Annotated in this window: 53 protein-coding genes and 3 pseudogenes (1 of these 56 cut by a window edge); 33 read left to right on the forward strand and 23 right to left on the reverse strand. The window is 64.1% G+C overall.

Features of this window, described 5'->3' with window-relative positions:
• Positions 1–220 precede the first annotated feature (220 nt).
• The 5 genes and pseudogenes from ASG57_RS39035 to ASG57_RS04910 form a co-directional block, all read left to right on the forward strand.
• Positions 221–313 (forward strand): annotated as a pseudogene (locus ASG57_RS39035) (IS5/IS1182 family transposase); the annotation flags it as partial.
• A gap of 391 nt (positions 314–704) precedes the next feature.
• Entirely contained in the window at positions 705–1,949 is a 1,245-nt protein-coding gene (locus ASG57_RS04895) for an MFS transporter (RefSeq protein WP_057195778.1), read from the forward strand.
• Positions 1,950–1,983: 34 nt separating this feature from the next.
• The gene (locus tag ASG57_RS04900; protein WP_024340207.1) at positions 1,984–3,189 is read left to right on the forward strand and encodes a M20/M25/M40 family metallo-hydrolase; all 1,206 of its coding nucleotides are present in this window, start codon (positions 1,984–1,986) and stop codon (positions 3,187–3,189) included.
• 171 nt (positions 3,190–3,360) lie between these two features.
• On the forward strand, positions 3,361–4,449 hold the full coding sequence (locus ASG57_RS04905) for a mandelate racemase/muconate lactonizing enzyme family protein (protein ID WP_057195779.1): 1,089 nt from the start codon (positions 3,361–3,363) through the stop codon (positions 4,447–4,449).
• A 284-nt stretch (positions 4,450–4,733) separates the two neighbouring features.
• Positions 4,734–5,882, forward strand: coding sequence for an amidohydrolase (locus tag ASG57_RS04910; RefSeq protein WP_057195780.1), 1,149 nt, complete (start codon positions 4,734–4,736; stop codon positions 5,880–5,882).
• A 5-nt stretch (positions 5,883–5,887) separates the two neighbouring features.
• Here ASG57_RS04910 and ASG57_RS04915 read toward each other — a convergent pair whose 3' ends face one another.
• Entirely contained in the window at positions 5,888–6,133 is a 246-nt protein-coding gene (locus ASG57_RS04915; RefSeq protein WP_230646650.1) for a hypothetical protein, read from the reverse strand.
• Between the two features lie 64 nt (positions 6,134–6,197).
• Here ASG57_RS04915 and ASG57_RS04920 point away from each other — a divergent pair, with 64 nt between their 5' ends.
• Entirely contained in the window at positions 6,198–6,920 is a 723-nt protein-coding gene (locus ASG57_RS04920) for a DUF72 domain-containing protein (protein ID WP_057195781.1), read from the forward strand.
• A 2-nt stretch (positions 6,921–6,922) separates the two neighbouring features.
• Here ASG57_RS04920 and ASG57_RS04925 read toward each other — a convergent pair whose 3' ends face one another.
• From ASG57_RS04925 to ASG57_RS04940, 4 genes are all read right to left on the reverse strand, one after another.
• Positions 6,923–8,110: a CaiB/BaiF CoA transferase family protein gene (locus ASG57_RS04925; protein WP_057195782.1), complete on the reverse strand. Its 1,188-nt coding sequence runs from the start codon at positions 8,108–8,110 to the stop codon at positions 6,923–6,925.
• 135 nt (positions 8,111–8,245) lie between these two features.
• On the reverse strand, positions 8,246–8,440 hold the full coding sequence (locus ASG57_RS04930) for a DUF2783 domain-containing protein (RefSeq protein WP_024340213.1): 195 nt from the start codon (positions 8,438–8,440) through the stop codon (positions 8,246–8,248).
• Positions 8,437–10,071, reverse strand: a complete 1,635-nt coding sequence (locus ASG57_RS04935; RefSeq protein ID WP_057195943.1) for an FAD-dependent oxidoreductase — start codon at positions 10,069–10,071, stop codon at positions 8,437–8,439. Before ASG57_RS04935 ends, ASG57_RS04930 begins: the two co-directional genes overlap by 4 nt.
• Before the next feature lie 27 nt (positions 10,072–10,098).
• Positions 10,099–10,641, reverse strand: a complete 543-nt coding sequence (locus ASG57_RS04940; RefSeq protein ID WP_057195783.1) for a VOC family protein — start codon at positions 10,639–10,641, stop codon at positions 10,099–10,101.
• A gap of 120 nt (positions 10,642–10,761) precedes the next feature.
• Between ASG57_RS04940 and ASG57_RS04945 the strand changes: the two genes are divergently transcribed.
• From ASG57_RS04945 to ftsH (ASG57_RS04955), 3 genes are all read left to right on the forward strand, one after another.
• Positions 10,762–11,256: a MarR family winged helix-turn-helix transcriptional regulator gene (locus tag ASG57_RS04945; protein ID WP_024340216.1), complete on the forward strand. Its 495-nt coding sequence runs from the start codon at positions 10,762–10,764 to the stop codon at positions 11,254–11,256.
• 273 nt (positions 11,257–11,529) lie between these two features.
• Positions 11,530–11,814, forward strand: coding sequence for a hypothetical protein (locus ASG57_RS04950; RefSeq protein ID WP_024340217.1), 285 nt, complete (start codon positions 11,530–11,532; stop codon positions 11,812–11,814).
• Positions 11,815–12,048: 234 nt separating this feature from the next.
• Positions 12,049–13,887, forward strand: coding sequence for an ATP-dependent zinc metalloprotease FtsH (ftsH, locus tag ASG57_RS04955; RefSeq protein WP_024340218.1), 1,839 nt, complete (start codon positions 12,049–12,051; stop codon positions 13,885–13,887).
• A 44-nt stretch (positions 13,888–13,931) separates the two neighbouring features.
• Here ftsH (ASG57_RS04955) and ASG57_RS04960 read toward each other — a convergent pair whose 3' ends face one another.
• The 8 genes from ASG57_RS04960 to ASG57_RS05000 all read right to left on the reverse strand — a co-directional run bounded on the left by ASG57_RS04960 (position 13,932) and on the right by ASG57_RS05000 (position 22,036).
• Positions 13,932–14,180: a hypothetical protein gene (locus ASG57_RS04960; RefSeq protein ID WP_156402574.1), complete on the reverse strand. Its 249-nt coding sequence runs from the start codon at positions 14,178–14,180 to the stop codon at positions 13,932–13,934.
• Between the two features lie 373 nt (positions 14,181–14,553).
• Entirely contained in the window at positions 14,554–14,889 is a 336-nt protein-coding gene (locus ASG57_RS04970) for a hypothetical protein (RefSeq protein ID WP_024340221.1), read from the reverse strand.
• A gap of 91 nt (positions 14,890–14,980) precedes the next feature.
• On the reverse strand, positions 14,981–16,600 hold the full coding sequence (gene groL, locus ASG57_RS04975; RefSeq protein ID WP_024340222.1) for a chaperonin GroEL: 1,620 nt from the start codon (positions 16,598–16,600) through the stop codon (positions 14,981–14,983).
• Positions 16,601–16,634: 34 nt separating this feature from the next.
• The gene (gene groES, locus ASG57_RS04980) at positions 16,635–16,949 is read right to left on the reverse strand and encodes a co-chaperone GroES (protein WP_024340223.1); all 315 of its coding nucleotides are present in this window, start codon (positions 16,947–16,949) and stop codon (positions 16,635–16,637) included.
• Positions 16,950–17,210: 261 nt separating this feature from the next.
• Positions 17,211–18,563, reverse strand: coding sequence for a ferredoxin reductase family protein (locus ASG57_RS04985; RefSeq protein WP_024340224.1), 1,353 nt, complete (start codon positions 18,561–18,563; stop codon positions 17,211–17,213).
• Positions 18,564–18,699: 136 nt separating this feature from the next.
• Positions 18,700–20,991, reverse strand: coding sequence for a heavy metal translocating P-type ATPase (locus ASG57_RS04990; RefSeq protein ID WP_024340225.1), 2,292 nt, complete (start codon positions 20,989–20,991; stop codon positions 18,700–18,702).
• A gap of 177 nt (positions 20,992–21,168) precedes the next feature.
• Complete coding sequence (locus ASG57_RS39800) at positions 21,169–21,435, reverse strand: EF-hand domain-containing protein (RefSeq protein WP_349509765.1); 267 nt, start codon at positions 21,433–21,435, stop codon at positions 21,169–21,171.
• Between the two features lie 349 nt (positions 21,436–21,784).
• A complete protein-coding gene (locus ASG57_RS05000; RefSeq protein WP_024340227.1) occupies positions 21,785–22,036 on the reverse strand; it encodes a hypothetical protein in 252 nt (83 codons plus the stop codon).
• Positions 22,037–22,205: 169 nt separating this feature from the next.
• On the opposite strand from ASG57_RS05000, the gene ASG57_RS05005 reads away from it, so the two are divergent.
• The 5 genes from ASG57_RS05005 to mgtA all read left to right on the forward strand — a co-directional run bounded on the left by ASG57_RS05005 (position 22,206) and on the right by mgtA (position 27,634).
• Positions 22,206–22,517: a c-type cytochrome gene (locus ASG57_RS05005; protein ID WP_057195784.1), complete on the forward strand. Its 312-nt coding sequence runs from the start codon at positions 22,206–22,208 to the stop codon at positions 22,515–22,517.
• 158 nt (positions 22,518–22,675) lie between these two features.
• Positions 22,676–23,356, forward strand: a complete 681-nt coding sequence (locus tag ASG57_RS05010; protein WP_024340229.1) for a helix-turn-helix domain-containing protein — start codon at positions 22,676–22,678, stop codon at positions 23,354–23,356.
• Positions 23,357–23,721: 365 nt separating this feature from the next.
• Positions 23,722–24,000: a hypothetical protein gene (locus ASG57_RS05015; protein ID WP_024340230.1), complete on the forward strand. Its 279-nt coding sequence runs from the start codon at positions 23,722–23,724 to the stop codon at positions 23,998–24,000.
• Positions 24,001–24,400: 400 nt separating this feature from the next.
• Entirely contained in the window at positions 24,401–24,886 is a 486-nt protein-coding gene (locus ASG57_RS05025; RefSeq protein ID WP_057195785.1) for a hypothetical protein, read from the forward strand.
• Between the two features lie 201 nt (positions 24,887–25,087).
• Positions 25,088–27,634, forward strand: coding sequence for a magnesium-translocating P-type ATPase (gene mgtA, locus ASG57_RS05030; protein WP_057195786.1), 2,547 nt, complete (start codon positions 25,088–25,090; stop codon positions 27,632–27,634).
• Between the two features lie 274 nt (positions 27,635–27,908).
• On the opposite strand, the gene ASG57_RS05035 is transcribed toward mgtA, so the two are convergent.
• A complete protein-coding gene (locus tag ASG57_RS05035; RefSeq protein WP_024340234.1) occupies positions 27,909–28,127 on the reverse strand; it encodes a DUF6894 family protein in 219 nt (72 codons plus the stop codon).
• Between the two features lie 392 nt (positions 28,128–28,519).
• Here ASG57_RS05035 and ASG57_RS38340 point away from each other — a divergent pair, with 392 nt between their 5' ends.
• The gene (locus tag ASG57_RS38340) at positions 28,520–28,810 is read left to right on the forward strand and encodes a hypothetical protein (protein WP_244490926.1); all 291 of its coding nucleotides are present in this window, start codon (positions 28,520–28,522) and stop codon (positions 28,808–28,810) included.
• Between the two features lie 63 nt (positions 28,811–28,873).
• Here ASG57_RS38340 and ftsH (ASG57_RS05045) read toward each other — a convergent pair whose 3' ends face one another.
• The 4 genes from ftsH (ASG57_RS05045) to ASG57_RS05060 form a co-directional block, all read right to left on the reverse strand.
• On the reverse strand, positions 28,874–30,718 hold the full coding sequence (gene ftsH / locus ASG57_RS05045) for an ATP-dependent zinc metalloprotease FtsH (protein WP_057195787.1): 1,845 nt from the start codon (positions 30,716–30,718) through the stop codon (positions 28,874–28,876).
• A 154-nt stretch (positions 30,719–30,872) separates the two neighbouring features.
• On the reverse strand, positions 30,873–31,559 hold the full coding sequence (locus ASG57_RS05050; protein ID WP_024340237.1) for an ABC transporter ATP-binding protein: 687 nt from the start codon (positions 31,557–31,559) through the stop codon (positions 30,873–30,875).
• A complete protein-coding gene (locus tag ASG57_RS05055; RefSeq protein ID WP_024340238.1) occupies positions 31,552–32,778 on the reverse strand; it encodes an ABC transporter permease in 1,227 nt (408 codons plus the stop codon). Before ASG57_RS05055 ends, ASG57_RS05050 begins: the two co-directional genes overlap by 8 nt.
• Entirely contained in the window at positions 32,775–34,049 is a 1,275-nt protein-coding gene (locus tag ASG57_RS05060) for an efflux RND transporter periplasmic adaptor subunit (protein ID WP_057195788.1), read from the reverse strand. Before ASG57_RS05060 ends, ASG57_RS05055 begins: the two co-directional genes overlap by 4 nt.
• 281 nt (positions 34,050–34,330) lie before the next feature.
• Between ASG57_RS05060 and groL (ASG57_RS05065) the strand changes: the two genes are divergently transcribed.
• The 7 genes and pseudogenes from groL (ASG57_RS05065) (at position 34,331) to ASG57_RS37550 (ending at position 38,627) form a co-directional block, all read left to right on the forward strand.
• A complete protein-coding gene (gene groL, locus ASG57_RS05065; RefSeq protein ID WP_057195789.1) occupies positions 34,331–35,953 on the forward strand; it encodes a chaperonin GroEL in 1,623 nt (540 codons plus the stop codon).
• A 78-nt stretch (positions 35,954–36,031) separates the two neighbouring features.
• Positions 36,032–36,250, forward strand: a complete 219-nt coding sequence (locus tag ASG57_RS05070; protein ID WP_024340241.1) for a ChaB family protein — start codon at positions 36,032–36,034, stop codon at positions 36,248–36,250.
• Between the two features lie 216 nt (positions 36,251–36,466).
• On the forward strand, positions 36,467–36,988 hold the full coding sequence (locus tag ASG57_RS05075; protein ID WP_057195944.1) for an Hsp20/alpha crystallin family protein: 522 nt from the start codon (positions 36,467–36,469) through the stop codon (positions 36,986–36,988).
• A gap of 77 nt (positions 36,989–37,065) precedes the next feature.
• Positions 37,066–37,788 (forward strand): annotated as a pseudogene (locus tag ASG57_RS05080) (CBS domain-containing protein).
• 13 nt (positions 37,789–37,801) lie between these two features.
• Entirely contained in the window at positions 37,802–37,990 is a 189-nt protein-coding gene (locus tag ASG57_RS05085) for a hypothetical protein (RefSeq protein ID WP_502690748.1), read from the forward strand.
• Positions 37,991–38,245: 255 nt separating this feature from the next.
• Positions 38,246–38,440 carry a hypothetical protein gene (locus ASG57_RS05090; RefSeq protein ID WP_024340245.1) on the forward strand — a complete coding sequence of 65 codons (195 nt, stop codon included), beginning with the start codon at positions 38,246–38,248 and terminating at the stop codon, positions 38,438–38,440.
• A 28-nt stretch (positions 38,441–38,468) separates the two neighbouring features.
• On the forward strand, positions 38,469–38,627 hold the full coding sequence (locus tag ASG57_RS37550) for a hypothetical protein (RefSeq protein ID WP_155248507.1): 159 nt from the start codon (positions 38,469–38,471) through the stop codon (positions 38,625–38,627).
• A 203-nt stretch (positions 38,628–38,830) separates the two neighbouring features.
• Here ASG57_RS37550 and ASG57_RS39910 read toward each other — a convergent pair.
• A pseudogene (locus ASG57_RS39910) lies at positions 38,831–38,935 on the reverse strand (transposase); the annotation flags it as partial.
• A 254-nt stretch (positions 38,936–39,189) separates the two neighbouring features.
• Here ASG57_RS39910 and ASG57_RS05095 point away from each other — a divergent pair.
• From ASG57_RS05095 to ASG57_RS05105, 3 genes are read left to right on the forward strand one after another with little or no spacing between them, the layout of a single operon-like run.
• Positions 39,190–40,635 carry an alginate export family protein gene (locus ASG57_RS05095; RefSeq protein ID WP_162250036.1) on the forward strand — a complete coding sequence of 482 codons (1,446 nt, stop codon included), beginning with the start codon at positions 39,190–39,192 and terminating at the stop codon, positions 40,633–40,635.
• A 2-nt stretch (positions 40,636–40,637) separates the two neighbouring features.
• Complete coding sequence (locus ASG57_RS05100) at positions 40,638–41,681, forward strand: formylglycine-generating enzyme family protein (RefSeq protein WP_200948531.1); 1,044 nt, start codon at positions 40,638–40,640, stop codon at positions 41,679–41,681.
• Positions 41,682–41,713: 32 nt separating this feature from the next.
• The gene (locus ASG57_RS05105) at positions 41,714–43,234 is read left to right on the forward strand and encodes an arylsulfatase (RefSeq protein ID WP_502690760.1); all 1,521 of its coding nucleotides are present in this window, start codon (positions 41,714–41,716) and stop codon (positions 43,232–43,234) included.
• A gap of 133 nt (positions 43,235–43,367) precedes the next feature.
• Here ASG57_RS05105 and ASG57_RS05110 read toward each other — a convergent pair whose 3' ends face one another.
• The gene (locus ASG57_RS05110) at positions 43,368–44,126 is read right to left on the reverse strand and encodes a CBS domain-containing protein (RefSeq protein WP_024340249.1); all 759 of its coding nucleotides are present in this window, start codon (positions 44,124–44,126) and stop codon (positions 43,368–43,370) included.
• Positions 44,127–44,243: 117 nt separating this feature from the next.
• Here ASG57_RS05110 and ASG57_RS05115 point away from each other — a divergent pair, with 117 nt between their 5' ends.
• The 3 genes from ASG57_RS05115 (at position 44,244) to ASG57_RS05125 (ending at position 47,468) form a co-directional block, all read left to right on the forward strand.
• Complete coding sequence (locus tag ASG57_RS05115; protein ID WP_024340250.1) at positions 44,244–44,966, forward strand: c-type cytochrome; 723 nt, start codon at positions 44,244–44,246, stop codon at positions 44,964–44,966.
• A 119-nt stretch (positions 44,967–45,085) separates the two neighbouring features.
• Positions 45,086–46,522 (forward strand): GH1 family beta-glucosidase, encoded by a 1,437-nt coding sequence (locus tag ASG57_RS05120; protein WP_156402576.1) that lies wholly within the window; start codon positions 45,086–45,088, stop codon positions 46,520–46,522.
• Between the two features lie 4 nt (positions 46,523–46,526).
• Positions 46,527–47,468, forward strand: coding sequence for a 1-phosphofructokinase family hexose kinase (locus ASG57_RS05125; protein ID WP_057195791.1), 942 nt, complete (start codon positions 46,527–46,529; stop codon positions 47,466–47,468).
• Here the strand turns inward: ASG57_RS05125 and ASG57_RS05130 are convergent.
• Entirely contained in the window at positions 47,455–48,588 is a 1,134-nt protein-coding gene (locus tag ASG57_RS05130; RefSeq protein ID WP_502690749.1) for an SbmA/BacA-like family transporter, read from the reverse strand. The genes ASG57_RS05125 and ASG57_RS05130 overlap by 14 nt on opposite strands.
• Before the next feature lie 119 nt (positions 48,589–48,707).
• Here ASG57_RS05130 and ppsA point away from each other — a divergent pair, with 119 nt between their 5' ends.
• The gene (gene ppsA, locus ASG57_RS05135) at positions 48,708–51,128 is read left to right on the forward strand and encodes a phosphoenolpyruvate synthase (protein WP_024340254.1); all 2,421 of its coding nucleotides are present in this window, start codon (positions 48,708–48,710) and stop codon (positions 51,126–51,128) included.
• A 111-nt stretch (positions 51,129–51,239) separates the two neighbouring features.
• Here the strand turns inward: ppsA and ASG57_RS05140 are convergent, their stop codons facing one another.
• Positions 51,240–52,061: a universal stress protein gene (locus tag ASG57_RS05140; RefSeq protein WP_057195792.1), complete on the reverse strand. Its 822-nt coding sequence runs from the start codon at positions 52,059–52,061 to the stop codon at positions 51,240–51,242.
• A 152-nt stretch (positions 52,062–52,213) separates the two neighbouring features.
• Here ASG57_RS05140 and ASG57_RS05145 point away from each other — a divergent pair, with 152 nt between their 5' ends.
• Positions 52,214–52,900 (forward strand): CBS domain-containing protein, encoded by a 687-nt coding sequence (locus tag ASG57_RS05145; protein ID WP_024340256.1) that lies wholly within the window; start codon positions 52,214–52,216, stop codon positions 52,898–52,900.
• 291 nt (positions 52,901–53,191) lie between these two features.
• On the opposite strand, the gene ASG57_RS36495 is transcribed toward ASG57_RS05145, so the two are convergent.
• Positions 53,192–53,503, reverse strand: a complete 312-nt coding sequence (locus ASG57_RS36495; RefSeq protein ID WP_156402577.1) for a hypothetical protein — start codon at positions 53,501–53,503, stop codon at positions 53,192–53,194.
• A gap of 777 nt (positions 53,504–54,280) precedes the next feature.
• Here ASG57_RS36495 and ASG57_RS05150 point away from each other — a divergent pair.
• The 3 genes in view from ASG57_RS05150 to ASG57_RS05160 are tightly spaced (at most 20 nt apart) and all read left to right on the forward strand, a layout consistent with a single transcriptional unit that may run on beyond the window.
• On the forward strand, positions 54,281–55,528 hold the full coding sequence (locus ASG57_RS05150) for an efflux RND transporter periplasmic adaptor subunit (protein WP_057195793.1): 1,248 nt from the start codon (positions 54,281–54,283) through the stop codon (positions 55,526–55,528).
• Positions 55,529–55,548: 20 nt separating this feature from the next.
• Positions 55,549–56,256, forward strand: coding sequence for an ABC transporter ATP-binding protein (locus ASG57_RS05155; protein WP_028145931.1), 708 nt, complete (start codon positions 55,549–55,551; stop codon positions 56,254–56,256).
• A gap of 9 nt (positions 56,257–56,265) precedes the next feature.
• On the forward strand, positions 56,266–56,629 hold the start of the coding sequence (locus ASG57_RS05160) for an ABC transporter permease (protein ID WP_024340259.1). It continues 797 nt past the right edge of the window; the window shows 364 of its 1,161 coding nt (coding positions 1–364); the start codon lies at positions 56,266–56,268; the stop codon falls past the right edge of the window.

Genomic DNA, 56,629 nt, shown 5'->3' on the forward strand with positions numbered 1-56,629 from the left:
GGCCACGGCCCGCGAGCCGATCAGACAGGCCGGATACATATCAGCGACTTCCGAAACCTACGCACGATCTCTATTGCGAAACGCAGCCGGTCCATACATTTGGGTCACGAACGGCAAAACTCGAGGTGAGCACAACAGGTCCGCTTTCGGATGCACTGCGACCAGTTGAGCCTGCCATCCGGGCCATGATTCATGGCCACCAGTCGGAAGGGGCCGAAACATGCGCTACGAACTCACAGACAATGAATGGTTTGCCATTGTGCCGATGCTGCCGAATAAGCCGCGCGGCATGCCACGATTGAATGAACGTCGTCCGGCCGAAAAGCACTCGCAGCGATCCGATCTGCTTTAGCCACCTATCTCTGTCGCGCTCGCAACCTCTTCGAACGGTGCTTCAGGCAGTGCCATCGGTGGCGACGTGCTACTACAGGCTTGCAGGAACTACCGTGGCTTCGTCCAACTCGCATCTATCCGCCCTTGGCTGGACGTTGTGAGCCGCGCCCTGGGCCAAAACGGCCCCCTCAACAAGCCACCAACGATCCATGTGAGCCCATGCGGTCCATCAATGGATACTCCTGGGCTCTCCGAGAGCATCAGCAATGGTTTCAATCCGGCAACTTGCAGGATGGAATCAGCTCCTCGAGGTTGGCACTTGGCCCTCAATCCTGTAACCCCACTCGAAACCTTCTCGGGACGGGACGCTCATGACCAAAGCCGCCCACGACGCGGGGCACGCCACTCGCGCGCTGATCTTCGCGCTCGTCGCCCTCGCCTGCGGGCATATGCTCTCCACCTTGCTGCGCACCATTCCCGCGGTGAGCCTGGATCTGATGGCGGCGGATTTCGACATTGAGCCGCAGGCCCTTGCCAGCCTCACGTCGATCTATCCTTTCGCCTTCGCCGCGGCGCAGATTCCGGTCGGAGCTGCGATGGACCGCTTCGGCGTGCGACCGGTGTCGCTCAGCCTGCTTGCGGGAACCGTGTTCGGCGCGATGGCGTCGGGGTTTGCGACCGGGCCTTCGAGCTTTGCCGTCGGGCAGCTGCTGCTGGGCATTGCGACCTCCGGCATGCTGATGTGCCCGATGACGCTGGCGGCCAAGCAATTGTCGGCGGCCCGCTTCGGGTTGTGGTCGGGCGCGATCCTCTCGATCGGCAATATCGGCATGCTGCTGTCGTCGAGCCCGCTCGCCTTCGTTGTGGACGCCTACGGCTGGCGCGCCGGATTCTGGATCGCGGCGATCGGCGGCGTCGCAGTGGCCGCCGCGGTGTTCGCGCTGGTCCCACACCAGCCGGCCGAGCACAAGGACGAGTCCTCGCCGCTCGCGCAGATGATGGAGGTGCTCAGGCTCGGACTCTCACGTCCCTTGCGCGGCCTGATCGCGCTGGCGCTGGTGTCGCTCGCGACCTCGCTGGTGCTGCGCGGCTTGTGGGGCGGTCCGTGGCTGATGGACGTCAAGGGATTGTCGCGGGTCGAGGCTGGCAACCAGCTCGGCGCGTTCACGCTGGCAATGATCGTCGGCCCGCTTTTCATCGGCATGATCGATCGCAGGCTCGGCCGCCGCCGCGCTCTGGTGGCCGGTTCGCATCTGGCAGGCGCCTTGCTGCTGGCTCTGATGGCGCTGGGCGCGCCGCACTACGCGGTCTCCGTGCTGTTCGGCGTGCCCGTGATGCCGCCGCAATACGACCTCGTGCTGTTCGTGCTGATCGGCCTTGCGACCTCCGCCCAGCCGCTGCTGTTCGGCATGTCCAGGCAGCTGGTCGACGCGCAAACCGCGGGCAAGGCGCTCGCGGCGGTCAACCTTGCCTTCTTCCTCGGCGCGGCCTTGATGCAATCGGTCACCGGCGCGGTGGCCGCGCTCGCCGGGCTGCCGGCGGTGCTGCTGTTCATGGCTGCCATGCTGGCGCTCGGCGTGGTGATCTTCTTGGCTTACACCGCGCCAACCCCATAGGATGACGCGGCCCAGCTCGCCAAAGGAATCACCGATGCCTGTCGACACCAAAGCCGCCACCGACCGCCTCATGCGCTTCCTGTCCGTGGAAGGCGTCACCGGACAGGAGGCGGCGATCGGGCGCGAGCTCACGGCGGCGCTCAAGGAAGCGGGGGTGCCGGCGAAGGCGATCCGGCTCGACGATGCCAACACGCGCATCCCGGTGCCGACCGAGACCGGCAACCTCATCGTCGACCTGCCCGGCCGCGGCGCGCTGCACAACCAGCCGCGCATCATGTTCATGACGCACATGGACACCGTGCCGCTCTGCGCCGGCGCCAAGCCGAAGAAATCCGGCCGCAAGATCGTCAACGAAGCCAGGACCGCGCTCGGCGGTGACAATCGCTGCGGCTGCGGCGTGCTGGTGACGCTGGCAGCGGAGCTCGCCAAGCAGAAGCTCGATCATCCCCCGATCACGCTGCTGTTCTGCGTGCGCGAGGAGAGCGGGCTCTACGGCGCGCGCCACGTCAAGCTGGACGAGCTCGGCTCGCCGGTGATGGCGTTCAACTATGACGGCGGCTCGGCCTCCAACGTCGTCATCGGCGCGGTCGGCGCCGATCGCTGGAGCGTCGAGATATTCGGCCGCGCCTCGCATGCCGGCGTCGCGCCGGAGCGCGGCATCTCCGCGACCATGATCATGGCGCTGGCGCTGGCCGACGTGAAGGCCGGCGGCTGGTTCGGCAAGGTGGTGAAAGGCAAGGGCGCGAGCGCGAAGATGGGCACCAGCAATGTCGGCCCCGTCACCGGCGGCGAAGGCCGCCCGGCGGGCGATGCCACCAACGTCGTCACCGACTACGTGCATGTGCGCGGCGAAAGCCGCAGTCACGACGGCAAGTTCTTCAAGGAGATCACCAAGGCCTACAAGGCCGCGTTCGAGAAGGCGGCCAAGAAGGTGACGAACGCGCAAGGCAAGTCCGGCAAGGTCAAGTTCAAGGCCGAGACCGACTATTATCCGTTCCGCATGAAGGACAGCCAGCCCGTGATCAAGCGCGCGGTGGAGGCCGTGTCCGCGGTCGGCGGCACGCCGAATGTGCGCACGGCCAATGGCGGCCTCGACGCCAACTGGATGGTCCGCCACGGCATTCCGACCGTGACCTTCGGTGCCGGCCAGAACGAGGCGCACACCGTCGACGAATGGATCAATCTCGACGAATATGACCGCGCCTGCGCGCTGGCACTGCAACTCGCGACCATGCGGTGAGTTGGGTTTGTAGGGTGGGTTAGCCTTGGGCTGCGCAGCGCGCAGTCCGGGGCGTAACCCACCACCATATCCATCCACGGCAACAGAAGAGGTGGGTTACGCAAGCGTTTGCGCTTCGCGCAACCGCTAGCTAACCCACCCTACGAACCAAAAGAAAAGCAGGGAGGCACCATGCCGCGCATCGCAGACATCGAGACCGGATTCTACCGGATCCCCCTTCCCGTCACGCTCTCCGACTCCACCCATGGCGAGATCACCGCGTTCGAACTGATCACCTGCCGCATTCGCGATGCCGACGGCGCCGAAGGCGTCGGCTACACCTACACCGTCGGCCGCAATGGCGGCGCGACCGCGGACATCCTCAGGCGCGAGATCCCGCCGCTGGTCGAGGGGCGCGAAGCGGAGGACACGGAAGCGATCTGGCATCACGTCTGGTGGGCGCTGCATTATGGCGGACGTGGCGGACCGGCGGTGCTGGCGCTGTCCGCGCTCGACATCGCGCTGTGGGATTTGAAGGCGCGGCGCGCCAAGCTGCCGCTGTACCAATTGCTCGGCGGCTTCGACGCGCGCGTGCCGTGCTATGCCGGCGGCATCGACCTCGATCTCTCCGTCGATGCGCTCTTGAAGCAGACCGACGGCAATCTCGCCAACGGATTTCGCGCCATCAAGATGAAGGTCGGCCGGCCCGACCTGAAAACGGATGTCGCGAAGGTCGCCGCGATGCGACAGCATCTCGGCGACGGCTTTCCGCTGATGGCGGACGCCAACATGAAATGGACGGTCGAGGAAGCGATCCGCGCCGCGCGTGCGCTCGTGCCTTACGACCTCACCTGGCTCGAGGAGCCGATCATTCCCGACGACGTCGCCGGCCACGCGCGCGTCCTGCAGGCCGGCGGCGTGCCGATCGCGGCGGGAGAGAATCTGCGATCGCTATGGGAGTTCAAGAACTATATCGCCAATGGCGCAGTGTCCTATCCCGAGCCGGACGTGACCAATTGCGGCGGCGTCAGCGCCTTCATGAAGATCGCGCGGCTGGCGGAAGCATTCAACCTGCCCGTCACCAGCCACGGCGCGCACGACATCACCGTGCACCTGCTCGCGGCCTGCCCGAACCGCTCCTATCTGGAGGCGCACGGCTTCGGGCTCGACAGGTACATCGAGCATCCGCTGGTGCTGCAGGACGGGCTTGCGCTGGCGCCTGACCGGCACGGGCACGGCATCAACTTCGACTGGGCTGGCCTGGCGAAGCTGGCGGGGTAGTGGTCCCTCACCTCTCCCGCGTGCTTGCGAAAGAGGTCGGCGCGTCCGGGCGATGCGAAGCACCGTCCCTCGCGCCGGGTGAGGGTTCTTTCCACTCGGGGAATCCCAACGCGAAGACACCCTCTGCCCAACCCTCCCCCGCAAGCGGGGGAGGGAGCGCACCTTCTCCGGAGCTGGCACCAAACGACATTGCTGCACGCGAGCCATTCCCCTTCGCCGGATGCGTCGGCCCGACAATCCGCTATGGTGGCGGCAACCGAGAGCTTTGCGAAAGTTCCCCTGCCTTGACCCCCGAGCTGCACCAGAAACTGACCCAGTGGCGCCGGCATCTTCATGCCCACCCTGAGCTATCGCTCCAGGAAAGAAACACCGCCGCCTTCGTGCAGGACAAGCTTACGGAACTCGGCATTCCCTTCGAGGCTGGCATCGGCGGGCACGGGATCGTCGCGACATTGACGCGCGGGCATGCGCAGAGGCGGGTCGGTCTGCGCGCCGACATGGATGCGCTGCCGATCACCGAGGACACCGGCCTGCCCTATGCCTCCGAGACATCAGGCGTGATGCATGCCTGCGGCCATGACGGCCACACCGCCTCGCTGCTCGGCGCCGCGGCGCTGCTCGCCGCCGACACGAGCTGGAGCGGCGCGGTTGATTTCATCTTCCAGCCGGCAGAGGAAGGCTTTGGCGGCTCGCGCGCGATGGTCGCAGCCGGGCTGTTCGACCGCTTTCCGATGGAGCGGATATTCGGCTTTCACAACTGGCCGGGCCTTGCCGCCGGCACCGTCGCCGTGCACGACGGCGTCGTCATGGCCTCCGGCGGGCGCATCACCATCACCATCGAGGGCCATGCCGGGCACGCCGGCATGCCGCATCTGACGCGCGATCCCGTGGTGGCGGCGGGGCATCTGATCGTGGCGCTGCAATCGATCGTCTCGCGCGGCGTCGATCCGCTCGACACCGCCGTGCTGTCGCTGTGCACGATCGAGGGCGGCACCGCACCGAACCAGATCGCCGGACGCGTCACCATCCGCGGCACGCTGCGCTACCATCGCGAAGAGGTCAAGGACGCCATCCTCGACGGCATCGAGCGCAGCTGCGCCGGCATTGCGACCAGCTTCGGCGTCAAGGTCACGCCCGAGATCGTCTGGGGCGTGGGCGTGGTGATCAACACGCCAGCGGAAGCGGAGCTCGCGCGCATTGCCGCGGAGAAGGTGCAGGCGCCCGTGCGGCGCGACCTCGCGCCCAGCATGGCCGGCGAGGATTTTGCCCATTACCTGCAGCAGCGGCCGGGCGCGTTCGTCTGGATCGGCAACGGGCCGTTGCGCGACGGCGCGGAGCTGCACGGCCCGCGCTACGATTTCAACGATGCGATCCTCCCGGTCGCCTCCGGCTGGATGGCCGAGGTCGCCAAGGCGGCGCTGGCGTCGAACTAGAATATTCAGGAGATCTCGCGCGGCAGCTTCCAATCCGGCCGCGGCTCGAACGTCTCCTCGAGGCGCTCGACATGGTAGCCGTCGGGCAACAATCGGCCGCCCTCCTCGTCCGCAACGGGAACATCGGTCACGATCCCCTCGATGAGGGCGGCTTCCCACACTTCCTTCTCGGTGGGAAAGGGATCGCCGATCTGCTTGTCGCCTTCGAACAGCGCGTACATCGGTTCCGGTCCTGCGTTGATCAAGCTCACGAGCAACGTATCGGCCCCAGGGGCGTTCCCTTCCGGAAAAACGACAATGGATGGCACGTGAATCATGGCGCGCGTTCTGATCGGAACCTCCGGCTGGCATTACGCCTCCTGGCGAGGCCCGTTCTTTCCGGAGGGCGTGACGCTGAAGGAGCAGCTGCGCTATTACGCCGGGCAGTTCGACACGACGGAGCTGAACGGGGTGTTCTACCGCACGCCGACGCCGGAGGCCGTGAAGGGATGGCGGGAGCAGACCGGTCGGGATTTCGTGTTCGCCTGGAAGGCATCCAGGTTCATCACGCACTGGAAACGCCTGTCCGACCGCTCCGTCAACAGCCTCGAGCTGCTGGAGGACCGCATCTCGCACCTCGGCGGCAAGGCCGGCCCGATCCTGTTCCAGCTGCCGCCGCAGTTCGAAGCGAACGCGGACCGGCTCGCGTCGTTCTTCAAGCTGCTGTCGCGGAAGCGCCGCTACAGCTTCGAATTCCGGCATCCGAGCTGGTACCAGCCGCGCATCCTGCGGATGCTGGCCGACGAGAACATCTCGCTGTGCCTGTCCGACCATCACGATGCGCCGGCGCCGTGGAAGCGCACGGCGGATTTCGTCTATGTGCGCGGACACGGGCCGGGCGGACGCTATCACGGGCACTACACCAAGGCCACGCTGGCGCAATGGGCCAAGCGCATCAAATCCTGGAAGCGGCAGGGCTGCGACGTCTACGTCTATTTCGACAACGACCAGAAGAGCGCCGCGCCGGCCGATGCAAAGGCGTTGAAGCAGTTGCTGTGACGCTAGATGATGCCGCCTTGCCGGAGCGCTGCGACTTCCGCCTTGTCGTAGCCGAGCGCGGCGAGAACGAGATCGGTGTGCTCGCCTAGGGTCGGCGGGCGGCTCGCGATCTCGCCCGGCGTTTCCGACAGCCGAACCGCGGCGCGGGCGACCGGTGCCTGTTTCGGCAGGCCCGGATAGTCGACCTCCTGCATGAAGCCGGCAGCGCGGACATGCGGATGATCCAGCGCCTGCTGCGGCGAGAGCACGGGACCGGTCGGGATCATCGCCTCGCCCAGCGCGTCGACGGCCTCTTGCGTCGTGCGCTCGGCGCACCAGCGCGCCATCCGCTCGCTGATGATGCGGCCATTGTTGCCGCGGCTGATGTCGTCGGCGAAGCGCGGATCGTTCAGCCACAGCTCCTCCTCGCCCATCAGTCTCGTCCAGCGCTTGAACAGCGGATGGCCCGTGACCTGGCACAGCACCCAGCCGTCCCTGGTGCGGTAGATGTCGGCGGGCGCCGAGGTCTGGCCGAGATTGCCTGTCGGCACGCGGTTGACGTTGATGACGGCCTGCTCGATCAGCGTGGCATTGGTGAAGGACAAGGCGGTTGCGAGCAGCGCGCCCTCGACGATCTGTCCGCGTCCGGATTTGCCGCGCTCGATCAGCGCCGCGAGCGTGCCGAAGGCGCAATGCAGCGCGGTGCCGAAATCGACCCAGTTCACCGCGGCCCGATACGGCGGATCGCCCGCGCCGGTCATGTAGACCGCACCCGACATCACCTGACCGATGCCATCGAAGCCGACACGGTCGGACCAGGGTCCCGGCCCGCCGAACGCGGTGGCCGTGGTCAGGATGATGTCGGGCTTGATCGCCTTCAGCGAGTCGTAATCGAGCTTCATCGCGCGCAACGTCTGCGGCGGCAGATTGGCCACCACGACGTCCGCGGTCGCAATGAGCCGGCGCATCACGTCCTGCCCTTCCGGCTTCATCGGATCGAGCGTGATGCACTTCTTGTTGCGATTGATCTGGAGAAACAGCGCGCCTTCGCCGTTCTCGCCGACCGGCGCCACGAAGCGATCCTCGCTGCCGTCGCGTTTCTCGACCCGAATGACCTCGGCCCCGAACTCGGCCAGCAAGGTCGCGCAATAGGGCCCGGCGATATAGCGCCCGAAATCGAGCACGCGCACGCCCTCCAGAACTCCTCCCATGGTTTCCTTCCCTGTTGTTTCGGCCAGATTACAGGGACTGGCTGCCACGACAAGGTCGCGGCCAGCATGGGCCATTGCCGCCGGCGCTGCCGGTGGCTCTCGGGATCTCCTATCGGCGAGGCGGCGTCCCGCGGATCAGACGCCGCCGGTGCGGGCGCAGCCGATCGCCTCCGTGAGCACCTGGCGGTCCCCGATGTGATTGGCGAGCAACAGGATCAGCCGGGCGTTCATGCGCAACGCCTGCTCCTCGTCGAGGTCGCGTTGGCTGTTGATCAGCTCCGCGTAGAAGTCGTCGGGATCGGCGATGTTCGGTGAGAGGTTCAGCATCATGCCGCAAGCTCCGTCCGGTCGGCGGTGTCATGGCCCGAGGCGCGCAGCATCGCCCGGGCGATCTTCGCCTCGTCGAAGCTGCTCCAGCGCGCCGCGACATATTGATCGGGGCGGAACAGGTAGGTGGTCCCCGGCGAAGCGCCGTAGCGCTGGGCGAGCAGACCTGTGGGATCCTCGATGTCGCGGCCGACGACGACGAGCTTCGCCGCGAACGGCCCTGCCGCGATCTCGATCCTGTCGCTCACCTCGCCGAACGCCACGACCGTGAAGCCATCACCGAGACAGTGCAGGAACCAGGCCGGCTTGCCATCCATCAAGATGGGCGCATCGGCGGCATTCGTGCCGGGCCGCATGCCGCCCGTCACAGCGTCGTGGTCCTCCGTGTTGAGACTCGACGTCACGTAAGGGGTCGGCGTCGAGAGACGGCCGCTGTTGACCAGCGGCCGCGCAAAGCCGTGATGCCGGGCAAGCTCCAGCACCGCGTCACGGAAATAGCGGCTCGGCTTCGTCTTCGGCGTGATGAAGTCGGTGGCCCGCGTCGAGTTCAGGATGTTGTCGTCGGCGGCGTACGCACGCTCCTCGTGATAGCTGTCGAGCAGCGCTTCCGAGGCTTCGCCGCGCAGCACCATCGCGAGCTTCCAGGCCAGATTGTCGATGTCCTGGACGCCGGTATTGGCGCCGCGCGCGCCGAAGGGCGAGACCTGATGCGCGGCGTCGCCGGCGAACAGCACCCGGCCCTGGCGGAAATTGTCGATGCGCCGGCAGGCGAATTGATAGACCGAGATCCATTCGAGCGTGAACTCGGTATCCGCCCCGAGCATGGCGCGGATGCGCGGAATCACGCGCTCGGGCCGCTTTTCCTCCTCGGGATTGGCCTCCCAGCCGAGTTGAAAATCGATGCGCCAGATGTTGTCCGCCTGCCGGTGCAGCAGCACGGACTGGCCGGGATGGAACGGCGGATCGAACCAGAACCAGCGCTCGGTCGGAAAATCGGCTTTCATGGCGACGTCGGCGATCAGGAAGCGATCCTGGAAGAACTGGCCCGTGAACTCGGCGCCCACCATCTTGCGCACGTCGGAATTGGCTCCGTCACAGGCAATCACCCATTGCGCCTCCATGGAGAAGATGCCGTCGGGCGTTTCCACCGCCAGCGTCGCATGGTCGGCGGCCTGCCTGAGGCTGATGAGACGGTGCTTCCAGCGCAGCTCGATCAGCGGATTGGCCCTGCATCTGGCGACCAACATCTCTTCCAGATGATATTGCTGCAGGTTGATCATGGCCGGCCATTGGTGGTCGGCCTCGGGCAACAGATCGAACTGGTAGGACAGCTGGTCCCGGAAGAACACCTTGCCGACGTTCCAGCTCACACCGCGCTCGACCATGGGCGCCGCGCAACCGAGGCGGTCCCATATCTCGAGCGGACGCTTGGCATAGCAGACCGCGCGCGAGCCGATCGAGACGGTGTCGTTGTCATCGAGCACCACGACGGGCTGGCCGCGCGCCGCGCAATCGAGCGCAGCGGTCAGGCCGATGGGACCTGCGCCGATCACCACGATCGGGTGCCGCTTCACGACACAATCGGCCTGCTCCTGGGAGCGCCGATAGCCGAACTTCGGATAGATGTAGCTCATGTTCGCTTCCTGATGCACGGCCAAGGATCAATGCGCGTCCGCGAACTCCTTCTCGTGCATCCAGGCGGTGTGGCGCGGTGGACGCTTGGTGCGCGACCATTCCTCGACCATCTCGTGCGCGACCGACTTCATGCGGTCGATCTGCTCGGGCGTGGCGGTCCAGGCCGCGATCTCCAGGCGATGGCCGCTGGGATCGCGGAAATAGATCGACTTGAAGATGGTGTGATCGGTGACGCCGACGACGTCGAGGCCGGCAGCCTCCGCGCGCGCCTTGGCCTCTTCGAGCTCGGCGAGGTCCTTGACCTGGAAGGCGATGTGCTGGGTCCAGTCCGGCGTGTTGGGATCGCGGCCCATCGGCGGCGAGTTCGGCAGCTCGAAGAAGGCGAGGATGTTGCCGTTCCCGGCATCGAGGAAGATGTGCATGTAGGGATCCGGCGCCTTGGTCGAGGGCACACGGTCCTCGGCGATGGCGCCGAGAAGATCCATGTTCATGACCTTCTTGTAGAACTCGACCGTGGCCTTGGCGTCGACACAGCGATAGGCGACGTGATGGATCTTCTCGATTTTCATGACGTTTCGCTCCCCGGACTTGCGGTTGCGAAATTCGTATCAGATGTTACGATCTCTTGAATTTGATCTGGATCAACCGGCGCGGAAGAATCTGCCGGCTGGACCGGCGGGGCGGACAGCATGACGGGACATTCGGGTGAAGCGCGAGGCAGGGAAGCGACCGGGCGCAGGACGGCGCAGGACGGTCGCGCGCTCGACCTGCAGCAATATTTTCCGTACCGGCTGGCTCGCCTGGCCGAGCAGGTATCGTTGGCGGTGGCCGAGGTCTATTCCGAGCGCTTTGCGCTGACACGGCAGGAATGGCGCGTGCTTGCCATTCTCGGCGCACGTCCGGATATTCCGACCAAGGAGATCGGTCCGCTGACGACGCTCGACAAGATGCAGGTCAGCCGCGCCGTCCAGGGACTGGAGGCGCGCGGCATCGTCAGCCGCAAGCACCACGCGGACGATCGGCGCGAGCTGATCGTCTCGCTGACGCCGGCCGGCCGCGCGCTCTATCGCAAGATCGTGCCGTTCGCACTGGCCCGGGAGGCGGAGCTGCTGGCGGTGCTGACCACCGAGGAAGCGAAGGTGCTCGATCGGGTGATGCACAAGCTGTCGGCAGCGTTGGGATAGCTGGCTCGCGCGTCGTCGCAATGACCACTGTCATGATGAGCGTAGCCGCAACCGTGGCGCGGGGGCTCGCACCCAGCAAAGGCCGGCAAGGAAGATGATGGCCCCGCGCACTGCGACCAAACGTCGGGCCCGTGAAGGCATGCAGGAGACTTGAAGTCGTTCGCCCCGATCCTAAGTTCGAATGCTGCCGGGCCAGGCGTCCGGCGAAACGAAACTCATGCAGAGGATCGAGAAGCCCGCGCGCTGCGCGGGCGCGGAATCGAGGGAAGTCAAATGAGAAAGCTTGCTCTTGCAATCGCCGCGGCAGCAACGCTCCTCATCGGAACGGTTGCGCCGGCTTCGGCCCATTGGCGGGGCCACCATCATCATCACTGGGGAGGCCCGGGCATCGGTCCGGCCGTCGCGCTCGGCCTGTTCACCGGAGCGCTGGCCGCCGCGGCTGCACCTCCCGTCTATTATGCGCCGGTCTATGGTCCGCCGCGCTATTATTATGGCCCCGGATACTACCGGACCGTCCGCTATTATCCGGCGGCGTACCCCTACTGGTATCCCTGGTAGGCTTGAGCCAAGGCCCGGCCTGCAGCCGGGCCTGATCGCTGCCTAAGCCTCCGTTTGCCTGACTACTCCCACGGACGCTTCCCGCTGCGGGCGCGTGCCGCGCCAGGGAACAGAAGGCAGAAGGAGAAGTTCTGAGGATATGATGCAGGTCCGGACCCGTACCGGGCCCGAACGAGCGCGCCAAGACGTGCCTCGGCGACCCGCCCGCGCAACACCATCGGATCTGGATCTCGCATGAACAAGAATGTTCGTTTCAATCTCGGATACGCGCTCGCCGCGATCTTCGCGGTCTTCCTGATTCAGTATCTGATCTCGGCGGCGAACCAGATCGCGGTGATCCCCTATAGCGAATACCAGCAATTGCTACGCCAGGGGAAAGTCGACGCCGTCGGCATCTCCGACCGCACCTTGCAGGGCACATTGAAGGAGCCGCTGCCTGGCGGCCAGAAACAGTTCGTCACCACGCGCGTCGACCAGGACGTTGCGCAGGAGCTGGAGAAGTACAACGTCCGTTTCACCGGGCAGATCGAGAGCACGTTTCTGCGCGACCTGTTATCGTGGGTGATGCCCGTGCTGCTGTTCTTCGGCCTGTGGTGGTACATCGGCCAGCGCATGGCGCAAGGCGGGATCGGTGGCGGGCTGATGGCGATCGGCAAGAGCAAGGCCAAGGTCTATGTTGAGTCCAACACCGGGGTCACCTTCGCCGATGTCGCCGGTGTGGATGAGGCCAAGGACGAGCTTCGCGAGGTCGTCGATTTCCTGAAGAACCCGACCGATTACGGCCGGCTCGGCGGCCGCATGCCGAAAGGCGTGCTGCTGGTGGGACCGCCAGGCACCGGCAAGACCTTGCTGGCGAAAGCGGTCGCCGGCGAGGCCAGAGTGCCGTTCTTCTCGATCTCGGGTTCGGAGTTCGTGGAGATGTTCGTGGGCGTCGGTGCGGCGCGGGTGCGGGACCTGTTCCAGCAGGCCCACCAGAAGGCGCCGGCGATCATCTTCATTGACGAGCTCGACGCGCTCGGCCGCGCCCGCGGCATCGGCCCCTTCGCCGGCGGCCACGATGAGAAGGAGCAGACGCTCAACCAGCTGCTCGTCGAGCTCGACGGCTTCGATTCGCGCTCGGGGCTCGTCATCCTTGCCGCCACCAACCGGCCCGAAATCCTCGATCCTGCCCTGCTCCGCGCCGGACGCTTCGACCGGCAGGTGCTGGTCGACAGGCCCGACAAGAAAGGCCGCATCGAGATCCTCAAGGTGCACATGAAGAAGGTGCGCGTGGCCGAGGGTGTGGACGCAGACGCCGTTGCTGCGCTCACGCCAGGGTTCACCGGCGCGGATCTCGCCAATCTCGTCAATGAAGCGGCGCTGCTGGCGACGCGCCGCGCCGCCGATGCGGTGAGCATGAGCGACTTCAACAATGCGGTCGAGCGCATGATCGCGGGCCTCGAGAAGCGCAACCGCCTGCTCAATGCCAAGGAGCGCGAGATCGTGGCCTATCACGAGATGGGCCACGCCCTGGTCGCGCTCTCGCTGCCCGGGACCGATCCCGTGCACAAGGTCTCGATCATCCCGCGCGGCGTCGGCGCGCTCGGCTACACCATTCAGCGGCCGATCGAAGATCGCTTCCTGATGACCAAGGAGGAGCTGGAGAACAAGATGGCGGTGCTGCTCGGCGGCCGCGCCGCGGAGCTGATCGTGTTCGGGCATCTGTCCACCGGTGCGGCCGACGATCTGCGCCGCGTCACCGACATCGCTCGCAGCATGGTGACGCGTTACGGCATGTCCGAGCGGCTGGGCAGCGTCGCGTATGAGCGCGATCCCGGCAACTTCCTCGCCAGCGCCGACCGGCCCTATCCGACGCGCGAGCGCGACTATGCGGAAGAGACGGCAGCCGCGGTCGACCAGGAGGTCAAGGCCATCGTCGACCAGGTCTTCCAGCGCACTCAGGGTATCCTGAGCACGCGGCGGCCGATCCTGGACCGCGCCGCGAAGAAGCTGCTGGAGAAGGAGACGCTCGAGCAGGGCGATATCGATGCGCTGATCCGGGAGATGCCCCAGGAAGGACTGCGGGCCATCTAGGCTTCGCGCCGGCGTTTCAAAACGCGCCATAGCGCAAGGCTGCCTCAGGCAGCACGCTTGCGCCTGATCTCTGCGGGGAGTTCGATCACCTTCCTGTCTGGTGACGAGCCGTTCGAGATGAGCGGCGCGGGCGCGCCTTCGCTCCTGGGCGCATCGACGCCGGTGCCCGGAGCGGCATGTCCGGCGTGCCATTCGAGCAAGAGATGGCCGGCCACCAACATCACGCCGGCACAAAACAGCGCAAGAGCCGCGCTGACGAGATCACGATAATCGTCCATCCACGAACCAAACATGCGTGCAGCCGAAGCTGCGCCTGTGTCGAGCCACCACAAGAGACGAGCGCCGAACAGATGCTGATCGGCCTAAGGCCGGTCAGCATCCGGTGCAGATGTCGGGAACGATACGACCGGGCGAGAGCTCCCCGCCTCGGCGCCGATTCGGACGGCTGTTCTCAGCATTGCCTGCCGACGTTGCGTCGGAACTGGTCGCAAGCTGCCGGGCGGGCTTAGCCAAGCTTCGCACCTCGCCGCGGGGGTAGTCCGCCTCCTTGGCCTGGAGCGTATTGACCATCCCCAACAAGAGAGCGGCAACGACAATGCCTTTCATCTGTTCATCCCTCCTTTCGCCGGAGCGATGTCGGGAGCGGCCGCTGGCCGCTCCGCCGTCTCAGCTCATCGCGGGCTCCGGACCGCTCCGATCCGGCGGCGTGAGATCGAGCCGGATTCCGGATGGCCCGAGGATCGGCGAGAGCAATGTGTCCACCTTCATGGTCGGGCCGCCCCGTTCCCAGCTCGACCACGGCATCGTCTCCAGGTACGGGATCGGCGGCAAGGCGAGCCGTTCGAAAGCATCCGCGGTCCTGGCGGCAGAGCCGGGGCTTTCGGCCCCAAGGGCCGCAAAGGGCACGAGAGAGAGGCCGGCCCCGACGGCCAAGGCGGCGAAGCGCCGCAACGTCTTCTGGGTGGTTTCCCCGCGAGCGGAGAAAGCACGATCCTTGATCATCTCATCCTCCTTTCGTTTCGAAACAGATCCAAATCGATCAAGCATAGCTCATCGAAAGCGGGCCCGGCCGTCAGGCCGGGCCCGCGCCTCTCTAGAAGTCCATCGCAGGCGCGCTTGCCGCTTCGGTCTTCTTCGGCTTGTCGGCGACCAGCGCTTCGGTCGTGATGAGCAGCGAAGCAACCGAGGCTGCGTCCTGCAACGCGGTGCGCACCACCTTGGCGGGATCGATCACGCCGGCCTGGACCATGTCCTGGTATTCGCCCGTCGCTGCATTGAAGCCCCAGGTGTAGGTCTCGTGTTCGAGCAGCTTGCCGACGACGACCGAGCCGTCCTCGCCCGCATTCTGCACGATCTGCCGCGCCGGCACCTGGATGGCGCGGCGCACGATGTCGACGCCGGCCTTCTGGTCGGCATTGGCGGTCTTGACACCGTCGAGCGCCTTGAGTGCGCGCAGCAGTGCCACGCCGCCGCCGGGCAGGATGCCCTCCTCGACCGCAGCCCGCGTCGCATGCAGAGCATCATCGACGCGGTCCTTGCGTTCCTTGACCTCGACTTCGGTCGCGCCGCCCACGCGGATCACCGCAACGCCGCCGGCGAGCTTGGCGAGGCGCTCCTGCAGCTTCTCGCGGTCGTAATCCGAGGTGGTTTCCTCGATCTGCGTCCTGATCTGCTGGCTGCGCGCCTCGATGTCCTTCTTGGCCCCGGCGCCGTCGACGATCGTGGTGTTCTCCTTGTCGACCACGACCTTCTTGGCGCGGCCCAGCATCTTCACCGTGACGTTCTCGAGCTTGATGCCGAGATCTTCGGAGATCACGGTGCCGCCGGTGAGGATCGCGATATCCTCCAGCATGGCCTTGCGGCGGTCGCCGAAGCCCGGCGCCTTGACCGCGGCAACCTTCAGGCCGCCGCGCAGACGGTTGACCACCAGCGTTGCGAGCGCTTCGCCCTCGACTTCTTCCGCAATGATCAGGAGCGGCTTGCCCGACTGCACGACCTGCTCAAGCAGCGGCAGCATCGTCTGCAGGCCGGAGAGCTTCTTCTCGTGGATCAGCACATAGGGATCTTCGAGCTCGACCCTCATCTTCTCCGCGTTGGTGACGAAGTATGGCGAGACGTAGCCGCGGTCGAACTGCATGCCCTCGACCACTTCGAGCTCGGTGTGCAGGCTCTTGGCTTCCTCGACCGTGATTACGCCCTCGTTGCCGACCTTCTGCATGGCATCCGCCAGGAAGCGGCCGATCTCGGTGTCGCCATTGGCGGAGATGGTGCCGACCTGCGCGATCTCGTCGTTGGAGGTGATCTTCTTGGCGTGCGATTTCAGATCGGTCACGATCGCCTGCACGGCAAGATCGATACCGCGCTTGAGATCCATCGGGTTCATGCCGGCGGCGACAGCCTTGGCGCCCTCCTTCACGATGGCCTGGGCCAGCACGGTCGCGGTGGTGGTGCCGTCGCCGGCGAGGTCGTTGGTCTTGGAGGCGACCTCGCGCACCATCTGGGCGCCCATGTTCTCGAACTTGTCCTCGAGCTCGATTTCCTTGGCGACCGTGACGCCATCCTTGGTGATGCGCGGCGCGCCGAACGATTTCTCGATGACGACGTTGCGTCCCTTTGGACCGAGCGTGACCTTCACCGCATTCGCCAGTGTGTCGACGCCCCGCAGCATACGCTCGCGGGCCTCGGTCGCGAACTTCACGTCCTTGGCAGCCATGTTGCTAAACTCCTTTCCTTTCGATGACTGTCAGTTACGCCGCCTTCTTCAGCGTGCCGGCCTGTTCGGCCACGCCGAGAAGATCGCTTTCCTTCATGATCAAGAGCTCCTCGCCGTCGATCTTGACCTCGGTGCCCGACCACTTTCCGAACAGCACCCGGTCGCCGACCTTGATGTCGAGCGGCACGAGCTGGCCCTGCTCGTTACGCCCGCCCGGCCCCACGGCGATGACCTCGCCCTGCTGCGGCTTTTCCTTGGCGGTGTCGGGAATGATGATGCCCCCTGTGGTCTTCTCCTCGGCATCGATGCGGCGCACGAGCACACGGTCGTGCAACGGGCGGAAATGCATGCACATCCTCCTTGCGTAGGTTCAGCGATGTCCAAAATCCGGGTCCGGAACCGGCCCCCGGGCGGCAAACGACCTAGGAACAGGTCGATTTCTGTTCAAGAGGGCCCGGCGGAAATTTTTGTCGCACCCCTGCGGACCGCCCTGCCGGGTGGCGGGGAAGGTCAGCCGGATGGACCGGGCATGCGCCGACCGGTCCCGGTGCCGCGAGCGTGCAGACGCACCATGCCGGCTTCGGGAAGCGGAATGCGCGCGCGACCTCGGTCATCGCATCGCGAACAGCTCCTGATGAAACCGCTGCTCGACAGGAAAGCCGTGCGCGCTGAAGTCTCGCCTGAGCGCTTCACCGAACGCCGTTGGACCACAGAACCAGACGCTGGCTTTACGCCACTCCGGCACGGCCTCGCGAATGCGTTCGCCGGTCAATCGCCCGTCGCGCGCGTCGACGAGAACATGCAGCCGGACATTGGCTGACCGCGCATCCGCCGCGAGCTTGCCGAGAGCCTCCTCGTCGACATCGGCCGTGGCGTGAAACAGATCGACGGGCTGCGTCACAGAGCAGTTCGGCGCATCCTTCCGAAGGGTCATCTGCTTCATGCGTGCGACGAAGGGCGTGACGCCGATGCCCGCGCCAATCCAGATCTGACGCGAGCAGTCATCGTCGAAAGTGAAGCAACCATAGGGGCCTTCTACCTTCACCTCCTGTCCGACACGGAGCATCTCGCGCAGCCGGCTGGTGTGGTCCCCGAGCTCCTTGGTGATGAAGGTGATCCTGGGATACTCGGCGCTCCAGCAGGAGGCAATCGTGTAAGGGTGGGCGCCCTCCGAAATGTCCGACGTGGCGAAAGCGAACTGGCCCGGTCGATGGCCCGGCCAGCCATGAGGCACTTCGATCTCGGTCTCGATTGCTCTGACGCCGGGATAATACTTGAGCGAGGTGATCCTGCCCTTGACCTGGCGCCCGGCGCCAATGCGCCGCATGAGCGCAACAGCCGCAGCCCACGTGCCGCCGACCAGCAGTGCCCCCACGATGCCTCCAAGCGGCGACATCCAGTAACTGAACTTCATCAACGCCACCGCGTGAAAGACCAGCACAAGATACGCGATCGCGAGGAGCCGATGGGTCTTGTAGAAGAGCCGGTATGGGAACGCCTGGATGAGCGCCAGAGCGATCAGCACCACAGTGCCGTAGAAGGCCCACTCGCCCAACCCCTCCGCCGGACCACGCAGGCCGGCAAGGAAGGCCTCGACCGAATTCCCGATCGCCGGCCTTGGCCCACGCTCCGGCCGCGCCAGCAACCCCAAGCCGACTGCCCATTTCGGGCCGCTGGCCCAGAGCCAATGGACGATGGCGGTCGCCAGAGCGGCGATGCCGAACCATTTGTGCAGGCGGTACATCTTGTCCAGACCGCCCAGCCAGGCCTCCGGCCAGCGCGGTCGCAGCGCGAGAACCATCGCCATGCTCATGCATCCCATGGCCAGGATGCCGCTCAACTGCACCATTCTCTGGCGAAGCGGGAAGAAGGGGCCGGGCCCCAACGGCTGGGGTTCCGCAACCAGCCACAGCAGGACCAGAACCGCCAGACTGCCCCAGAAGGCTCGCTTGAGATTCTGCATGTGGCCTCTCTCATGCCGATAGCGACGCGACGAACTGCCGGGCACAATGGACCGATCCAGCTGCGTTGCATTGAGCTGACTCAACCCTTCATCGAAATCAGCAGCAGGAGCAGCCCGGTCCCGGCTTTTGTGGTTGCTAAGCCGGAGACACCACGGCTTCGTAGATGTCCTCCTCCTGAGCAGTGTGCATGCGTACCAGCGTCTCGATCGCCTCGATCACGCGCTGAGCGTCTCGTACAAGATAGCGGTCGATCTTCTCCGACGGCAGATCCTCCGCGATCCGCGCGAGTAACCGCGCGAGATGCAGGATTTCGCGATGTGCACGGCTCATGGCAGAGAGCCCGTGGCGATCGCGCAGCACCTTCGTGAGCTTCGGATAGACGCTGTCTTCATCCTCGCGTTCGTGAGCCACGACGCTGCTCTGAACCAGCCGGTGGGCTTCGCCGATCATCGCAGCGGCGGATTCAGGCATCACATCGTCCAGCGCGTCGACGATCTGCCGCAAGCGGTCAAGGTCCTTGAAGAGGGCCTGATGATCGTGATGCAATGTCCGCCCCTGCTCCGCGGTGATGCGAGGGCCGCTCCTGGCGAGGGACGGGGCCAGGGCGCGCAGCGCGTTCAGGATGACGGCAACGTCGATCACCTCCTGCACGATCGCAGCAGGCACGGGGTCAAGCCAGCCGACGGTTGCGGCGATCATCGCGACCAACGACAATCCCATGCCGGCAAATATGCTCTGCATGGCAATGCGTCGCGCCCGCTGCGAGATCATGATCGCTTCGCCGACCCGATCGAGCCGGTCGGTGAGAATCACCACATCTGCCGCCTCGGACGAGGCGCTTGCACCGCGCGCGCCAAGTGCGACGCCGACGTCGGCCACCGCCAGCGCCGGGGCGTCATTGATGCCGTCGCCGACCATGATGGTCGGATGCAGCCGCTGCTCGCTACGCACCGCCTCCACCTTGTCGGAAGGAACACGGTCGGCCAGCACGGCATCGAGATCGAGCGCTGCTCCGATGGCCTGCGCCGTCGCGGCGCGATCGCCCGTGACCATCACCATCCGTGCGATCCCGGCATCTCGCAGCAGCCGGATCGCGCGTGGCGTATCCGCCCGCAGTTCGTCCGCCAGCAGCAGCGCACCGGTCATACGACCGTCGACCGCGACGAAGACGATCAGGGCCGAGCGCCATGAGGCACGCCGAATCGCTCGCAGCTCCCACGACGACGGCTCGATATGCGAGCGAAACATCTCGCGTGAGCCCGCCGTGACCTGGCGTCCGTCGATCACACCGCTCAGGCCAGACCCCATGGTCTCCCTGACATGTTCCGGCGGCGCCAGCTCGAGGCCATGCTGGACGGCCGCAGCGACGACCGCCTTCGCAACCACGTGATGCGAGGCCTGCTCGAGCGAGGCCCCGAGCCTGAGAACCTCATCCGGATCCTCTCCTGGCGCGACTTCCACGGACAGCAACCGCGCTCCGCCGATCGTCAGGGTGCCGGTCTTGTCGAACAGCACCGTGTGTGCGCGCGCCAGTGCCTCCAGGGCGCCTCCGCCCTTGACCAGGATGCCACGCCGCGCGGCTTGGGCCACACCGGCGATGAAGGCCACGGGGGCGGCCAGAATCAAGGGGCAAGGCGTCGCCGCCACCAGCACGGCAAGGCTGCGGGTCAAGTCTCCGGAGATGTGCCATGCCACATAGGCGATGACGAGTGTCACCGGCAGGAAGATCAGCGCATAGCGGTCGGCCAGCCGCACGAAGGGGGCTTTCGCCGTCTGCGCCGCCGTCACCATGCGCACGATGCCGGCGTAGGTACTCTCGCCGGCCACCGCGGTCACGGTCAATTGGAAGGTCTCTCCCGCGTTCAGCGAGCCGGAAAGAACGGCACTGCCGCGTGTCTTCTCAACCGGGATCGGTTCGCCCGTCACCGCGGATTCGTCGATGGTGGCGAACGCCGAGCCGACGATTCCGTCGACCGGAACGATCTCGCCGGCCCGCACCAGAAGCTCTTCGCCGACCGCGACGTCCTCGATCGGAACATCCTCGATCCGTTCGCTGGACTTGCGATGTGCCAGCCGCGGTGCGCGATCGACCAGCGACCGGAGGTCCCGCTCCGCCCGGGCGACCGCGATCTCCTCCAGCACGTTGCCGCCGGAATACATCAGCGCGACCACGGCGCCGGCAAGCGGCTGCCCCAGCGCCAGCGCCGCGCTCATCGACAGCAGCGCGATCGCGTCCACGCCGACGCGGCCGCGCAGAAGATCCGTGACAATGGAGATCGCCAGTCCTGCGATCACCGGCACCGTGCCGAGCGCCCAGGCGAAGTCGGCCAGATCAGGCCGGCCCGCGGCGCGCGCGAGGGTACCTGCGGTCAATCCCGCGATTGCAATCGCGACCAGAGACCATCGCAGAACCCGATCAAACGACACGGCCTGGTCTCCGCTGCTGGATACGCATGGCACTCCTCCGCAAGCAGCCTCGCCGATCGAGCCGCTTCATCTCAATCGCTGCGAACTGAGGCCGGAGCAACGGCTGCGCGGCGGCCGGAACGGGGCCGGCGCAAAAGCCATTTCAGGCAACTCGGCGCGGCCGTCCTTCGATTTCCGCTATTGTTGAGGAACGTTGCTCTTGCTGTGCATGAACACCATCATCTCTTCGAGGGTGAGCTTCCCATCCTTGCTGCTATCCATCGCCTTGAATATTCGTTCATGAGCGGCCTGAAACTCCGGCGAGGAGACGCTGCCGTCACCGTCGGCGTCCATCAATGCGAAGACGATGCGGAACACGACCGGCGGCTCCATCCTGTCACCGCCCATCTTGCCGCGTCCCTTCATTCCCTGCCCCATCATCCCGTGCCCCACCATTCCCATCATATCTCCACCCGGCGTCGTGCGTCGCTCCGTGGACTGGTTTGCCGGAGAACTTGCCTGCGGTGACGCGGGCGCCTGGTCCTGCCCTGGATGATGGGACTCATGTTCCGCGGGCGATTGAGCCAGAGCCGTATGGCCCAAGGCGGCGAACAGGAACGCTGCAGCAATGGTTCGGCATCGCATGGTGCTTCCTCCGGCTGGTTGTGACGTAACAACGTGTCGAACCTCACCGAGTTCGCCTTGACCCAGGTCAACGCGGGGGCCATGCGGAGAGGACCCTGCTCGGCAGCGATGGGCATCTCTGGCGTTGTGCCGGATGAACCCGCCAGCGCAAGGCACGGCGCGGACGTGCTCAGCCGTCGGTGGAAACGAGCGCTTGTCGCGGCACGCGCGACTGGGGATCGTCGGATGAACGTCGATGACGCCGCTGACCGACGCCTTCGCTCAACATCTCGCCGGTGGCGATGTTGACAAAATGCAACGAAGCGCAGGCGGGACATCGGACCGAGACGTGGGTCGCCGCGGCGTCCGCCATCGTGCCGGGTAGCCAGTGCTGCACGTTCATGCCGGTGCGGGGGCACTTGAATATGATGTTGCGCTCCATGCTCCCCATATGCGCCCGTCGTTGCAGCATTGAAATTGCGGGCCAACACCTACGCAAATGTCCTGAACGGACCCGCGCGGACACCGAGCGCCCGCAGGAACGATCTCGGCCGGCGTTCATTCCACCAGGTGGCGCCCTAGCCATCGCGGCGGAGCTCAGGGAACATCGCATGTCGAAGATCATCGGATTGCTGTCGGCGGTGTGCTGCATCATCGGATCCACCGCCCCGAGCCTCGGCGCGGATCCCCTCAGCGGCAAAGACATCGCAAAGCGGTGGTGCGCAACTTGCCACCTCATCGAGAGCGGCCAAGCAAGCGCCTCCGATCAGGCACCGCCGTTTACCTATCTCGCGAAGACACCCGATTTCGATCAGAACAGGCTCGCGTTTCTGCTTCTCGTCCCGCATCCGAACATGCCGAACATGTCCCTGAACAGGGCGGAGGTCGCGGATCTCGCTGAATACATCCGGTCGCTGAAATGAGTCCCGCCGCAGGGCATGCGCCGGTGCGGCCTCATGTTCGGCGCAATCGAACCGCGGCCGCTCCGGACATCTACGTAAGGACATCGCCCTACGAATCCTCCCGAAATATCCAGACCTGACCGGCTGGCTTAATTGAGCTCCATCAGAAGGAGAATCCGATGCTGACCACCGCCCTCGACGTCAACCAGCCGCTTCGTCCCAAGACCGCGCAGGCGTCCCGCGTGGCCGATTCATTCGCAGCCCTGGCAGGATTGATCGCGAGCGAGTTCTCCTACCAGAAGGATGAAGAGATTTTCGGGGAGGACGAGCCGGCCGAATACGTCTACCAGGTCGTGTCGGGTTCAGTCAGAACATACAAGCTGCTGTCGGACGGCCGGCGTCAGATCGGGTCGTTCCATCTGCCCGGCGACGTATTCGGCCTGGAATCCGGAGCCACCCACCGCCTCGCGGCGGAAGCGATCGTCGATACGACGGTGCGTCTCGTCAAGCGAACTGCGCTGGAAAAGGCCGCGACCACCGACGTCCAGGTTGCGCGCAAATTGTGGAGCATGACCGCCGCGGAGCTCAATCACGCCGAGAACCACATGCTGCTGCTGGGCCGCAAGAACGCCATGGAGAAGGTTGCGGCGTTCCTTCTCGAAATGGATCGGCGGCTGGCCGGCGCCGGCATGCTGGCGCTCCCGATGTGCCGCCGGGATATCGGCGACTATCTCGGGCTGACGCTGGAGACGATTTCTCGCGCGTTGTCGCAGCTGCATAGCGAAGGCATTCTCGGCTTTTCCGGTGCGAGGCAGATCGTGCTGCGCAATCGTCAGCACCTCAGGGACATGAATATCTGATTGCGTTCTTTGAGCTGGATCAAGCCATGTTTCTGACCCTGATTATAGCGTTGTATCGGCATCGGGAACGCTTTCTGAGGTCCCGTTACCGACAGGAGCGAAGCTCGGATTCGTAAGACAGGCCGGGCACCGCTTCCCTAGCTGGATGCAGAAACCGCGAGCATGGAGCAGGCCGGAGAGCGGCTCCGCCGGAGGGTTCGATGGAACGAGCAACGGCAACGCGGGTTTGCTGGAATGAGCTCAGCCCCTGGGCGAAAGAACCAGGCGACCAATCGGCCTCGGCGCTCCCAGGGAGCCCCGGGGCCGATTTTCGTCGACCTGTAGGGATGGCCTGGGCGAAGGAGTAAGCGATCAGGAGAGCCGCCATGCTTGCCGACATTCACACCGACGATCTCGCCGCCGCCGTGCGCTACGCACTGGAAACGACCCGCGCCACGACTGTTTGCCCCTTCCACGACGACGTCATCGTCCGCATCGGGGACGACGCGGCCGAGAGCCACGCCTTCGAACGCGCCAAGCGAATCGTCAAGAGCGACGGCACGAAATGGGACAAGGAGGCTCTCAGGGGCGAGCTCAGCCGTCAGCTCGGAGCTGCCGCCGACGGCCGCTGTCCCAAGTGCGATCCGAAGGCCTCGCGCCCCTAGTCGCAGCGAGTGGTCCGTTGCAGCAATCTAGCGCGGCGCCGGGCGTCCATGAATGAGCCGTGCAGATCGGGCTTTTGAACAGTGCGCGCAGTCTATCCCGAGGCCAGATTCCCGTGAAAGTGACAAAGCCGATCGCCTCCATCATCCGCGGGAAATCCCGGACGGACACTCCGCCGGCTGACGAAGACGATGATCGTCAGCTTTCGCCGTCAGCCGAAAGGCGCCAGGTCGTCGAAGAGTACGCCGACAATTTGAGGAAGATCATCCGAAGACTTCTTGGAAAGCTGAATTGAGCACTCGTGGGTGCACCGCGCGTAGCGGGAAGGCGAAGCTTGATTCAGCGCAAGGGCGGAGAACGCAGCCCTGCTAGTAAAGGTCGAGATTGACAGGGAATGCTCGGATGACGCTGACAAAATGGTACGTGGTTCTCGCGATGTCGGCTGGTGCGGTCACCTCCGCGATCGCCCAGTCCGACTTTCCAGCCTCCCCGAGCGCCAAACAAGAAGCGCCGCGTCTCGTCGAGGTTATGGGCATGGCGCAGATTGAGCATCTCAAGCTCTGGTATGCGGGCAAGGCGAAGAACTGGGACTTGGCCGCATATGAGTTGCGGCAGCTGACCAACAGCCTGGCGGAAGCAGCCATATTCTATCCGGCGGTGCCCGTCAGCAACGTGACCACGATGAAGGAGCCGCTGCTCGCGGTCGCCGACGCGATCGCGACGGGAGACGAGCGCAAGTTCGCAGCTTCCATGCGCGTGCTGACCGACGGCTGCAACGCCTGCCACACCTCGATGGGCCGCGGCTTCATTGCCATCACCGTTCCCGCGGGCGGGCAACCGCCTGCCAACCAGATATTCTCGCCGCCGGCGGCCAGCCGGAAGAAATGATGCGCCGAGCGCCGCATAGCTGCGCGCGCGGCGGGCGTGCCTCACCCGGATCGCATCTTCGATGCGCACCATTCTCCCTTCAAGAGAGGTGAATCCGGTTCGTGCGCGCATCCGCCCGAGGCGGAGTTGAGCCGCATCAACCCAAGGATTGAGCGCCGTCTTACCTTCGCCTGGTCCAGCTGTCAGATCGGCGCCCTCCCCATGACCGAGCAATCCATTCCGGCCAAGGCTTTGGCCGCCGAATTCTGGCAAACGCCGAAGGACGAGCTCTGCCGCACGCTGGGCTCGGGTCCGGACGGACTGACACAGACCGAAGCGAGCCGGCGGCTCGCCGTCTTCGGAGCAAACCGCGCGGATGCCTCGCAAAGCCGGTCAGCCCTGCGCAAGCTCGGCCACCGCCTCTGGAATCCCCTGATCGCGATGCTGCTGGCGGCGGCAATCGTGTCCGGGCTGAGCGGCGATATCGGCAGCTTTGCCATCATCGCAGCCGTACTGTCCCTCTCCATCACGCTTGATATCGTCCAGGAGCATCGCGCCGAGCGGACGGCGGAAGCGTTGCGGGAATCCGTCGCGATTCAGGCCGACGTCATCAGGGACGGCAGGGAAGTGACGATGTCGGTGACGGCTCTCGTCCCCGGCGACGTCGTGAAACTCCGCATCGGCGATCTGATACCGGCCGATGGCGTCGTCCTCGATGCCCAGGAATTGCAGGTCAACGAAGCATTGATGACAGGCGAGCCGTTTCCCGCCTTCAAGACGGCCGCGCCCTGCTCGGCGGCATTGCCGGCGGACGCCACCAACGCGTTGTTCGCGGGCACCAGTACCGTCGGCGGAAGCGGCAAGATGCTGGTCGTGAGGACCGGAGGCCGGACACGCTTTGGCGCGATCGCCTCGGCAATGGCCGCCAGCGCGCCACCGACCGCGCTCGAGGAGGGCGTTCAAAGGCTCGGACTGCTGATCCTTCGACTGACACTCTTCCTCACGCTGTTCGTGCTGATGGCTCATCTCGTCGCGCAACGTCCCGCAATGGAGTCCTTCCTCTTCGCGGTCGCGCTCGCCGTCGGCCTGACACCCGAGCTGCTGCCGATGGTGATGACGGTGACCCTTGCTCGCGGCGCGCTGCGCATGGCGGAGCGGAAAGTCATCGTCAAGCGGCTGTCCGCAATTCACGATCTGGGCGCAATGGACACGCTTTGCGTCGACAAGACCGGCACGCTGACAGAAGCGAGAATCACGCTGGAGGCGCATATCGATCCCCAAGACCGGTCCAGCGATCGCGTCCTGGACTTCGCCCGCCTCAACAGCACATTCCAGACCGGCGTCAGAAGCTCTCTCGACGACGCGATCTTGTCGGCGAGCCGCGACGGCCCGGACGGCTGGGTCCGGCTTTCGGAAGTCCCGTTCGACTTCGAGCGGAGATGCCTGTCCGTTCTCGTCACGCGGCACGACGAACACATGCTGATCGCAAAGGGAGCTCCGGAATCCATCTTGGCCCGCTGCGTTGCCGTGGAGATCGACGGCCTCACCCATCCGCTCGACGCCGCATGGCAACAGAAAATGGCCGATATCCAGGCTCGGTATGCCCGGGATGGTTTTCGGCTCCTTGCCGTCGCCGTCAGGTCGATTCCCGCCGGGCAGCAGACGATTGCGGTCGGAGACGAGACCGGTTTGACCATGATCGGCTTCTGTGTCTTCGCCGATCCGCCGAAGCAGGATGCGGCCTCGGCGATCGAGGCACTCACCTCGCTCGGCGTGACGATCAAGATCCTCTCGGGCGATCATGACGCCGTGGTCTCGCATGTCGCGCGAACGGTCGGCCTTCCGTCCGGACGCGTGATGACCGGAGCCGAGATCTCCGAGCTCACCGATGCCGCGCTCGCCGCGCGGGTCGATGATGTCGATCTGTTCGCCCGGATCGACCCCGATCAGAAGCGACGGATCATCGCCGCGCTCCGGCACCGCAATCATGTCGTCGGTTTCATGGGAGACGGCGTCAATGATGCCCCCGCGATACACGCTGCGCATGTCGGCATCTCCGTCACGGGGGCGACCGAGGTCGCCCGTGCAGCCGCCGACTTGATCCTGTTGGCTCCCGATCTCTCCGTCCTTGCCGCAGGCGTGCGCGAAGGCCGCAGGACCTTTGCAAACATCCTGAAATACGTCCGAATGGGAACGAGCTCGAATTTCGGCAACATGCTCTCTATGGCCCTGGCGTCGATCGTGCTTCCATTCCTGCCGCTGCTGCCCCTGCAAATCCTGCTGAACAATCTGATCTACGACCTCTCCGAAATCGGCATTCCCTTCGACGAGGTCGACCCCGAAGATGTCGCCCGGCCGGAGACCTGGGACATGAGGAGCATCCTCCGTTTCTCCATCGTCATGGGTATCGCCTCCTCGCTGTTCGACGCGATCACCTTCGTGGTCCTGCTTGGGGTGTTCGAGGCGGATGCGACACTGTTTCGAACCGGGTGGTTCGTGGAATCGATATTCACACAGATCCTGGTCATTTTCGTCATCCGGTCTCGGCGCCTGCCGTGGCGCGCAAACCGACCGCACAATATCCTGATTGCGACCTCGGTCGGCGCCCTTTTCGCCGGGCTCGCGCTTGCGTTCGGTCCGTGGAGGGGGCTGTTCGGCTTTACAGCGCTTTCAGGAGGAATAGTTGCGGCGATAGTTGCCATCGCAGCTGCCTATCTGATCTCGGCGAACGTCGCCAAACGGCTGGCAATCTCGGAGCCTGACGCCTGAGATGGTCGATCTCGGCTGATACCGCGCGTGAAGGCGACAGCGCACCGACCGGAGCCGCACTCAGCTGGAGGCAAAGCAACCTACTTCGGTGGCTGAAGCCCCCGAGAGTTGACCCATTTGTCGAGGAGAGCTGCGACGTCGGCCCGACGAATCTTAGCAAACAGTTCGTCCCGCTCGCGGCCAGACTTCAGTTTGGCGGCCTGCTCAAGGAGCTGTTCGGCCCACGCTGAAAGGCGGTTCTGAAACGATACGGTCTGCCATCCCTTACCGGTGCTCAGACCGCACTTGGATAAATTTGTTCGCGGTGAACTTCCCGGCCGCTCTCGTCGATGACGACGATCTGGAGCTCGGGATGACCCGTCGGCTTTTCTCTCCGCACCTTTTCGGCAAGGCTCTTGCTATGGGCAATGGCGGCGCCATCACTCACAAGCTCCAGCCCCGACCTGTCCCGGACGGGCACGCCGTCCTTCATATCGAAATAGTAGGTCAGCATCGGCTCTTTCCCGCGATCTCGCGCGGCTCTGTTGAAATCGATCATTCTGAGAAAAAAGGGCCGCCGAGATGGGGGATGGACCTCGGCGGCGACTTTACGGCGCAACCCCGTTTGGGTCACGCGAACCGCACCTTAGAGGGGCCGGGAGCCGGGAGGCTTGATCCGGATCAAGCCAGATCTGCCGCGACAGGAGCTGGACGCCTCGTTCGCCGGAGATCAATTGCGCATGACCTAGCCTCGCCCACGGTATTTTGATAGGTGCATCCCTACCTCGATAAGGACCATCTTCGCAAACCGCCCATATAATGGTAATATTTGCCGGCAAATGCCGGGGGAAGTGCGCCATGCATCGGTACATCGTTCGAGCGAATATCGACCACTACATCGCGCTGTTGAACGACACCGACCTCGTGCCTGACCGCCGAAGCGCAATCACCAAGCTGCTCATCGCCGAAGAGGACGGGCTGGGACAGGATCTGGAGCAGCTCGAGTTCTTCGAACATCGGGCCGCAGCCGGACGCAAGCGCGTGGAGCACGTCGCGACCCTGCGCAATGGTTTCGCTTTCGGAACGCCAGAACGGCGACAAGCAGAGGAGCTGCTTCTGAACCTCGAGAATCTTCAGACGCTCCTGGAAGATACGTGTCATCGCCTGCGCAGGAAGATCAATTCGCGCGGACTTTGATCGCCTCGCAGGCTCGATGTGAACTCTTGCAAGGCAAGCCGCGGCCGTCGACGCGCGCTGCAGTCACGCGGCAACCGGCTTGCTTTCCTCGCTACGCTTGCCGAGCAGCGGCGCGAACTGCTCGGACGTCACCGTCTCGTTCGTGATCAACAGCTCCACACCGGCGTCGAGGTCAGCGCGCCGCCGCTGAAGGATGTCGCGGGCGCGGCGGTCGCCCTCCTCGATCAGGTTGCGGACGGCGAGATCGATCTCGCGGCCGGTCGCCTCGGCGGCGCCAACGATCTTGTCCTGCGCCGCGCCGAGAAACGCCTGCGGCTTGGGCGCATAGGTGCGCTGCCCCACCGTCTCGTCCATGCCGTATTTGGTCACCATTTCGATCGCGACCTCGGTCGCGCGCTGAAGATCGTCGGCGGCGCCGGTGGAGATTGCACCGTCGAAAATCAGGCGCTCCGATGCGCGTCCGCCCATCAGCACCGCGATGCGGTTCTTGAGCTCTTCGATCGTCAGCAGGAACCTGTCCTCGGTTGGACGCTGGATGGTGTAACCCAATGCACCGATCCCGCGGGGAATGATCGAGACCTTCTGCACGGGGTCGACGCCGGGCAGACTAGCCGCGACGAGGGCATGGCCCATCTCGTGATAGGCGACCCTGCGCCGTTCGTCCTTGCTGAGCACCCTGCTCTTCTTCTCGATGCCGGCCACGATCCGCTCGATGGCAGTGACGAAATCGTCGAACGTGACCTCCTCTCCGCTCCGTCTGGTCGCCGCAATCGCGGCTTCGTTGATGAGGTTTGCGAGGTCGGCGCCGGTGAATCCGGTCGTGAGTCCCGCCACCTTGTCGAGGTCGACGTCCTTGCCCATCTGAATCTTGCGGACGTGAACCTTGAGAATGGCAACGCGACCGTTCTTGTCCGGCCGGTCAACCAGAACCTGCCGGTCGAACCTGCCCGCCCTCAGCAGTGCGGGATCCAGGATCTCCGGGCGGTTGGTGGCCGCCAGCAGGATGACGCCGGCGCTGGGGTCGAAGCCGTCAAGCTCGGACAGCAGCTGATTGAGCGTCTGCTCCTTCTCGTCGTAACCTCCGAATGACAGCGGCCCCCGACTGCGGCCGAGCGCGTCGAGCTCGTCGACGAAGATGATGCACGGTGCCGCCTTGCGGGCCTGCTCGAACAGATCGCGCACGCGCGCTGCGCCGACGCCGACGAACATCTCGACGAACTCCGAGCCCGAGATCGAGAAGAACGGAACGCCCGCCTCTCCGGCCACGGCGCGGGCCAGCAGGGTCTTTCCCGTGCCCGGCGGTCCGACCAGCAATATTCCCTTGGGCACATGCGCTCCCAATCGACCGTAGCTCGTGGGGTCCTTGAGGAACGAAACAACCTCCTGGAGCTCGAACTTCGCCTCATCCACTCCGGCGACGTCCGCGAAGGTGACCTTGACGTCCTTCTCGACATAAACCTTTGCGCGGGACTTGCCGATCGCCATCAGCCCGCCCAGGCCCTGGCCGCCGCCCATGCGGCGGCCGATCCAGAACCAGATCAGAAAGAAGGCGATGACGGGAAAGATCCAGGACAGCAAGGTCTGCAGCGCGCCGGCGCCGGGAATGCCGGTCACGCTCACGCCTTTGATTGCGAGCTTGTCGGCCAAAGCCATGTCGACCCGCGCGGTCACGAATGCGGACTTTCCGCTCGGAAGCGGCTCCTTCAGCTTCCCCTGAATTGTATCCGAGCCGACCGTGACTTCGGCGATCCTGTCCTGGGCGAGCAGCTGCTCGAACTGGCTGTAGGGAATGGTTTCAACCGAGCTGTACGTCGACAGGCCGAACTGCAGCATGGCGAGCAGCATGCCGCCTGCCAGAATAGCGGCCATGAACATGGCTTGCTTTCGTGAACCTTGATCGGACTCCACTCTGCTCTCCCATGGCACTCGGCTGCGGTACGAATGGTAATGGGCAACGGCGCCTTCTGCTTGATTCAGGTCAACACCACGACCATCACGCTATCGTGCAAGCATCCGCAATTGCGCGAGGAGCTGAGGCGCATCTCGACGGTTGCGCCGGCCCTCAATGCTGCGCAATCCGGCCGTCGACCACCTGGATGATGCGGTCGCACCGGCGCGCCAGGTCGAGATTGTGGGTGACGAGCAGGAAGCTCGTGCCGCTCTCCCGATTCACCCGCCGCATCAGCTCGAAGACGGCATCGGCCGACTTCGTATCGAGGTTGCCGGTCGGCTCGTCCGCGAGCACGAGATCCGGATTCATGGCTAGGGCCCTCGCCACGGCCACCCGCTGCTGCTGGCCACCGGACATGTTGTTGGCGAGATTGTCTCCGAATTTCTCCAGCCCGACCTCGGCAAGGAGATGATCGGCCCGGGCTGCGATCTCCGCGCTGGGAAATCCGCGATCGGCAAGCATCGGCATCATGATGTTCTCTCGGGCGGTGAAGGCCGAGATCAGCAAATGATGCTGAAACACGAAGCCGATGGTATGTCCCCGCAGGTGCGTGAGTTCGTCGTCACCCAGCAACGCCGTATCCCGCCCTTTGATGAGGAGCCGGCCGGACGTCGGCCGATCGAGCAGGCCGACGATGTTCAGCAGCGTGCTCTTGCCAGAGCCGGACGGGCCGATCAGAGCCAGGAACTCGCCATGATCGAGCTCGAGGTCGATGCCGTGCAACACCTCGGTCTCGGTTGGCAGGCCCACATTATAGGCCTTCCGGACGCCCTCGAGCTTCAGGATCGCGTCAGCCACGGATCGCCACCACCGGATCGAGCTTCGCGGCGCGCAGCGCCGGCGCCGTCGCAGCCAACAGCCCGGTGACCGTGGCGAGCACCGCCGTATAGATGAAGAGACGTCGCTCCAGGATGAGCGGAAAGAACTCGCTTCCATCAGCCTGGCGGGCAACGGCGTGCCAATAGATCAGCGCAAGAGCGCCCATCGCCGCGCCGAACAGGGAGCCGACAAAGCCGAGCAGCCCGCCCTGGAGCAGGAACACCCGCAGGATCTGGCCGCGCGAGGTTCCCATCGCCCTGAGGATGCCGATCTCCTTGGAGCGCTGGATCACCGACACGATGAGCACGGCTGCGATGCCGAAGGCTACGGACAGGCCGACAAACACACGGATCAAGGTGTTGGTGTAGATCTGCGCCTGGACGGCGGTGAAGAACTGCGCGTTGGTGGCAATCCAGCTGTCGGCCTCTACTGCCGTCGCGGCCTGGATCCGCCTAGCGATGGTTTCGGCCGCATAGATGTCCTTGATCGTCAGGTCGATGGTGGTGACGCCCCCGATCATGCCGAGCAGAGATTGTCCGGTCCGCAATGCGATGAAGGCGACCCGCTGATTTGCGCTCTTGTTGCCGAAATCGACCAGCCCGGAGATCGTCAGCACCCGGTTGGCAGAGCTTGCCGCCTGAAGATTCAGCTTGTCGCCCACGGTGGCGCCGAGGTTCTTGGCGAGCTCGGTGCCGATGATGATGTCCTCGCTGGTCAGCCGCGCGCTGCCGGCGACTATGTAGTCCGGCACCTTGACGATGTTGAAATACGTGTCCGGCTCGATTCCGGTCAACGTGACCGCCCGGCTGGCGTCGCCGCGGATGGCCAGCGCGGATCCCGTGATGGTGGGTGAGACCGCGGTGATTTCCGGCATGGCGAGCATCTGGGCTCGGATTTTCGGCCACTGGTCGATCGAGATCACCCGCTGGCTCGGCCGCTGCACTACCGCATCCTCGATCACGCCGGCGGCGTTGCGCAGGGGACGCGCGACCTGATCCGGCGTGAGGAGCTGGATCTGCGGCTGTGACGTCAGCACGCGCCTGATGAAATTTGCCTCCATGCCCGCGAGCATCGCCGACATGAAGACGATGACACCGACGCCGATCGAAATACCGCCAATGATGAAGATGGTCTGCAGTCTCCCTTCGCGCAGGAAGCGCACCGCGGCGATCCATTCGAATGGCAGCCAGCGATTCATGGCAGGACGGCCCGCACCCGCTGTCCGGGCACCATGCCGGAGCTTTGCGGAATGGCAACGTCACCGGCTTCAAGTCCCGCAGCGATCTCGATGTTGCTGTTGCCGCGCAAGCCAAGCTTCACCGGGCGCTTGACCGCCCGGCCACCCTCGATGGTCAGAACCCAGGGCTGTCCGGAGAGGATGTCATGAACCGAGCGGACGGGAAGCACCTTCGCATCGTCCTTCGCGGCAACCTCGATATCGACCGAGACGGTCATGTCCTGACGCAGTTCTTCCGGCGGATCCGCCACCGTCAGCTTCACCTGGACCGTCGCGCGGGAAATGTCGATGCCCGGATTGATGTAGGAGAGCTTGGCGGCGAACCGCCGGTCCGGATAAGCATCCGCGGATGCCAGCGCGCTCTGCCCGAGTGCGAGCTTTCCGAGATTGCGCTCGTCGATCTGCAGCACCAGTTGCAGGTCACCCGAAGGCGCAAGAACCAAGAGCGCCTTGCCCGGCTGCGCCACGGTGCCTCGCTCGACGCTGCGGGTGATGAGAACGCCGTCCCGAGGAGCCGCGATGGTCGCATAGCCCAGGCGGGATTCCGCCGTGTCCAGGTTGGCACGCGCCTGGTTGAGCTGGGTCTGCGCCATGACATAGTCGCTGCCGCCGGGACTGGCGGTATAGACCTGGAATTCCGCCGCGCGCTTCACGGCGCGAGCGACATCGAGAGTCTTCTGCGCATCATCCAGCGCAGCCTTGGTCGCGTAGCCATTGCGTTCGAGCTGCGCCGTGCGGTCATAGGTCTGCTGGGCGTTGAGGAGCGTCGCTTGCGCCTGCGTCAGCGCCTCCTTTGCGGACGGCAGCGTCAGCTCTTCGAGCTGCCTGATCCGGGCTTCGGCCTGGGCTACCGCCCCCTGCGCCTGGATCACGGCCGCTTTCAGTTCGCGTGCTTCCAGCGAGATCAGCGACTGCCCCTTGGTGACCTTCTCGCCCTCCTGCACCAGCACCTCCGCGACAGTGCCGGTAATCTGGCTGCCGATCTCGACCCGGTACGGCGTCTCGACATGCCCGCTCGCCACCACGGTTTCGACCAAACGACCGCGCACGACCTGGTCGACCACGACGGAAGGCCCGAACAGGACGCGGACGCCCTGCCAGGCGCCGAGAGCGAGCAGAACGAGAACCGCGAGCACAAGCCATTTGCGCGCGAGGATTCCTGACCACACGGATGCGACCCAGGGCCTGTCCTTATGCTCCTGCTTCGGAAGAGATAGTGTCTGCTCGACCATGACCGTGCGCGGTTGCGAACTCCGCCAGGTTCGCTGGGGAAGGTTCAATTCTTGCAGAAGCTACCGCACCACCCGAGCTCCGGATTGCGCCAAGTCAACGCACCGGCTGGAAAATTCGCGCTGCCGCAAATTCCGGACTTTGCATCGGTCTATCCAGTTCCGGCAGCAGGTCTCCAAGGAAGCGTGCTCTGCAGATTGACCAAGATCAATTCGGCTCCAGCTCACTCATCCAGACTGGCGCAAATCGCATCTGCGGCCGCAGCTAGACAGAGGGATTGGAAATGGCGCACAAACAGGTCCTGTTTCACTCGGCAGCTCGTGAGAAAGTCTTGCGCGGCGCGTCACTTCTGGCCGACGCCGTGCGCGTCACGCTCGGGCCGAAGTCGAAATCCGTCCTGATCCAGAAGTCGTGGGGCGCACCGATCGTCTGCAACGACGGCGTCACCATCGCCAAGGAATTCGATCTCAAGGACGCCGAAGAAAACCTGGGCGCGCAGGTGCTGCGGCAGGCCGCAGAGAAGACCGGCGACGTCGTCGGCGACGGCACCAGCACGTCGACCATCCTGGCCCAGGCGATCCTTTCGGACGGCGTCCGCAACGTCGTCGCAGGCGCAAGCGCGATCGACCTCAAACGCGGCCTCGATCGTGGCACACAGGCTGCCATCGCCGCCTTGCACGCGATGGCGAAGCCGGTGCAGACCAGGGCGGAGAAGGTTCAGGTCGCCACGATCTCGGCACACAACGACATCGCAATCGGTGAGCTGGTGGCGGATGCGATCGAGAAAGTCGGCGGCGACGGCGTGATCTCGGTGGAGGAATCCAAGACCACCGAGACCCTGCTGGACGTGGTCGAAGGCATGAAATTCGACCGCGGCTTCCTGTCGCCCTATTTCGTCACGGATGCCGACCGCATGGAAGCCGTGTTGCAGGATCCCTACGTGCTGCTTTGCGATCACAAGATCGGTGCCCTGCGCGATCTCGTTCCCCTGCTCGAGCAAGTCGCCAAGAGCGGCCGCTCGCTTCTGATCATCGCCGAGGACATCGAGGGCGAAGCGCTGGCGACTCTCATCGTCAATCAGCTTCGCGGCGTGCTCAAGGCTTGCGCGGTCAAGGCGCCTGGCTTCGGCGACAGGCGCAAGGCCATGCTGGAGGACATCGCCATCCTCACCGGGGCGCAGGTGATCTCGGCGGAGATCGGCCTCAAACTGGAAAGCGCCACCTTGCAGCAACTCGGTCGCGCCGCGCGCGTCGTCGCCGACAAGGAGAATACCACCCTGATCGGGAGCGGCGGCGATCGCGCCCGCATCGAGGCGCGGCTCGCGCAAATCCGTGTCGAGATCGAGAAGACGACGAGCGATTACGACCGCGAGAAGCTCGAAGAGCGCCTCGCCAAGCTGTCGGGCGGCGTTGCCGTGATCCGGGTGGGAGCACCGACCGAAGCCGAGATGAAGGCCAAGAAGGAAGCGCTCGACGATGCGATCAGCTCGACGAAGGCTGCGGTGGCCGAGGGCATCGTGCCGGGCGGCGGTCTCGCCCTGCTCCGCACGGTCGCAGCGGTAGCCAAGGAAGAGGCCGCCTGCGAAGGTGACGAACGAACCGGCGTGCAGATCCTGAAACGGGCACTTGAGGCGCCCGCGCGCCAAATCGCCGAAAATTCCGCGACCGATGGTGGCGTCGTGGTTGCACGGATGCTCGGCAGCGAGGGAAGTTTCGGCTTCGACGCCGCCCGGAAGGTCTATGTCGATCTCGTGGAAGCCGGCATCGTCGACCCGGTGAAGGTGGTACGGACCGCGCTCGAAAACGCCGTGTCCGTCGCAAGCGTGCTTCTTCTGACGGAAGCCACAATGACGGAGATCCCGGAACCGAAACGCGATCGGTTGCCCGAGCCCGACATGGCGATGTAACGGCGGCGAAACTGCCGCGATCGACCGGTACCAGCCGTCGATGCCGAGGCCGGCGATGATCTGGCAGGGGACGAGACGATGCCCTATCGCTCCAACAACGATCTCCCCGCGGGTGTGCGGCACCACTTGCCGCCTCATGCTCTCGATATCTATCGCGAAGCATTCAACCACGCCTTTGCCTCGCATGCCGGGGATCTCCGGCAAGAGGAGATTGCGCACCGCACGGCTTGGGCCGCGGTGAAGCGCTCCTACGTGAAGCTCGGCGATGAATGGGTACCAAGGAGACCAGGCTGGTAGGCCACGTGCTCTCGATCGCTCCGCGACCGAGACATGTCTGGGAGACTGACGCGAATTCACGGATCTCAGCCTTGGGCACGGCTATCCAGTTGTCCGATCACCGCATCCAAGCTCGCACGCACCAGTCCCGAGATTGAGCGAAATCAACCAACGCACGATCGCCACGGCTATTCTCCTCGACGACCGGAATGGTCAACCTCGAAGGAGACAATGATCATGGCAACCGAGACCAAGTTACCTGTCACCAAGACGTCCACCGCGCCGGCAGCAACCGGAGAGGCATGGCAGCCGTTCCAGGCGCTGAGAAATGAAATCGACCAGATTTTCGACGATTTCGGCAACGGCTTCTGGAAGCGGCCGTTCCGCTCGCTCGCCCGACTGGAACGCGATCTGTCCAAGAATTTCAATGCGCCGGCCGTCGACGTCGCGGAGAGCGAGAAGGCCTACGAGATCACGGCTGAGCTTCCGGGCCTCGACGAGAAGAACATCGAAGTCAAGCTCGCCAATGGCGGTCTCACCATCAAGGGCGAGAAGAAGGAAGAGACCGAAGAGAAGAAGAAGGACTATTACGTCTCCGAGCGCCGTTACGGCTCCTTCGAGCGCTATTTCGCGCTTCCGGACGGCGTCAATTCCGACAAGATCGAGGCGACGTTCAAGAACGGCGTGCTCAAGGTCGTCCTTCCCAAGACCGAAGAAGCTCAGAAGCCGGCCAAGACCATCAACGTGAAGGCCGCCTGAAGGCCCGCGACGCGAGGCTGCGACAGTCGCAGCCTCGCCTCACTCCGGAAACCCGCCAGCGAATTCGAGGACACAACATGCGCGCGCATCACATCATGACCAAGGACCTGGTTGCCGTAACGCCGCATACGACGATCGAAGAGGCGGCCAAGATCATGCTCCGAATGCACATCAGCGGCCTGCCCGTCGTCGACGACGCCGGAAACCTCGTCGGCGTGGTCTCGGAGAGCGACTTCCTCCGCCGCAGCGAGATCGGCACCGGCCGCAGGCACGCCGCCTGGCTGAAGTTCTTCATGGGACCGGGACGCTAGGCTGCCGAGTTCGTTCACGAGCGCGGCCGCAAGGTCGCGGACGTCATGACGAAGCAGGTCGTCTCGGTGCAGGAAGACACCGATCTCGCCGAGCTGGTCGACCTGATGGAGAAGAACGACATCAAGCGCGTCCCGGTCCTGCGGGGCAAGGCGCCCGTCGGGATCGTCACCAGGACGAATTTGCTGCAAGCCGTGGCGAGCCTCCTGCACGAAATTCCCGATCCGACCGCCGATGATGAGCACGTTCGCGAGCGCATCACGCGCGCAGTCAAGGCCACGGACTGGCGTCCGATCGGCTTTGAGGTGAATGTCCGCAACGGCGTCGTGCATCTGCACGGCCTCGTCACCACCGACGAGGCACGTCAGGCCGCCATCGTCGCCGCCGAGAATACCGCCGGCGTCAAGGAGGTTCACGACCATCTCTGCTTCGTCGATACCTACACCGGGTTGTATGTGGAATCGCCCGAAGACATGAAGGCCGCTGGCTGAACTCCTGCCGATCGTGGCCGCCATGCTCGGATGGTTCGTTCGTATTCTCTTCGCCATAGCAGCGCCGATTACGGCGCTGTTCGCGGCACGCGACGCGCTCAACTTCGGCTTGATCCAGACCATCGTGACCATGTTGCTCGTGACTGCCCTGGTCGGGCTGATTGCCGCCTTTACCGGGCGGGACCGACAGGCACCGCGCTAGCAGCCGACGCGGCACGGCCGCGGGCCTCTGGAGTGCCGCCTGCGGGCTCACCCGCTCTGTCGAGCCGACGCGCGAAGCCGCTGATGACGGTCGGCCGGCACAGCTCAGGCAGGTGGTGAGCCGGTACTCCGGGAGTGCAAGTTTTCGCTCCTCCCGCGGCTACGGATATTACCTTAGGTGAAGCCCCCAAATTTCAGCCGGACGCTTCATGCGTTAGTAAGAATCTTGCCAGCACGCACCGGCAAGAGGCCTGCGATGAACCACTCGATCTACACTGCGGAGAAGGCAACGCATCTGAAAGTGGTCGCTGCCGGATTGCTGGCCGGAATCGCCATCGTCGCGGCCACGCTGTCGGTCCGCTTTGCCGAATCCGAATTGAGCCCGCTGAGCGCAAGACATGTTCATCAGGCTCACCTCGTGCAGACACCGACCGAAATGGCCCAACGTTAGTCGAGATCAATTGTTGGAGGACATTCAGATGACCAACGAAGCAATCAAGGCGCTGATGGTCTTCGCAATGTACGGCATCCTCGAACTCGCACTGTACTTTTCGGCGACGATCAAGCCTTCCAAGCAAGCCGCCCGTGCGACAGCCGGCCGTGCTGCGAATCCCGATTTCACCGGGTCAGAAGACTAGGACGCGGACTCATTAAGGCGCAGCCACAATCTGATGGATGCGCGTTGAGCGAAAGCAGGGTAATTGGCGGCCAGCCTGTCGTAGCGTGTCGTCACACGACGATACTGCCCATTAAAGAACCGCTCGTTGCAAGCGCGGTAGGAGATGGGGCTGAAGCAGATCGGACCGCTGCGATTACTTTTCGGAATGTTGGCGCAAGACCCCAAAATTTCACTGAGGACACGTCGGTCGTTTACCCGGGGAACGCCACGCGGTTTGTTCGGCAGCATCGGCTTGATTGCCGTCCATTCGTAATCCTCGAGTTGCAAATTCGAACGCTAGTGCAGAATCAACGGGTATTACGGTAGGAGCAGTCCATGCCGTAGTGAGTAGCTTTGCCGCATGCACTCAATGACCGACGGATTGCACGACTTCTGACTGATAAGTAGAGTCACGACGATTGAAAGCAAATTCCCTGCGGTCGATCGTGATGGGATTGTTGCTACGATACCAGCCATCGCCAAAGTGGGCGACGGTAGAGAGTTTATCGATCGCGTCGAGAGCGAGGCGCTGCCGCTTAGCTATGGTCGATCGCTCACTTGCATTCCGCGCGCTGCTTCTTGGCCTCTCCGGATTTGTTTCTGGAGGTACCACTGCCGGCGCGGAAGGTGTGCCGCCCCCTGCAAATCCCTTGCTCCTGGTGGACAACGAAAATGTGCGGCTAGAGGGCAAGCTTGCCGTGCTTATGGGCGCGTTTGGCTCATCGGGGACGTGGTACGGGCTAGATTCGCTTACACCTGGATCGACGTACCAGCGGAGAAAGGGTTGGTTTGAAGGTTGGTTCGCTCCTGGCTTCGAGATCGCGCTGCGCCCTTCTCAGGGATGGGAGCTGTTTGGCGGCTTTAGCGTCGGCTTCTCAGGTACACTCGGCGTCGATCCGTTCGATCAGAAGAACCAAGGCGCTGTGCTGGTCGAGAAAGCCTATGGCGGCGTCCGAACGCGCAATCCCGCCGATCAGCTGAACTTCGAGATTTCTGCCGGTCAGCAGCCCTACGGAATCGGCACGGGAATGATCGTCTGGCAAGGCGCGGGAAACGGCTTCGAGCGCGGCGCCGTGAGCCTGCTGCCGCGCCTTTCGTGGGAAAATACAGCGATCGCGCGCGTTACCTTGGGCGGCTGGAAGGCAGAGGCCTTCCATCTCGATCCTAACGAACTGAAGTCGGCCGACACGGAGACACGTCTGGTCGGCGGCGTGCTCGAATATGCCTGGGGCGCTGGCTCCCGCGTCGGCGGCGCCTATGTCAAAGTGCAGAACTCGACGGCCCCTTACCCCATCCCGACATTTCCATTGATCATCCCCAACGGGCGAGACGGCACCGAGACGTGGTACGGCTATGGCCGGATTGAGGGGACGGCCATCGGCCTGCCGGCGGCCTGGATCCGCGGTGAACTTGCCTTACAGCGCAACGACCGGATCGATATGCGCGCCAACGCCTGGTACGGCGAAATCGGCAATCGTTTTGCAAGCCTGCCGATGACACCGGCCTTGTCCTATGGTTATGCCTCGTTCTCCGGCGATAACCCGTCGACGCGGACGTATGAGCGGTTCGACCCGCTGTTCTATGGGAACGGTCTCGAGAATTGGTGGTTTGGCGCATCGAGCGCCTACACGTTTCTGAACTCGAACGTCAACTACCATCGCGTTACGCTGAACCTCGTTGCGACCCAGCAGGACTTCCTGAAATTTCAGTTCATCCACACTCGCGCCAATGAATTGAATTCGCCGCTTCAGTTCGGGCAAGGCGCGCGGCTCAACGTGGTCAACGGAAACCTCCTGCTTACCACCGGCGTGGCGCACCACGATCTCGCCGACGAGATCTATGCCGAGTGGACACATGTTTGCACGCCACAGATCGCCACGACAATGTGGGGCTCGGTGGGCGTTCCCGGTCGCGGCATCACGTCTCTTCCCGGCATCAACTCCGAGACCTGGCTTTCCGCCGGTTTCATTGTCTCGTTGAAGTACTGATCATGACGCAGAGAACGGAAAAACAGAGCGTGGCCGGTGGCCGGCGATGGAGCGCGGCGGTCGGGGCCGCGGTGCTTCTTTTCATCGGGGTTTCTGGTGGCTTAGCGCTCAGTCGCGGCGCTTCCATCGATTCATCCGCGGGCGCCCAACAGTTGTGCAGCGCCTATTTTGGGCTGCCGAAGAACACAACGGTCACCCGCGGCATGATCTTCGTGGCTGGCGGCAGCTATCGAATGGGGTCGGACAAACACTTCCCTGAAGAGAGACCGCAGCGGGTCGTCAGCGTTGACGGCTTCTGGATCGACCGCCACGAAGTGACCAACGCACAATTCGCGGCATTTGTTGCGGCGACCGGCTACATTACGGTCGCCGAGCGCCCGGTCGATCCCGCGCTTTATCCGAGCGCGCCCCCACATCTCCTGTTGCCCGGCGGCATGGTCTTCCATGCGCCAGCCGCGCTAGGCAGCGCCGAGGATTTCCGGCAGTGGTGGCGCTACACGCCTGGCGCGAACTGGCAGCACCCTCAAGGGCCTGGCTCGTCGATCGACGACCGCATGAATCACCCGGTGGTTCAGGTCACCCACGAAGACGCAGCAGCATATGCGCGCTGGGCGGGGCGCGACCTGCCGACGGAGGCGGAGTGGGAATTTGCCGCGCGCGGCGGGCTGGATGGCGCCGAATATGTCTGGGGTGACGAGAAGACCCCTTCAGGTGTCTGGCAGGCGAATGTTTGGCAAGGACGTTTTCCGGTATCCAATCAACTGCTGGACGGATTCGAGGGAACAGCTCCGGTCGGCTGTTTCGAGGTCAATGGTTACGGCCTCTTCGACATGGCTGGAAATGTGTGGGAGCTAACCGCTGACGACTATCGCGACGCGCGGGGCTTCCAGCGTGGCATGAAGGTCGTCAAAGGCGGCTCGCACTTGTGCGCCGACAACTACTGTTTCCGGTACCGCCCGAGCGCGCGTCAGCCAGCCGCCCTCGACTCCGGAAGTTCGCACATAGGCTTCAGAACAGTTCTGCGAAAAGGGGGAGACCACACATGATTCGATTGCTTGCGATCTCCACGGCGTTGGTACTGGCAACGACCTCGCTTGCTGCCGCCCAACAACCGGCGGCTCAAGCTCCTGCGCAGCAAGCTCGTCCCGCGCAACCGCCGATCCTAGCGCGGCCCAACATCATCATGATCATGGCCGACGACGTCGGCATCACGAATGTCGGCGCCTATTCGCATGGCATGATGGTTCCGACACCCAACATCGACCGGATCGCTAAGGAGGGCGTGCTCTTCACGGATCACTATGCCGAGCCAAGTTGCACGCCTGGCCGTGCCGCGTTCATCACGGGCCAGATGCCGATCCGCACCGGCCTGACGACGGTCAGTTCGCCCGGCTCAATGATCGGGATCGACGAGCGCGATCCGACGCTCGCCGAAGTGCTCAAACCGCTGGGCTATCGCACAGGCCAGTTCGGAAAGAACCATCTCGGCGATCGCAACGAGCACCTGCCGACCGTCCGCGGCTTCGACCAGTTCTTTGGCAATCTCTATCACCTCAACACGGAGGACGAGCCCGAGGACCTGGATTGGCCAAAGGACAAGGCATTCAACGACAAGTACCGGCCGCGCGGTGTCCTCGACTGCGTTGCGATGCCGCAAGACAATCCGGCGCCAGCCGACCCGCGCTTCGGCTCATGGGGCCGGCAACGCTGCACCGATACGGGGCCGCTGACCCGCAAACGCATGGAGACGGTCGACGACGAGTTCCTTTCGCGGACCCTGGCATTCATGGATGAAGCAGTAAAAGCGCGCGAGCCATTTTTCGTCTGGCATGCACCCTCGCGCATGCACATCTACACAAATTTGCGGCCTGAAAGTCGGCTGCTTGCGCAGCCCTTCTCGTCAGGTGACGACATCTACGGCTCCGGCATGATCGAGCTCGACCAGCAGGTGGGTGCGATCCTTAAGAAGCTGGACGATCTCGGCCTTCGCGAAAATACCATCGTGATGTTCACCAGCGACAATGGCGCAATGGCGGCCTGGTGGCCGGACGGCGGCACGACGCCATTCCGCTCCGAGAAAGCGACCACTTGGGAAGGCGGCGTGCGCGTGCCGATGCTGATCCGCTGGCCAGCCGCCATCAAACCGGCTTCGGTCTCGAACGGTATTCAGAATCACATGGATCTTTTTACCACGCTTTCACGTGCAGCTGGCGTCGTAGACGTTCGCAAGGACCTCCTCGAAAGTCATAAGGTAAAGATCGACGGCATCGACAATCTTGCCCATTGGCGCGGTGAGGCGCCTTCGAACCGTCAGGTCCACATCATGTACAACGAAAAGGAGATGACCGCTCTGCGCTTCGGGCCCTGGAAAACCCATTTCAAGACGCGCAACGGCTTCTTCGATCCCTTCGTCGAAAGCGCGCTGGTCTTCAACCTGCGCATGGACCCGTTCGAGCAGCGCGACGGGCATCGCTCGAACTTGTTGGCGATGCGAAAGGCGTACCTTGGCAACATGATCCGCGACATTCTAGCTGAGCACTACCAATCAATGGAGCAGTTCCCGCCTCGCCAGGAAGGGGGCACCCTCAGACCACGGTAGGCACACTGAGCATCGGTTGCCGCGGTAGGCGCTCAGCAGATATTGTCTCCATCGCACTATGCCGCTGATTTATGAATACGCGGCCTAGATCCTTCCGCGCGGTCGCCCTGCAGTGCTCCGGCAGGGGCGATCGTCACAATGGTTCGTCATCGACCGTGGACGGTTCTGCCTGCAGCGAGACGAAGTCCCCACCGCCGTAATCGTCCTCCGGGGCCGGGCTGTCCGACTGAAGGCACAGGCGATCATCGACGCCGCGGACGCCTGAAACGTTCTCACATGCGACGATTGCGGCCCGGCGGGGGTTGTCGCCCTTGACGACGCCGCGCAGCGTCACCTTGCCATCCCTCACGCTCACGTTCAGGCCGACGGGCTGCCAAGGCATCCCGGCCATGGCCGCAAGGACCGAGCGCCGAATCTGGCTGTCGTCCTCCGAATAGCCGGGTGCGCCGGTCAGCGGGCCGGCGATTGCGGACAGGAAGTCGGACCGGGTGATGATGCCGACAATGCGCTCATCACGCATGACCGGGACATGATTCAGGTTCCGGCGCTCCATCAGATCGGCAATCTCCTCGAGCGGAGTGTCCTCCTTTGCCGTCGCCGGATCACGCGTCATCACTTGCTCGACTTTGCGCCCATGCTCCTTGACGAACTCGCGCGCAACCCGGTCTGCTCCGAGCAGAACCGTCAGCAGCCGGTTGCGAGTGTGCTCCGTTTCGAGCTCGGCCCGTCTGAGGAAGTCGCTCTCGCAAATGATGCCGACGAGATTGCCTGCCGAATCCGTGACCGGCAATCCACTGATGTGGTGAGTGAGCATGACCTTGATGGCGTCGGCGATCGAGGCCTCGGGCCGAATGGCTATCACCCGGCGGGACATGATCTGATGCGCGCGCATGACTTCAACTCCAGAGAGAAGTTAGAGGTAGTCGCCCGCTCCTGACAGGCTCTTGATCGAGATCAACGCCCGGCTGGGATAGAGTGCCATGCTGCCGTCAAATCTGGGGCATTGGACATGCGCCTGCGAGCAATGTTCATGATGGCGATCTTTGCGGCGGTCGCGGCGCTGGGCGCAGGAGCGCCGGCTGCAAGGTCAGCCGACGTCTCTGCTGCGCTCTCCGATCTCATGACCCGCCTTCAACTGCAACATGCCAAGCTCTGGTTTGCAGGCAAGTTCAGCAACTGGAGCCTGGCGAGCTACGAAATCCAACATATCGAAGGCAATCTCGCAGCCTCCGGCAAGCTCTTGCCCGATCCATCACGCCTCGGTCCCGCCAAGGATCATCTGCAAGCCGTAAGCTTGGCGATCCAGCAAAAGGACGTGCCTGCATTCACCAAAGCCTATTCGGACCTGACGAACGAATGCAACAGCTGCCATCGGGCCAGCGGCTACGCCTCGATCACAATCCAAGTCCCGGTTCGTCCGCCTGTCACCAACCAATTGTTCGTCGATCAGGTCGCCGAAGGCCGGGCGCTGGCCCATGCGTCCTGCGGAACATGCCATGTCGTGGAGGATGCCGCGAAGGAATCGCCGGCGTTCCGCCCGCCGGCCGCGAGCTTGCTGGCGATCGTCAATCGCCCCTCGTTCTCCGCCGAAGGCATGAGGCTGTTCCTCATTTCCGGTCACCGCAGGCTCGGACCTGAACAGGCCATGCCAAACCCCCGCCTCGCAGATTACCAAATCGACGAGATCGTCGCGTACCTGGAAGCCTTGAGAGCCGGCCTGCCGCCGCGCTAGGAGGCGTCATGGCGCTGACGGCCTGCCTGCCGGGCGGTTGATCTCCGTCAAACGCAGATCGGTAAAGAGCAGCATTGTGGACCGATCCCATCCGAACTGCGCCATCGCAAGGCAGGCACATGACAACGACAGACGGAACCGCTCCCTCACCTCAAACGCGGATGCCGGCAGCGGATTCGTTTCTGTGGGGCGTCTCGACCTCGAGCTTCCAGATCGAGGGCGCCTCTCACCTGGATGGACGCGGCGACAGCATTTGGGACAGCTATTGCCGGCAACAGGGTCGCATCAAGAACGGCGACACCGGCGACGTCGCATGCGATCATTATCACCGCTACCCTGAAGACATCGCGCTGATGCGCGATATCGGCGTCGGCGCTTACCGCTTCTCGATCTCATGGCCGCGCGTTCTGCCCCGCGGCCGCGGGGCTGCGAACCAGGCGGGTCTCGATTTCTACGACGGCCTGGTCGATGCTCTTCTGGCGGCCGGCATAGAACCCTGGGCCTGTCTCTATCACTGGGATCTGCCGCAGGCGTTGCAGGATCTCGGCGGCTGGCAGAACCGGGACATCGCGGGATGGTTCGCCGATTATGCTGCGTTGTTGGCCCGACGCCTTGGCGACCGGGTCAAGCGGTTCGCCACCTTCAATGAACCATGCGTATTCACGTTGTTCGGATATGGTCTCGGCTGGAACGCACCCGGCATCGCCGACAGGGGCGCTTTGCACCAAGCCATTCACCACGTCAACCTGAGCCACGGCCGTGCCATCGACGTGCTCCGCCAGTCGGTGGCGAACGCATCGCTCGGCGCCATTCACAACCGCCAGCCCTGTTATCCCGCCACCACGCGGGAGGAGGATGTTGCGGCGACGTGGCGCTTCGCGCCGTACTGGAACGACGCATTTCCGTATCCGCAGCACCTTGCCCATTACCCCCTGGAGCTTGCCGAGGCGATCGAGCCCTATATCAAGCCGGGCGACATGGCTCAGATCGCAAGGCCGGTCGACTGGTTCGGGCTCAACCACTATTCGCCGCACTACATCAGGGCCGATGCCAATTTGATCGGCGCCGGCTTCGGCGCACCGCCCGTCGAGGTGCGGCGAACCGCTATCGGCTGGCCCATCGTACCCGACGCGTTCCGCGACACGCTGCTGGACATCCACCACCGCTTCCGTTTGCCGATCTATGTGCTGGAGAACGGCACGGCCGCGGACGACAAGCTTGACGAGGCCGGCCGCGTTCAGGACCCTGCACGAATTGCCTATCTTGATGCCTATACAAGGGCGATGCAGGAGGCGATCCGGGCCGGAGCCGACGTCAAAGGCTATTTCGTCTGGTCCCTGCTCGACAACTTCGAGTGGACATCGGGTTATTCGCAGCGGTTCGGTCTGGTTCATGTCGATTTTGCCACGCAGAAGCGGACACTGAAGGCGTCGGCGCACTGGTATGCCGATCTCATCCGGACGGCGCGAACATCGCGGATTGCTGCAGACCGTGCGGAGCGTGACACCATGACCGAACGAGCCGGGGCGGCGGCCGCCACCGCGGTCTCCGATTGAGCCGATGACCGAGATCCTCACGATCACGCCCAATCCGGCCGTCGACGTGTCGACGTCGGTGGACAGGATCATCCCCGTCGCCAAGCTGCGCGGCATCGGGCAGCGCCGCGACCCCGGCGGCGGCGGCATCAACGTTGCGCGCGTGGTCAAGCGCCTCGGCGGCAATGCCACCGCGCTCTATCCGGTGGGTGGCCTCACAGGAGACCTGCTGCGACAATTGCTCGACAAGGAGGGCATCGAAAGCCTGACCTTTCCGATCGCGGGCGAAACCCGACAAGACTTCTTCGTTCGCGAGATCAGCACGTCCCAGCCCTATCGCTTCATCCTGCCTGGACCGCCTCTTGCCGAGAATGAATGGCAGACCTGCCTCGCCATGCTGTCGGCGCTTCAACCGTTTCCCAGCTTCGTGGTTGCCAGCGGAAGCCTGCCGGCGGGGGTGCCCGACGATTTCTACGCGCGTGTCGCAAGGATCGTGAAACGGCGCGAGGCCAAGATGATCCTGGATACCTCCGGTCCGGCCCTTGTTGCCGCGGTGGCCGAGGGCATCGAGCTGGTCAAGCCGAACCTGCGAGAGATGCGCGAACTGGTCGGTCACGAGCCATCCGACGCCGCCGAATGGGAAGCTGCTGCGAAGACGTTGGTGCGCAGCGGCAAAGCGGCGATCGTCGCCCTGACAATGGGACATCTCGGCGCCGCCCTGGTGACGAGCCGGCAGGTGCTGCGCGCAAAACCTCTTGCGATCACGCCCGTCGGCGCTGTTGGTGCAGGTGACAGTTTTCTGGGCGCGCTGGTCTATGGGCTGGCATCTGGAGCCGGCCTCGAGCGCTGCTTTCGGCAGGCCGTCGCCGCCGGCGCCGCGGCCCTGCTCAATCCAGGCACCGAACTCTGCCGGCCCGACGACGTCAAGCGTCTCGCCGAACAAGTCATTCTTTCTACGGCAATTTGACCGATCCAGTCGGAAGCATCGGGGACTCTGCCTGCTGCGGCGGCGTTTCCCGGTTGAGGCGGTCGAGCGAAAGCAGAAGACCGCCGACCCGTTCCAGCGACGACCTCCAATCGGCGATACGCGCGTAATTGTCGACAACCCAGTTGAACGAGGCCTGCACCAGCGTGAAAGCCGCGGCGGCTTGCGTGAGCTCCCCCAGCGTCATGGCTCCGGAAAGAAATTTCGGCGCGCAAAGCACCAGGCCGATGATCGGCGCCAAAAGCGTGTTTCCATGTGACACGATCGTCGTCCGCATCAGTTGCCAGCACAGACGGCGCCACTGATCGATGGTGGCCCTGAGCGCACTGCGAACGTCGCGGCAGACTTCCGACCGTCGGTCTCGCGGCGCGGCCCCCTCCCCGATGTCGCGCAGCTCGTGGGCCGCCGTGATCAACTCCGCCTCGGCCTGGTTCTTGATCTGGACCAGCCGGGTCAGGGGCGCCCCGACCAGCGTCATCGCGGTCGTCACGATGCCGGAATAGAGCGCCACACCGATGACGAGGTAGCCCGGAATCCGGACGGAATGACTTCCCACAGGCAGCGCGATGTCGCCACCCACGGTCCAGAGAATCTGAATGAAGATGACGGCGCTGAGCAGCGCGGAGACCAGCCCGAGCGCCAAGTCGATCGGCGCATCCGTTGCGATCCTGACGTCCTCGGCAATCCGGTATTCGGGAATCTGCTGCTCGCTCTGCACGGCCGCGAGGCGGGCATAACGGTCATCCTCGACCCAATAGTCGATCACCTTGCCGGTCAGCCATTCCCGCCACTTTCTTTGCACGGTCATACGGCCCCAGACCGAGGTGACGGCGAGCGCGACGCTGCCGAGGCACAATGGGACGAGCAGGAGCGCCTGGCCTCTCAGCCGTGCGGGATCGCGGCTCTCCAGCGCATCGAAGAAGTCGCGATTCCAGTAGTTGAAACGAAATTGCACATAGAGCTGGAGGACGACGACGCTCACCAGGAGCGCGCACAGCGCCCAGACGCGCCATGCCGGTACTCCACGCCAGAAGCCGGAGGCGCTCTGCCAAAATCGTGACCTCTCCAGTGAAGAGGCGCTCTGGTCGGGTTCCATCGTCATTATTGTTCACAGCTAAAGCGGGCGCGCGTTGCGCACTTGATCTTTCGCAAATCAGTCGCGCGCAGATGCGGGAAAGATATCGACATTCAGATCCATTTTGCAGCGCGGGAGAATGCGCGATGGACGCACCGAGCTACATTCGCTGGTTCAGGGACATCCGTCTTGCCGACGTGCCGCTGGTCGGAGGCAAGACCGCATCCCTGGGCGAATTATATTCGGTACTGACGCCGCAGGGCGTCAAGGTCCCGAACGGCTTTGCGCTGACGGCCGCGGCATTCCGAGACGCCCTGACCGAAGCCGGTGCGTGGGACAAGCTGGGCCCTCTGCTCGCCGGCATCGACAAGCGGCGGATCGCCGATCTTGCCCGACGCGCCGCGGCCGCGCGCGCGATCGTCTATGCCGCTACCGACCGGGATGATCTCCGCCAGCAGGTCGCACAGGCGTACCGGCAGCTGGAGCAGGAATATGGTCGCAACGTTGCGGTGGCGGTCCGTAGCTCGGCCACGGCCGAAGACCTGCCGACCGCGAGCTTTGCCGGACAGCACGACAGCTTCCTCAACATCCGCGGCGCGGACGGGCTGATGGAGGCCTGCCGCCGCTGCTTCGCTTCGCTGTTTACGGATCGCGCGATCTCCTATCGGATCGACAAGGGTTTCGATCACTTCAAGGTCGCGCTGTCTGTCGCGGTCATGAAGATGGTTCGTTCGGACCTTGCGGCAAGCGGCGTCACCTTCACACTCGACACCGAGACCGGGTTTCGCGACGTGGTGTTCGTGACCGGCGTCTACGGACTGGGCGAGAACATCGTGCAGGGCGCTGTCGACCCCGACGAATTCTACGTTCACAAGCCGACCTTCAATGCCGGCTTCCGCTCGGTTCTGTCGCGCCGCCTGGGATCCAAGGCCAAGCGGATGGTCTACGGTCGCGGGCGCAACGCAACCCGGAACGTGGCAACGGCGGCGCGCGAGCGCCAGCAATTCTGCATCAATGACAACGAGGTCCTGACGCTGGCCGAGTGCGCGCTGCTGGTCGAGAAGCACTACTCGCAAAAGGCCGGCAAGCCGACCCCAATGGACGTCGAATGGGCCAAGGACGGCAAGGACGGTTCACTGTACATCATCCAGGCCAGGCCCGAGACGGTCGCCTCCCGCCGAACGCCGGAGGCGCTCGAGAGCTATGTCCTGAAAGCGCGCGGGACAGCACTGGCGGAAGGCCGCGCTGTCGGAGAGAAGATCGCGGCAGGACGCATCCGGCTGATCAGCAACGAGCGGGATCTCCGTAAATTCCGGCCCGGCGAGGTGCTGGTCGCGACGGCGACGAGCCCGGACTGGGAGCCCGTCATGAAGCTTGCCGCCGCGATCGTGACCGATCATGGCGGCCGGACCTGCCATGCCGCGATCATCGCGCGCGAGCTCGGCGTGCCCGCCGTGGTCGGAACCGGCAATTTCAGCAAGAAAGCGAAGACGGGCACGGCGGTGACGGTGTCCTGCGCGGAAGGCGATATCGGCCACGTCTTCGAAGGTACACTGCCCTACGAGGTCGAACGGACCGCGACCGAAAGTGTGCGGAAGCCGCGCACCGAAATCATGGTGAACCTCGGCAATCCCGAGATCGCGTTCAAGAGCGCATCCCTGCCGAGCGATGGCGTTGGCCTTGCCCGCATGGAATTCATCATCAACCAGCATATCGGGATCCATCCGATGGCGCTCGCCTGCCCCGGCAAGGTGACCTCAGCGCGGGACCGACGGAAGATCAAGCTGTTGACCGCGCGCCACAAGAAGCCGTCCGAGTTCTTCGTCGAGCGGCTGTCGGAAGGCGTCGGCACCATCGCCGCGGCGTTCTATCCCCGGCCGGTGATCGTGCGCCTATCCGATTTCAAGACCAATGAATATGCGAACCTGCTCGGCGGGGCCGATTTCGAGCCTCGCGAGGAGAACCCGATGCTCGGCTTCAGGGGCGCCGCCCGCTACGCCCACCCCGCCTATGCGCAAGGCTTCGCGCTGGAATGCGCCGCCATGAAGCGGGTGCGCGAGGCGATGGGCCTGACCAATCTCAAGATCATGATTCCGTTCTGCCGGCGTGTCGAAGAAGCGCGCAAGGTCATTGCGGCCATGGCGGATCACGGCCTGAAACGAGGCGACGGCGGCCTTGAAATCTACATGATGTGCGAGATCCCGAACAACGTCATCCTGATCGACCAGTTCGCGCAATTGTTCGACGGATTCTCCATCGGCTCCAACGATCTCACCCAGCTGACGCTCGGCGTCGACAGGGATTCCGAGATCGTCGCCTTCGATTTCGACGAGCGCGATCCCGGCATGCTGCAAATGCTGTCGATGGCCGTGCTTGGCGCCAAGCGCAACCGCCGCCACGTCGGCATCTGTGGCGAGGCCCCCGCGAACTACCCGGAGATCGCCAAGTATCTGGCTGAGCTCGGGATCGACTCGATCAGCGTGAATCCGTCGAGCGTGTTGCGGACCATCGAGACCGTCGGCGCCGCGGAGAGCGACAGCGGCGGACGGCGGCGGGCTGCGGGCTGAAGCATGATCCGGAAGACTGCGCAGCAGTCTTCCGTCCCAACAAACCCTCGCAGCAAGCCCGGAACGCGTTTGCTGCCGAGATCATGCCGAACAGTCACCCGAAGCGGGACGTCAGTGCGACATCAACAGGCAGACCGGAGCGTCCTGCAGGAGGCTTTGCGTCATGCCGCCGAAAACCCACTCTCCCAACCGGCTGTGTCCATATCCCCCGGTCACGATGAGGTCGGCGCCGACGTCGGCAGCGAGCCGAACGAGGTAGCCCGCGTCCGGCTCCGCCGTATGTACGCGCACCTCGTGCCGGCAGCTCACGCCGTGACGCCCGAGATATCCGGCCACGTCCCGCAACCGGTCTCGCGCCGCATCTTGTTCGCTGGAGGTGCAGACTTCGGTGATCGTGACCTCTGAAGCCCGGGTCAGCAACGGCAGTGCGTCCCGCACGGCCAAGCGCGCCTCCCGGGAATCCTTCCAGCCGACCACGATCCGGTCGCCTGACAATCGGGTGACGCCGTCCGGCACCGAAAGGATGGGACGGCCCAGCCGCAACATGGCTCCGGGCGCATCGAGATAATGAGAGGATTTGGTCTTCGGCCGGCTGCGCCGTACCACGACGAGGTCCGCCGCCCTGGACTGCTCGACCAGGAACTCGGTCGGAAACCCGATCGTCCAGCGCCATTCCACCTTGTCGCTCGGCAGCCGAACGATACGCCTGAACCACGCCTCCTTGGCCGACAGCGTTGCGCGCATGCGCTCGAGATCGTCGGCCGTCGTCTGTTCGATGATCACGCCTTCGGCGACGAACGGGGGATCCGTGGCGATGGCCGAGACGCCAAGCAAGGCGGCCCCGAAGCCGTTTGCGACGGCCTCGGCGACGGCGATCTGGCCTTCATCCTGCTGCTCGGGATCGACGTAGACCATGACGCTGGCTAGAGACATGTCGTTGCTCCATTGTTCGAATGGTACCCTTATCGAGCGTTTCGACGTCGTCCCGTTGACGCAGGTCAAGCGATCACGCCTGGGCTTGATCCCGATCAATCCGGTTGGCCCGATGGACGGCAAGATGCCGGAAACCAGCACGGAGGTCTGCCATGCAAGCACAGGACGTGATGATCGCGCCGGTGGTGACTGTGGGCGCAAATGCAACGGTTCGCCAAGTCGCCAGGATCCTGCTCGAGCGCCGCATCAGCGCGGTGCCGGTCGTCGATTCCGACAACAACATCCTCGGAATCGTCTCCGAAGGCGATCTGCTGCACCGAACCGAATCCGGCACCGAGCGCTCCTATGGCTGGTGGCTTCAGATTTTGACCGGCGACGCCGAGATGGCGGCTGACTACGTCAAATCGCATTCGGCCAAGGTCACGGACATCATGACACGCGATGTCGTGACTGCGGCTCCCGAAACGCCGCTGAGCGACATCGCCATGCTGCTCGAAAGACGTCAGATCAAACGCGTGCCGATCGTCAACAAGCAAGGCCAGCTCGTCGGGATCGTCAGCCGGACCAACCTGCTGCAGGCCGTCGCGAGCGCCAAGCCGAAGCTGGAAATTTCGCTTCCCGACGCCACCATCAGAAAGAGATTCCTGGAGGAGATCAAGAAGCAACCTTGGGCACACACATTCAACCTGAACGCGACCGTCCAGAACGGCATCATCGACATCTGGGGCAGCGCGCCATCGGCCGCGGAACGCAAGGCCATCCGGGTCGCGGCAGAGGCCATCCCAGGCGTCGTGCTGGTGAATGATCACCTGATCGAGACCCCGGCCTTCGTCTACTGACCGAGCCGTATCGCTCGTTCATCGGCTGAGGTCCATCCAGGCGGTTGGACGAGGCGACTGGAACGTCGCCTCGCCCGTGCGTTCGGCGGCTTCGGGCCCCCTGCCAAAAGCCGGCTCATCTTCTGACCGACTTCCTGCTTTGGGATGCCGACCGGCGCGAGGTTGGCAACGATCCGGTCGATCGTCGGCTCGACGGTTCGATCTGCAGCCTCGGCTCTCCACGATTGGCCGTGGACGACAGCCGGGAGGCGGCCGGCTTTGGCGCGCCCCCGAGCTGCGATCTGCATCTTCTTAGTAACAGACGCGCACGCGGCGCCAACGCCAACCATCCCAGACGGTGCGGCGAACACACGGGCCGTAATAGACGGGTCCGTACGGTGCATAATAGGGTCCCGGTGGATAGTAGACCGGAGCCGGATAGTACGGATAGGGCCCCCAATAAGGCCCGCCCATCGCGGCACCGGCCAGGACGCCAGCGGCGAACCCGCCGACCACTCCGGCTGCGATGCGACCGTTCCGGGCCTCTGCGCTGGTCGGCATCAAAGCTGCCGTGGCAATGACGGCAACGGTCGCCAGCGCGCTCAATTTTCGTAAAGTTCGCATGATTGACTTCCTTCCGATCGTGAATGCCGGACGATAGCAACTGAGCAGCAGCCTTCGTTTGCGCGTGATCAATCTTGCGATGATCCATCGAGTAGCCGTTTCGGGCCGATGGGCGCGCCGTGTGGTGATGGCTTGGGCGATCGCTGAGGCAGACGTAACACGTGCGCCAAAGGGGCTGGGGATCACTCTTGCACCTCCTGCTCGTCAGCAAATGACCGAGCGAACTCGACCGGCTTTCCCGTCATTGCGGGTAGATCTGGCTGGTGCTTCGCAAATGCTGGCGCACCAGCACTCGATCGAGGAGCGAACGACGACCTCACCGGCGTCACCGAATATCCGCCCGCAGCGGTCGATGACGCGGCCAGATCTCGGGACGGCACTTATGCGCCTCATCATGACAAGGGCCAATCTGCCGCTGCAGCTGCTGCCCCGCACTTTGCCCTGATCCTGAGAAGCCCGCTCAAAGCGACGTGTCCAAGGATGCTGCAGGGCAAGCCCTCAATGCGTATCCCTGATGTCGATGGCGACGCAGGGCCGTATCCCCTGGTAGCACGCCGCTGCAACCCACGCGCAGCCGCAGGTTTGATGTCGTCTCGCCTCCCCGTCGTGCGACGATGAATTCTATGGCGTCGCTCGGTTTGGAGAATTCGAAATGATAGGTGTCAACACTCGCTTTTGATGCTAATTGACAGTCGTCGAGTGCCTGGCTTACCGCTTCCGAAACGAGATATTTTCTTCAAGTTTGCGCTGCATTGCCCGGAAATTCATGACGAGACTATGAATCTGCACAACCCCCCAAGCGATGGCCTCCCCGCCGCGTCCGATCTATCGGCGCTTGCGATCGACCGTAGCGCCGACTCTCGCCGTCGCAGACAACTGCGCCGCATCCTGGTCCGGGTCCTTGTGGTCGCCATGCTTGTCGGCATCGGAGTCGCAACGTGGATGTGGCGCCGGCACACGCAGATCGCGGTCGAGACGGCGGCCGTCTACTCCGTCTATCCCTCACAGGCGCTGACACTGTTGAACGCGACTGGCTACGTCGTTGCGCAACGCAAGGCGTCCGTCGCCTCGAAGGCGACAGGCCGCCTGGAATGGTTGGGTGTACTCGAAGGCAGCAAGGTGCACGAGGGCGAAGTGATCGCCCGGCTCGAGAGCAGCGATACCCAGGCGATGCGCGACCAGGCCGCCGCCAACGTGCAGGTTGCCTATGCCAACCTCGCCCAGGGGCAGGCGGAGCTCACGCAAGCGGAGATCGCGTTCAAGCGCTCCGCGGCCCTCGGCGAGAAGAACATCATAAGCGATTCGATGCGCGAAAGCGCTGAGGCACGCCTCGCCAAGGCGCGAGCAGCGTTTGCCGGGTACGAGGCCGCCATCGCCGCTGCACAGGCCAATCTCCGCGCGTCCGAAGTTGCCGTCGGCCAGACCCTGATCCGGGCGCCTTTCGACGGCGTCGTGCTCACGCGGCACGCCAACGTCGGTGATACGATCACACCGTTCTCGCAGGCGGTCGACACCAAGGGCGCGGTGGTCACCATCGCCGACATGGACTCGCTTGAAGTGGAAGCCGACGTCGCGGAGTCGTCGTACCTGAGCATCCACGTGGGGCAAGCGGTGGAGATCCAGCTGGACGCGATCCCCGGCGAGCGTTTCGAGGGTGTGGTTAACCGGATGGTACCGACGGTGGATCGCGCCAAGGCGTCTACCCTCGTGAAAATCCGGTTCGTGCACCGCGACGCGCGGATGCTTCCGGACATGAGCGCCAAGGTGGCCTTCCTCGAGCGTGAAGTAGCCGAATCAGAGCGCAAGCCGGTTCTTGCAGTGCCGATGGCGGCCGTCTTCGAGGTGGGCGGACAACAGCACCTTTATGTCATCGAGAATGGCAAGGCTCGCCTGCGGCGCGTGGATCTCGGCGCGAAGGTGGGCGACCAGATCGAGGTACGCGATCTCAAAGCCGGCACGCGCGTGGTGGTCCGACCTCTGGAAGATCTTGTTGACGGGCACGCAGTCAAGCAGGCCACGAAGTGACCGTGCTTCGCGTCTCCGACGTGCCGACCGGCGAAGACGTGCTCATCGCGCTGAGCGACGTGAGCAAGAGCTATCGGCGCGGCGCGCAGATCGTTCCGGTCCTTTCCAAACTCACATTCGACATCCGTCGCAAGGAGTTCCTCGCGCTGATGGGCCCGTCCGGGTCGGGCAAGTCCACCCTGCTCAACCTGATTGCCGGCATCGACAGTCCGGATCATGGCTCGATCACGGTGGCTGGCGAGGACATCACGCTCCTCCCGGAAGCCGACCTCGCTGACTGGCGCGCGGCGAATGTGGGCTTCATCTTCCAGTTCTATAACCTGATGCCTGTGCTCACGGCGCTGGAGAACGTGGAATTGCCTCTCACGCTCACGGGCCTCAAGCGCCGCGAACGCCGAGACCGCGCGCAACTCGCGCTCAGTCTCGTAGGCTTGAGCGATCGCGTCAAACATCTGCCTTCGGAGCTCTCGGGCGGGCAGCAGCAGCGCGTGGCGATCGCGCGGGCGATCGTCACCGACCCGACGATGCTGGTGGCCGATGAGCCGACGGGCGACCTCGACCGGCAGTCCGCGGAGGAGGTGCTCGAGATCATGCAGCGGTTGAACCGCGACATGGGCAAGACGATCGTGATGGTGACCCATGATCGCCGCGCGGCGGCGCGTGCGAAGCGCATCATGCATCTGGAGAAGGGCGATCTTTCGTATCTGGTGGAGCAGCGCCTTGAGTGAGCGCCGGTCATGAGCCAATGGCTGACGCTCGTGGCGCGCAACGTCTTGCGCCAACGGCTCCGCACGTCTCTGACGCTGGTCGGCCTCGTTGTTTCAATCCTGGCCTTTGGTGTGCTCCAGACGGTGGTCAAAACGTGGTACGCTGGCGTGGATGGCGCTGTGCCTTCGCGGCTGCTCACCCGCAACGCCGTCTCTTTCACGCTGCCGCTACCGCAGGCATATTACAAGCGCATCGGCGCTGTCGAAGGCGTGCGGCACGTCACCTACATGACCTGGTTCGGCGGCGTCTACAAGGATCCGAAGAATTTCTTTCCCCAGTTTGCGATCGATGCCGCGAGCTACTTCGATATCTTCCCCGAGATCCTCGTTTCGG

The sequence above is a fragment of the Bradyrhizobium sp. Leaf396 genome (genome assembly GCF_001424605.1).
Lineage (GTDB): Bacteria > Pseudomonadota > Alphaproteobacteria > Rhizobiales > Xanthobacteraceae > Bradyrhizobium > Bradyrhizobium japonicum_C.

Bases quoted from the DNA above. Each gene is read 5' to 3' on its own strand.
- ASG57_RS04895 (WP_057195778.1), top strand. From the start codon at position 705: ATGACCAAAGCCGCCCACGACGCGGGGCACGCCACTCGCGCGCTGATC.
- ASG57_RS04900 (WP_024340207.1), top strand. From the start codon at position 1,984: ATGCCTGTCGACACCAAAGCCGCCACCGACCGCCTCATGCGCTTCCTG.
- ASG57_RS04905 (WP_057195779.1), top strand. From the start codon at position 3,361: ATGCCGCGCATCGCAGACATCGAGACCGGATTCTACCGGATCCCCCTT.
- ASG57_RS04920 (WP_057195781.1), top strand. From the start codon at position 6,198: ATGGCGCGCGTTCTGATCGGAACCTCCGGCTGGCATTACGCCTCCTGG.
- ASG57_RS04925 (WP_057195782.1), bottom strand. From the start codon at position 8,110: ATGGGAGGAGTTCTGGAGGGCGTGCGCGTGCTCGATTTCGGGCGCTAT.
- ASG57_RS04930 (WP_024340213.1), bottom strand. From the start codon at position 8,440: ATGATGCTGAACCTCTCACCGAACATCGCCGATCCCGACGACTTCTAC.
- ASG57_RS04935 (WP_057195943.1), bottom strand. From the start codon at position 10,071: ATGAGCTACATCTATCCGAAGTTCGGCTATCGGCGCTCCCAGGAGCAG.
- ASG57_RS04940 (WP_057195783.1), bottom strand. From the start codon at position 10,641: ATGAAAATCGAGAAGATCCATCACGTCGCCTATCGCTGTGTCGACGCC.
- ASG57_RS04945 (WP_024340216.1), top strand. From the start codon at position 10,762: ATGACGGGACATTCGGGTGAAGCGCGAGGCAGGGAAGCGACCGGGCGC.
- ASG57_RS04950 (WP_024340217.1), top strand. From the start codon at position 11,530: ATGAGAAAGCTTGCTCTTGCAATCGCCGCGGCAGCAACGCTCCTCATC.
- ftsH (WP_024340218.1), top strand. From the start codon at position 12,049: ATGAACAAGAATGTTCGTTTCAATCTCGGATACGCGCTCGCCGCGATC.
- ASG57_RS04960 (WP_156402574.1), bottom strand. From the start codon at position 14,180: ATGTTTGGTTCGTGGATGGACGATTATCGTGATCTCGTCAGCGCGGCT.
- ASG57_RS04970 (WP_024340221.1), bottom strand. From the start codon at position 14,889: ATGATCAAGGATCGTGCTTTCTCCGCTCGCGGGGAAACCACCCAGAAG.
- groL (WP_024340222.1), bottom strand. From the start codon at position 16,600: ATGGCTGCCAAGGACGTGAAGTTCGCGACCGAGGCCCGCGAGCGTATG.
- groES (WP_024340223.1), bottom strand. From the start codon at position 16,949: ATGCATTTCCGCCCGTTGCACGACCGTGTGCTCGTGCGCCGCATCGAT.
- ASG57_RS04985 (WP_024340224.1), bottom strand. From the start codon at position 18,563: ATGCAGAATCTCAAGCGAGCCTTCTGGGGCAGTCTGGCGGTTCTGGTC.
- ASG57_RS39800 (WP_349509765.1), bottom strand. From the start codon at position 21,435: ATGATGGGAATGGTGGGGCACGGGATGATGGGGCAGGGAATGAAGGGA.
- ASG57_RS05000 (WP_024340227.1), bottom strand. From the start codon at position 22,036: ATGGAGCGCAACATCATATTCAAGTGCCCCCGCACCGGCATGAACGTG.
- ASG57_RS05005 (WP_057195784.1), top strand. From the start codon at position 22,206: ATGTCGAAGATCATCGGATTGCTGTCGGCGGTGTGCTGCATCATCGGA.
- ASG57_RS05010 (WP_024340229.1), top strand. From the start codon at position 22,676: ATGCTGACCACCGCCCTCGACGTCAACCAGCCGCTTCGTCCCAAGACC.
- ASG57_RS05015 (WP_024340230.1), top strand. From the start codon at position 23,722: ATGCTTGCCGACATTCACACCGACGATCTCGCCGCCGCCGTGCGCTAC.
- ASG57_RS05025 (WP_057195785.1), top strand. From the start codon at position 24,401: ATGACGCTGACAAAATGGTACGTGGTTCTCGCGATGTCGGCTGGTGCG.
- mgtA (WP_057195786.1), top strand. From the start codon at position 25,088: ATGACCGAGCAATCCATTCCGGCCAAGGCTTTGGCCGCCGAATTCTGG.
- ASG57_RS05035 (WP_024340234.1), bottom strand. From the start codon at position 28,127: ATGCTGACCTACTATTTCGATATGAAGGACGGCGTGCCCGTCCGGGAC.
- ASG57_RS05055 (WP_024340238.1), bottom strand. From the start codon at position 32,778: ATGAATCGCTGGCTGCCATTCGAATGGATCGCCGCGGTGCGCTTCCTG.
- ASG57_RS05060 (WP_057195788.1), bottom strand. From the start codon at position 34,049: ATGGTCGAGCAGACACTATCTCTTCCGAAGCAGGAGCATAAGGACAGG.
- groL (WP_057195789.1), top strand. From the start codon at position 34,331: ATGGCGCACAAACAGGTCCTGTTTCACTCGGCAGCTCGTGAGAAAGTC.
- ASG57_RS05070 (WP_024340241.1), top strand. From the start codon at position 36,032: ATGCCCTATCGCTCCAACAACGATCTCCCCGCGGGTGTGCGGCACCAC.
- ASG57_RS05075 (WP_057195944.1), top strand. From the start codon at position 36,467: ATGGCAACCGAGACCAAGTTACCTGTCACCAAGACGTCCACCGCGCCG.
- ASG57_RS05090 (WP_024340245.1), top strand. From the start codon at position 38,246: ATGAACCACTCGATCTACACTGCGGAGAAGGCAACGCATCTGAAAGTG.
- ASG57_RS37550 (WP_155248507.1), top strand. From the start codon at position 38,469: ATGACCAACGAAGCAATCAAGGCGCTGATGGTCTTCGCAATGTACGGC.
- ASG57_RS05095 (WP_162250036.1), top strand. From the start codon at position 39,190: ATGGTCGATCGCTCACTTGCATTCCGCGCGCTGCTTCTTGGCCTCTCC.
- ASG57_RS05100 (WP_200948531.1), top strand. From the start codon at position 40,638: ATGACGCAGAGAACGGAAAAACAGAGCGTGGCCGGTGGCCGGCGATGG.
- ASG57_RS05110 (WP_024340249.1), bottom strand. From the start codon at position 44,126: ATGCGCGCGCATCAGATCATGTCCCGCCGGGTGATAGCCATTCGGCCC.
- ASG57_RS05115 (WP_024340250.1), top strand. From the start codon at position 44,244: ATGCGCCTGCGAGCAATGTTCATGATGGCGATCTTTGCGGCGGTCGCG.
- ASG57_RS05120 (WP_156402576.1), top strand. From the start codon at position 45,086: ATGACAACGACAGACGGAACCGCTCCCTCACCTCAAACGCGGATGCCG.
- ASG57_RS05125 (WP_057195791.1), top strand. From the start codon at position 46,527: ATGACCGAGATCCTCACGATCACGCCCAATCCGGCCGTCGACGTGTCG.
- ASG57_RS05130 (WP_502690749.1), bottom strand. From the start codon at position 48,588: ATGACGATGGAACCCGACCAGAGCGCCTCTTCACTGGAGAGGTCACGA.
- ppsA (WP_024340254.1), top strand. From the start codon at position 48,708: ATGGACGCACCGAGCTACATTCGCTGGTTCAGGGACATCCGTCTTGCC.
- ASG57_RS05140 (WP_057195792.1), bottom strand. From the start codon at position 52,061: ATGTCTCTAGCCAGCGTCATGGTCTACGTCGATCCCGAGCAGCAGGAT.
- ASG57_RS05145 (WP_024340256.1), top strand. From the start codon at position 52,214: ATGCAAGCACAGGACGTGATGATCGCGCCGGTGGTGACTGTGGGCGCA.
- ASG57_RS36495 (WP_156402577.1), bottom strand. From the start codon at position 53,503: ATGCGAACTTTACGAAAATTGAGCGCGCTGGCGACCGTTGCCGTCATT.
- ASG57_RS05150 (WP_057195793.1), top strand. From the start codon at position 54,281: ATGAATCTGCACAACCCCCCAAGCGATGGCCTCCCCGCCGCGTCCGAT.